We start from the raw sequence: 57671 nt of genomic DNA on the forward strand, positions 1-57671 counted from the left end.
CTCCTCTGTTTTATACGAGTATCTCACATTTTTTACGTTTTGTAAAGTATTGCGTAGACACGCTCTAGGAGATCTGTTGACCTATGTCGTAACTTCGGCACAACTGGCCATCGGTCACCCGGATCCCGTCGCAGGGTTTATGGGCTCTTTTGTAAAATTCCTGACAGTCTTTGCAGTCACCCAGATCCCTTTGGCGATCTCGGAGGGGCTGCTGACCTTGGTGATCTACAATGTTATTTCCGATTATCAGAAAGAAGGGGGTTATAAACTTGAAGAAATCAAATAATTTAATTTTGATCGGCCTAGTCATCGTATTGGCGGTAGTTCCCCTTATTACGATGAAAGGAGCGGAATTCGGCGGTGCCGACGGACAGGCGGAAGGTGTGATCGAAGAGATCAATCCCGACTACGAACCTTGGTTTGAACCCTTTATGGAACCTGCCAGCGGAGAGATAGAAAGTTTGCTGTTTGCCCTCCAAGCTGCGATAGGAGCGGGAATTATAGGATATGGGATCGGTACCCTTAAGGGAAAGAGAGATGCGCAAAAGGGCAATAAAAAGTAGAGACCTTCCAAGCTGAATTTGTCGAACCGGTATTTGGAAACTTAAAGAGTTGAAGGAAAGAGCAGAACATAGTTTTTCAAGAGAAAAAATAAAGAGGACATATGAAAGAAAACTCTCACGGCAGCACTTCGGAACCGTCTTGCCGTGAGGAGTTTTTTTAAAAGAAGAAATGGATACCCTTGTCCGATCGAAGTGCGGACATATCCTGTTCGCTCATCACAAAAATCACTTCACCTCTTGTGAAGTGCAGATCCTTGATGCGAACGGATAACGGTATAAGTGGAAGGAAGCAGGTCCTGTTACCTGCCGCTATATGATGAAAAGGAGATGAGAAAATTGAAGAAGGCAATTATTGTGGCAAGTTTCGGTTGTTCCATTGAGGAAGTAAGGGATAAGAATATCAAGCCGATCGAAGATGCAGTGAAGAAAGAGTATAGGGAAGCGGATGTGTTCCGTGTTTTTACTTCCAATATGATCCGAAAAAAGCTCGACAACGAGTATTCCCTGCATATCATGGATATGAAGGAGTGCTTGGAGAAACTCGAACAGGAAGGTTATAGGGAAGTGTTCGTCTTGCCGACTCACATCATCCCCGGAGTAGAGTATGAAAAGATCACAAGGGCAGTCTCCAAGTATGAAGACAGGTTTGAGAGTATAAAGGTCGCAAGACCGTTTTTGGATGACAGGACGGGAGAAGAAGAGGTCGAAGTGATGCTATCCTTCCTGTCCGACAGAAGAAAAGAAGAGGGGACCGCCGTCGTTTTGATGGGACACGGCTCGAATCACAAGGCTCACGCTTACTATGCGCAGTTTGAGAAACTCCTGAAAGAAAAAGGAGAAGACCACTACCTCATCAATGTCGAGTGGGCGGACTTTGTGGAAGACATCTATGAGGTCTTGAAACAGAAGGCCTACAGCCATATCGATCTCTATCCTCTTATGATCGTGGCAGGAGATCACGCCATCAACGATATGGCCTCGGACGAAGAAGATTCGATCAAGACGAAATTGAAGAGTCAGGGTTTCCGAGTGGACGCCCACTTAAAAGGTTTGGGTGGAGAAGAACAGTATCACAAACTGTGCTTGAACCGTTTGGCGGAAATTATGAACTAAAGGGATGATGAGATGCTTATTATAGACAAGTATGCATACAGCAATCGTTTGGCGAAGGCGGACCCTGTAAAGAAAATCTTATTTTCCTTTGCGATGCTGATTTTGTCGATCGCGGTCAAAAATATCTTCATCCATGCAGCCGTCATCCTCTTTATGGGAGGACTGACCGTTATAAAGGCGGAGATCCCCTTCAAAAACTATGTCAAGATCATGCTGTGGCCGCTGTCCTTTCTGGTCGTGAGCATGGTCGGGATATGTTTGTCGCTTGCATCCTACGGTGCGGAGACGGAGCGGATATTTCTGTCCTATTTAAGGTGGAACGACTTTGTGATAGGTATTACAAGACAAGGCACGATGCAGGCTCTGCTCCTGTTTATGCGAAGTAATGCGGCGGTCTCCTGTATGTTTTTTATGTCTCTGACGACATCTGTGGATCAGCAGGCAAGGGCGTTTTATCGCCTTCGTTTCAATAAGGTTTTTATTGAACTGTATGTGCTTGTCTACCGTTTCATCTCCATTTTTTTGGAAGAATCGGGCGAGCTCTACCGAGCACAAAAGATGAGGTTCGGATATCGCAATCTCAGGATCTCCTTCTCTTCCTTTGCGATCTTGGTCAAGCAGCTCTTTGTCAGGGTGATGACCCGTTATGAGGATATGCAGGCATCGCTTGCGATGAAGCTGTTCAACGGAACATTTTATTATGATTCTAAGAGCTAGGGGGAGAGTTTATGTTGGAAATGAGGGATGTCACCTATTGCTATGAGGACGGCACGGTTGCACTTAAAAATATTACAATGGATCTGTCGAAGTATTCCCGTATCGGGATCGTCGGCTCCAACGGTGCGGGCAAATCCACTCTCTTCCTCAATTTCTTAGGTTTCTACAGACCGACGAAGGGGAAGGTGCTCTTGAAGGGGAAGGAACTGGAATACTCCAAGAAGGGTCTGATCGAGCTTCGTAAGAATGTAGGGATCGTATTTCAGGATCCGGAAAAACAGATTTTTTTCTCCAATGTCTATGACGATATTGCCTTTGCACTTCGAAACCTCGGCTATCCCGAGGAGGAAGTTCGCTCCAAGGTAGAAAAGGCAATGGATCAGACGGGAACGAGGGACTATTCACACAAACCCGTTCATTTTTTGAGCTTCGGCCAAAAGAAGAGCGTTGCCATCGCAGGAGCGATCGCCATGGATTCCGGACAGGTCTTCTTCGACGAACCCACGGCCGGCCTCGACTTTGAGTCTCGCAAACACGTCGAACACATCATAGACGATATGGTCGATCGGCAGGGCAGGAGCGTAGTCCTGTGCAGTCATGATATGGATTTTATCTACAGAATGTGTGAGTATATCTATGTGATCCGCAAGGGAGAGATTCTGGCACAGGGAGAAACAGGCGAAATCTTCAAGCAGGGAGATCTTCTTCAAAAGGCGGGACTGGAAGAGCCTACTCTGGTCAAGGCTTGGAGATATCTAGGTTTTCCCTTGGAAAGAGATGAGACTTCCTTTCTGAGGAAGTATGCAAACAGTTATAACAAGATGAGGGAGCGATAGAGTTTTATGCACAGGTCGGCAAAGAGAATTATGTTTCAGGGAACTTCATCGGGCGCAGGCAAGAGCCGGTTGGCGACGGCGTTCTGTCGAATCCTCCGCCAAGACGGACACAGGGTCGCCCCCTTCAAGGCGCAGAATATGGCACTTAACTCGTATATTACGGCGGACGGAAAGGAGGTAGGTCGTGCTCAAGCCGTTCAGGCGGAAGCGGCAGGGGTGGAGCTCGATGTGAGGATGAACCCCGTCCTCCTAAAACCGAGCGGGAACAGGATGACCCAAGTCATCGTAATGGGAAGAGTCTATCGAAATATAGAGGCCCACACCTACTACAAGATGAAAAAAGAAGTCCGACCCTTTGCAGAACAGGCCTTTGACGAGATGGCAGGAGAATATGACTGTCTGGTGATGGAGGGAGCGGGAAGTCCGGCTGAGATCAACCTGATGGAGGACGATTTTTCCAATATGGGGATAGCGATGTATGCAAAAGCCCCCGTCATCCTCGTTGCAGATATCGACAGGGGAGGAGTCTTCGCATCGATTTATGGAACGGTCATGCTTCTTCCCGAAGAAGAGAGAAGGCTTTTTAAGGGGATCATCATCAATAAGTTCAGGGGAAGGGCCGATACCTTGCTTTCGGGGATCGAGAAGATAGAGAAGTTGACCGGGATACCGGTCCTGGGCATCCTGCCTTATCGGGAGGATATCCGGATAGAAGAAGAGGACTCCCTGGCGGAGAGTTTGAAGAGGGCTGCAACCTCTGCGGACATCCGCGTCTGTGTTCCTTGGACGCCCCATATGTCCAACTTTACCGACTTCGATGTCTTACGAAACTACGAGGATGTCTCCCTGACCTATGCTAAAACTCCGGAAGAGCTTCAGGGCAGCGATCTGATCATCCTTCCCGGTTCCAAAAATACGATCGAAGATATGAAATACCTTGAGGAGAAGGGGTTTAAAGATGAGATCCTAAGATTGCACGGGGAGGGAATCGCCCTCTGCGGCATCTGCGGAGGATATCAGATGCTTGGAGCTAAGATCATGGATCCCTTGTGTCTGGAAGGAGCTGAGACCGAGATCGAAGGTTTTGGAATTCTGAGGGCTGTGACCCTTATGGAGGAAGAAAAGATCACCTCCCGAGTACGGGCGAAGGTCCTGCCGGGCAAGGAAGAGGATTCCGTCTTCCATATCCCGCAGGAGATTGAGGTCGAAGGCTACGAGATCCACTGCGGAAGAACCGAGGTTGAAGAAGAGCATTTCTCAAACATCGTGGAGAAGTCGGGAGAGGGAGTTTCTCTCTCGGACGGGGCGATAAACAGCCGGGCAAATGTCTTCGGCACCTACCTTCACGGCATCTTCGACAATGCGAACTTTACACAGACGATCCTGAACAATCTTCGCAGAAGGAAGGGCTTGGCACAGAAGCGGGAAGAAGACGATTACCGAAGTTATAAAGAGATGCAGTATGACATGCTGGCCGATGAGGTCAGGAAGTATATCGATGTCTCTAAGATCTATCGTATTATGGACGAAGGGATCGATTAAGGATTGAAATTCGCCGCAGCGATACGTTTTCGCTCGGCGTTTTTGATATGGAAAAAGGGATGGATACGCGAAGAAATGAACGGGGTGTAATCCTAATAGGAGGATCATCTGCTCTATTTGTTTTGAGAGGGCATCGACCTTAAAGGATCCACTACATCTTTGTCGAAAATTTGTGGAAATATTTAGAGTTATATATTGAGTGAAGAAGAAAATTATGGTATATTTAGTATAGATTAAAGAAAATTCAAAAAATACAGGTTGAAAATCTGTTTTACATAGGATTTATTTTTAATATGGAGACTATTCCCGAGATCGAATAAGAATACGTCGAAGGACTAAAGAGGTTAAACTTTCGATCACGAGCATTTTATTTATAGATCTAAGGGGTTTAGAACTCGATTTTTTGCAGGTTTTCCCAATTTTTTTTGAGAAGGGCCTTATCTTCGATAAGGCGATGTTGATATTATTGTCTCCCGAGATCCCCGTAAGGCGAACTGCGCAAGGTTTGAGGCGGTTCGGATGAGCACGGGTTTGGACTGTATCACAGTCCTTGCAGGGGGATGATAGTATAAGGATTTTTTGTGATCTCAATAAGGAGGGTGTTTATTATGAAGAAACTTTGCAGCTTTGTTCTCGCCGCTTGCTTGATCATAGGTACGACTACGACTTCGTTGGCTATCAAAAATCTCGATCAAAACGGAGAGCCTTATCCAATTGATCCTAAAGAAGTGGAAGAGGTGTATATCGATTCGTTTCCGTCTGAATTTTCACGAGTGATTGAGAATGGAAAAAAAGAGTGGTACAACAACGGTTTTATTCATGGAAATATTGGAGGAACAAAGGTGACCATGGATATGAAGCCGGATAATGTCAAAACGGAGAAGAGGGTACCGCTCTCCTATCCGGCAAATTTGAGTTTTCGCGTTCCCAAAAATGCAAAGGTAAGTGCGGGCTATACCGGAATGGAGTCCCCTATATACAGGGTAAGGGTCGATGAGAAACAGTATGTTCTCGATATGACGTATATTCCGAGAGAGAGTCTCGTGATCACAAATGAAAGCGGCTTTATCAATATGGATATCATCTCGGGAATCTATGATTCGATTAAGCAAGGTTTGGAATCGGAAGTTGACTTCGGAGGAAAGGAAGCGATCCTTGGAACCATCCTCTATGAGAGGGCGACTTCTTCAGATAAGGATTGTCTGATAGGCACCACATCGAACGGAGGGTTGATCGCAATCGAGATCACTCCAAAGACAAAACGGAAACTAAAAAAAGATTGGATGAACCGATTTATTACGGGACTGGAGATCTTCGATGTAAAACAGCCCATAAACTTCTACCAGAGTAAGAAATCCAATTATACCAACCCTATGAAGTTAAAAATGCACGAAGAATATAAGGAACAGGAAAAGAGGTATCTCAAGGATAACTATGACAATTTTGGAAGAACGTCCGGATGGTATGACGGTGTAGGTTAGAAGGGTACAGGATAGAGGAAGGATCTTTCGGCAGGGTTTCAAATTGAATTTGTGAGCGGATCGAAAACAGAGCCGAAGGCGTAGCACTGCTTATATCGTTGTTTTTGTTTTCATAAAAACCTCTTGAAAAGGGCGGCGGATATTTCCGCCGTCTTTTTCGCTCCCGAAAAATGAAAGATTTTTGAAGCAAACTTTGTTTTTCTTGTAATATAATCTTTTCTCGGGGGTATAAACAATAAGTAGCGGAGTATTGATGGAGGGGTCTTGTTTTTGTTGTTTTATACAGTGTAGAGATTTTGTGAAATCGACAATTCCAAGAAGTTTACTTTTTGTGTGAAAGAGGCTTCGTTCTGTTCTCTATAATTGTACAGTATCTCCCCGGAATACGATGAAACGGGGATATATAAATCTCCACAAACACAAAAAGTATTTGGACATATGTTAAGGTGTGAGAAGGCGGTATGGAGTCGGGGAACTCTTTATATAAAGACACTTGTTTTATCAAGGAAGGTTGATATAAATAATAAGGTGAGGAGCGACTTCGGAAGTTTGCGACGGGATATCTTTTTTCTCGGATTTGGAAATAAAGAGAAAGTCTGCTATACTTAGTAGCGGGAATAAAAATTTGTTAGAAAAACGGAGTTGAAGAACAATGAGAGAAGTGGGACGAGTGATAGAGATCAAAGAAGATTACGCACTTGTAAACGTCAAGCGTAAAAGTGCCTGTGGAAGCTGTTGTGCCTGCGAACTCGGCTCAAGCAAGAAGCCGGAAGTCGATGTAAAGGCGCGCAGGATGATCGAGTGTGAGGTAGGCGATTATGTTTACATTGAAATGACTGCTCCCGATATGCTTCGGGCATCGGCGATCGCATATGGGATCCCGTTGCTTGCCCTGATGTTTGGAATAGTAGTATCCTACTTGGTCTTGGGAGATAAGACCGGAGCGTCGGAAGGTCTGTCCTTTTTTACGGGATTGGTGTTCATGGGGATATCCTTTGCCGTGATTCACAGATACGACAATAAACTCAAGGAATCGAGAAAGTACGAGCCCGCCCTTGTCGAGCTGGCACCGAGATCTGAATTTGAGCCCTTGCTCGCGGTGCAGAAGTAAGATTTGATATAGGTGCAGAAAAGATCCGAGATAATGCCGCATCGTTTGAAAAATCAGCATAGAATCAATGCTGCACAGAGGATGAGAGGATATAATCATATTTTATAAACTCAGAGGAGAAAAAGGATTTTATCCTTGTACAGTGTTTCCTCAATACCTGAAATAGGATGGAGGATCGACATGGGTGATATCGAAGAGCGTTTGAGTTCTTCGGCATCGGTATGCTCTATTGGCAGTGTTTTTCGTTTGAAATGTCAGGTGTGCGGAAGGTGTCATTATCCGAAGATAGCTTGGAATATCATAGTTCAAAGCACTCAACCTGTCAATTTGAACAGAAGACAACATGAAAGGACAAAACTCCTTGGCAAGAGAAGGGGTTTTGTGTTCGATTAGTTTTGATCTGCTTTGACAGAGAAGAGATCCTGCGAAAGTAAGTCTGTAGTTGTATAAAGGGAGAAAATAAAAATTCCTGTTGACAAAGAAGTATAGGAACACTATAATAAAAAAGAACATACGTTCTAAAAATTATTTGGGATGTTTGCAAAATTAAGTAGGATATACAGGGGAGGTTGCTATGAATAAGAAAGATGTCAAGAAAAACACCGATGCTCCAAGTCTTGAGGAGAGGAAGAAGGCGCTTGATGCCACGATGGCAAAGATAGAAAAGGACTTCGGTAAGGGTTCTATCATGATGCTCGGCGATAACGTCAAGATGAATATCGAAACGATATCGACAGGTTCTTTGGGATTGGATCTCGCTCTTGGAGTGGGTGGTTTGCCCAGAGGAAGAATCGTTGAGATCTACGGGCCTGAATCTTCCGGAAAGACGACCGTTGCTCTTCATGCCGTTGCAGAGGCACAGAAGGCAGGGGGTTTGGCTGCGTTCATCGATGCGGAGCACGCTTTGGATCCTGTTTATGCAAAGGCTCTGGGGGTCGATATTGACAATCTTATTATTTCACAGCCGGACAATGGAGAGCAGGCATTGGAGATTGCGGAATCCCTTGTGAAGAGCGGTATCATAGATATCCTGGTCATCGACTCCGTTGCAGCCCTTGTACCTCGGTCCGAGATCGAAGGAGAGATGGGAGATTCGCATGTAGGACTTCAGGCGCGTTTGATGTCTCAAGCTCTTCGAAAACTTGCGGGAACGATCAATCGTTTTAAGACTGTGACCATCTTTATCAACCAGCTTAGAGAGAAGATAGGAGTGATGTTCGGCAGCCCCGAAACAACTACGGGAGGTAGGGCTTTGAAATTCTATTCAACTCTAAGACTGGATATTCGCCGTTCGGATGCCATCAAAAAAGGAGACGAAGTCATCGGAAACAGGACCAAGGTCAAGGTCGTCAAAAACAAGGTCGCTCCGCCGTTTAGACAGGCCGAGTTCGATATTATGTACGGAGAAGGAATATCTAAGGTGGGAGAGATCGTAGATCTCGGTGCAAAGTTCGATGTTATCGAAAAGGCGGGAGCCTGGTATTCCTATAACGATACGAAGTTGGGGCAGGGACGTGAGAATGTAAAGACGTTTTTGCTTGAAAATGCGGAATTGAGAGATGAGATAGAGATGAAAATAAGAACTCATATTTTGTCGAATGGAGAGGATATGGAACAGGAGATCGATGAAGAGATGCCGGAGACAGATCAAACAGTTTCGGAAGAAGGCCCTGTAGAACAGGATTAGGCCGTTTCTATCCATTGGAACTATCGATTCAATATCCTTTGTATTGTAGGAGCTGAAACGGATTTTTGTGTTTGTAGATGTGGCTATGACTACACTTCTATTGGAGAATAGTATTACTCATCCAAAGGATGGACGGAGAAGGAGCAGGGGATCTTCCCCTGCTTTTCTACATAAAAAAACTCTTGCCGTGACGGATCATCCTGCAAGAGTTTTTGAAAGATTTGAACGGTTTTTTTGAATGGAATCCTTAAAGTCCCAAAAGAGAATTAATCTTTGCCTTGTCAAATCCCATAATAAGTTCATCGTCAATATAGATTGCCGGGACACCCATAATACGATTGCTCATCAAGAATTTTCTTGCTTCGGGATCCTTGCTGATGTCTTTTTCGGAATACTCGATGTTGTTCTCCTTGAAGTAATCCATTGCTTCGTGGCAAAAATGACAAGTCGGACTTGTATAAATAACTACCTTTTTCATAAAAATCTCTCCTTTGCTATAACTGTATTATTTTATACTGCAGGATACTGCGAATTGCCGTCGAATGACGGCCGTTGTTTCTCATAAGTTACTTATACCATTATATCTTCCTTTTAATCACAATAGTTGAAAATTTATCTCATCACAAAACGATATGGACCTGGAGAAGTCGGTGAGATTGATATCAATCATTTACATACCGATATAAAACGGTGTGGAAAGAGGGTAATATTTTGTGCAATATTTCCAAAAGAATACAAAACAAATAAATTGTTAGGACGGAGAAAGTGTGAGATAATAGAAACGGAAAAATCTAAAGCGATACTGCATCATTCAAAACATCAGCATAAAATCAATTTTGTACGAAGGGTGAAATTCTTGGAACTGTCGATATAACAAACCTTTGTGTTTTATAAAATCGGAAATTCGACTTTGTGCGGTGTTTTCCTAAGAAGGGGAGGGAAGGGATTTGGAATGGAAGAAGGACATATCTGTCAGGAGAATGGTCAAGGATCTCGGCGTAGAGATCATGGCGGAGCCCAAGGACAGAGATTATTTTGTTGACAACTCCGATATCAACAGACCGGGGATCCAGCTGGCAGGCTTTTACGAGCACTTCCCCAGAGAAAGGATCCAGGTTATGGGAAAGGTCGAGTTCGCCTACCTGATGTCCTTGTCCGAGAGGACCCAAAGAGAAGTGTTGGACAAGTTTTTTTCCTACGAGATCCCCGCTCTTTTTGTAACGAGAGGGATGAGGCCTACTTCGCTGTTTGTAGAGTCGGCAAAGACGAACAACCGTTATCTTTTGTGCAGTGAACTTCCGACCACGATGTTTATCAACAAATTGGTCACCTATATGAATCAGATCATTGCGCCCAAGGAAGTGATGCATGCGGTCTTGGTCGATGTGGACGGGATCGGTATCCTGATCAAAGGGGCCAGCGGAGTCGGAAAGAGCGAGACCGCCTTGGAACTGATTCGAAGAGGCCATAGACTGATCGCGGACGATGTGGTAGAGATCAAGAAGCTGGAGGACGGAGTCCTGGTGGGTCAAGCACCTAAACTGACCAAAAATTTGATGGAAATTAGGGGGATCGGCCTGCTCGATATCCAGAAACTCTTTGGAATGGGAGCGGTGAAGTCTTCCAAGGTGATAGATATGGTCGTCTACCTCGAAAACTGGCAGGAGGGAAAGTATTATGACAGGCTGGGCATCGACACCGAGTATGAGAAGATCTTCGATGTGCCTCTCGAAAAGAACGTCGTTCCGGTCAGACCGGGGAGAAACCTGGCGATCATTATAGAAATAGCGGCACGTAACTTCAGGCAGAAGATGCTCGGTTACAACGTTGCGCAGGAGTTTAACGACAAACTGTTCAAAAAAACAAGTAAGGAAGAGGGAATGTAGTGTATTATATAGGAATAGATATCGGGGGAACCAATATAAAAGCGGCTATGGTAGCAAGGGATGGCACCATCTTGGAAAAATATACGATCAAAACCCCGAAGAACCTGATCGCGTTTTATGAGGGGCTTCAGCACTGTATCTATCGTGTAACTCAGAAGTCGGGAACGACGACGGGAAAGATCGTCGGGATCGGAGTAGGGATACCGGGCAACGTCGACAAGGACGGGATGGTCTATAACTTTGTCAACTTGGGAATAGAGCGGGAGGCCTTGGGAGAAAAACTCTCGAAGCTATATACGGGGGCGAAGGTAAGAATTGCTAACGATGCCTATGTTGCAGGACTGGCGGAGCACGAATTCGGAGCCTTGAAAGACTGTAGAAACGCGATCCTGCTCACCTTGGGAACGGGAATAGGAAGTTCCCTGGTGTTGAACGGTTCTCTCTATACCTCTACCCAAGGATTTACTCCTGAGTGTGGACATATGAGTATCCGAAAAAACGACTTTGACTGCAACTGCGGGAACAACGGCTGTTTTGAGACCTTTTGTTCGGCGACCGGATTTACGAAGCAGGCGATCTTGTTCCTCGAGAAAAACACTCTCAACACTTCTTTGAGACCCTCGGGGTTGAGCCCGATACAGATCTTGGAGGCCTATGCGCAAGGGGATGCGGCGGCGGTTCGGATCACGGATCGTTTTGTCGAAGATCTCTCGATCGGGATCGGGAACCTTATCAATATGTTTTTGCCGGATAAGGTTGCAATTGGAGGAGGGTTTTCAAAGGGGCTGTCTCCTCTGCTGGAGAAGATAGAGGAGAAAAGTAACGCGAAGGCTCTCAACAAATTCAAACAAAAGACTTCGGTCGTGCGTGCCGAACTGTTGAACGATGCTGGAGTAGTCGGTGCGGCTATGCTCAATCTCTAAATACTGACGTTGAGCTGTGAGAAACTTTGTAAGGAGAAGGAAGATGCAAATTCAGTTACAGGAAGATGTCTTGTTTATTTTGGAAGAATTGGAAAAAAACGGCCACAGTGCCTATCTGGTAGGAGGAAGTATCCGCGATGCCATCATCGGACGCGAGCACCTGGATTATGATATTTCGACTTCGGCGAGCGTGGAAGAGATGGAGGAGATCTTTTCGAAGTTTAAGAGGATCGACGTCGGGAGGAAGTACGGCAATCTTAAGATCGGCATCGATGGAAAAAACTACGTCGAAGTGACGACCTTTCGAAAGGACGGTACCTACTTTGATCATCGCCACCCCTCCGAGGTGGAATTTGTGGGAGATATCGAGCAGGATGTATCTCGAAGGGATTTTACGATCAACGCCTTTGCCTACTCGAAGGATGGAAGGCTGATCGACTTGTTTGACGGTCAGGGAGACATCGACAGAAGGCTGATCCGAACCATCGGAGAGCCTCTGGATCGGTTTGTTGAAGATCCCTTGAGGATGATGAGGGCGGTCCGCTTCTGTGCACAGTTGGACTTCCTCATAGAAGAGAGGACCTTCGATACGATCAAGACCTGTGCATCGATGATAAGGAAGGTATCCAAGGAGAGGGTGAGGGAGGAGTTGAGCAAAATCATTTTGGCGGACTTCTCATCCAAGGGAATGAGATTGCTCAGCATAACGGGGCTTTTGCAATACATCATCCCCGACTTGGACAAGAGTTTCTACCTCAACGACGCAAAGACGAAGAAGGAGGGCTTTGCCTTGGAACATATGCTCTGCGTGCTCTCGTCGGTAGAGCCTGTCTTGGAGCTTCGTTTGGCAGCGCTGCTCCACGGGATCACCAAGCCCTTTGTTACCGAAAAATCCATCTATCAAAATCATGTGCACCTTCGCTCGAATATGGTACTTATGATCCTGAAGGACTTGAGATATCCAAAAAACCTTATTGAGCAGGTGGTCAATATCGTCAAGTTTTACGACATGAATCAGTGGAACCTTTCGGAGAAGGACCTCAAAAAGATGATCGCCATGATGGGAGAAGACGGGATCAACAATGTCGTCAAGCTCAGAGAGGCCAACCGAAGCTGTGAGTTGAGGGAAGATTATTTTGAGTCGAGGGTAAAAAACATCCTGCACAACAAGGAACCGGTGTCCAAGAAGGATATGAAGATCAACGGCTATGACCTGATTAAGATAGGTTTTGAGGGGATTGACATCGGAGAGACCTTGGAGCTCCTCTATGAAGAAATTTTGGAGGACAGCAGCTTAAACCGAAAAGATCTTCTGTACCAAAGAGCAATCGAGATTTGTAAAACAAAAAGGTAGTGTTCCCCTATGGGAATAGGGTATAATGGTAGGTAGGAACATAATTTTACAAAATTTATCTATGGGGTGATTGTATGAACTATGAAAAAATAATCAGAGGTCTTAAGACGGTAAGAGATTTCAAGGACAAATCGGTGGGAGAAGAAGTCCTCAAAGCAATGGTGGACTATGCCTCCTCCTTGACTTTGCCGACGGCATCCAAGGTAAATGTGAAGACGGTCTATCGCGGAACGGATGTGGAAGAAAGCCTTAAGGGGAAGGTCGGTTATTTCGGTAATCTGATTGCGGCTCCTCACTACATCCTTGCTTACGGAGAAGACAGCTCCGACTTCAGAGTTAATGCCGGCTACTTTATGGAAGCGCTGCGTTTTAAGGCGGAAGAAGCGGAACTTGGGACCTGCTGGCTTGAGGCCAATAACGATAAAGCGTTGAAGATCGCCTTAGGTGTAGAGGAAGATGAGTTTATCGCCGGTATCTTGGCGGTCGGGATCCCCTACGAAGGCTATTTCAGACAGGATATCGAGAAAAAGAGCGACAGAAACTCCGCCTCCGAGATCGTATATTCTTCCTCCTGGGGAAATGAAGTGATGTGGGATGATCTCTATCAGCTGGGAGTGGGAGAGGCTTTTTCACTTGTTCGACTTGCTCCTTCGGCAGGCAATCAACAGCCGTGGAAATTTGTCATGGAGGGAAGTGAGATCTATCTGTTTATGCTCAACAGGGGCAAGGAGCTGACGGATCTCGAAACGGGGATTATCCTCCTCTATTTGGAAAAAGCCTTTATGAACCTGCATATTCGAAGACTTGAGAAGTCGCAGGAGGAGCTCGAGAAGGCGATCTCGACCATGAAGATCCCGGCAGACTACGCTTGCAGAGCGGTCTACACCTTATAGAACCGAGTTCTCGTATATCGAAATACGAGAGAATAAAAGAATTGAACCGGGAAACAAAGAAAGAACACGGAACTTATGTATACCGAAAAACAAACCTTAGACGGATCTGTGCTTAAGATGGTGGGTCTGTTTAAGGTTTTATTTGGAAGTTCACAAAGCAAGTATGAGGAAATTTTTAGGATCGGGAGATGGAAGATGAATTTGGAGCAATTGAACGAACCTCAAAGGGATGCGGTATGTACACCGGATGGAAACTTGCTGATCCTTGCGGGAGCGGGATCGGGAAAAACGAAGGTGATTACACACAGGATCGCCTACCTGATAGAAGAAGGGATATCGCCGTCTGCAATCCTGGCCCTCACCTTTACCAATAAGGCGGCGAGGGAGATGAAGGAGAGGATGGAGGTTCTCTTGGGCGTATCGGTGACCGGAATGTGGATAGGAACCTTCCACTCTATGTTTTTGAGGATATTGAGAGCCCATATCGACAAACTCGGCTATGACAGAAACTTTGTGGTCTACGACACCTACGACCAAACTTCTCTTATCAAGGAGTGTATGAAGGTCAAGAAGGTCAGTGATAAGGTAAAACCTTCTTTTTTTCTCTCCCATATTTCGGATTGGAAGAACGAGCTCAAGTTTGTCGAGGGCTTTCCCAAGGAAGAACTTTTGACTACTGAGTTGAGACAGGCCTATGATGTCTATGAGATGTATCAGAAGAGGTTGGCGGCAAACAACGCTCTGGACTTCGATGACATCCTTCTTCTCGCCTTCAAACTGCTGAAGGAGTTTGAGGAGGTCAGAGAGAAGTATCAGACGAAGTTCAGGCATGTTCTGGTCGATGAGTATCAGGATACAAACTACCTTCAATATCAATTGATTAACCTTATCGCGGGAAAACATCGCAATCTCTGCGTCGTAGGCGATGACGATCAGTCCATCTATGCCTGGAGGGGAGCGGATATTCGTAACATCCTTGAGTTCGAAAAGGACCATAAGGACGCCAAGGTCATCCGCTTGGAGCAAAACTATCGGTCTACGCAGACCATCCTCAATGCAGCCCACGATGTGATCTCAAAAAACACGGGAAGGATGCGAAAAAAACTCTGGACAAGCAACGGAGACGGAGAGCCGATCACCTTGAAGAAGGTCTATTCGGAACAGGATGAAGGCGTGTGGATCAGTAACGAAATTCATTCGTTGCATCGTAAAGGTGTTGATTTCAGTGAAATTGCCATCCTCTACCGCACCAATGCCCAGTCCAGGGCAATCGAGGATGCACTGGTGCTTAACGACCTTCCTTATCAGGTCTACGGAGGAATGAAGTTCTACGATCGCAAGGAGATCAAGGACATTCTGGCCTATCTGAGACTGGTATCTAATACGGGAGATGACGTATCCCTGAAGAGGATCGTCAACGTGCCCAGACGGGGAATCGGATTGAAGACGATCGAAAAGCTCGAAGTCTTATCGGAACAGGCGGGCTTGAGCATCTATCAATATATTCTAAACGACGCTATGTATGATTTTTCGCCCAAGCAGAGAACAGCTCTCAAAGACTTTATCAAGATGATGGAAACCTTTCGGGTTATGGCTCAGGTCCTTTCCTTCGATGAGCTTATCGAAAAAATCTTGTCCAACAGCGGTTACTATACGGAGTTGCAGTCGGACAAGAGCGATGAGAGCAGAAGTCGGTTGGAAAACCTTGGCGAGTTTATGTCGGTGGCAAAGGATTATGAGAAAAATAAAGAAGAGGAGGAAGGCATTGCCGACTTCTTAAATTCCCTGTCGCTGGCGACGGATCAGGATGATAGTGACACAGGAGGCAGGATCTCCCTTATGACCCTTCACAGTGCCAAGGGCTTGGAGTTTGAAGCGGTCTTCATCGCAGGCATGGAGGACGGCTTGTTTCCAAGTGCACGTTCGGTCTACGATGAGCTGAAACTCGAGGAGGAGAGAAGACTCTGCTATGTGGGTGTGACGAGGGCGAAGAAAAAACTCTACCTGAGTTATGCAACGAAGAGAACCTTGTACGGAAAGACCGAAATGGCAATCCCTTCAAGGTTTTTGAAGGATATCTCTCCCGAGTATCTAAAGGGAGATGCCGGAACTTCGCTGAAAGGACAGACCGCCTCCATCTACGAGAAGTACCGTAAAAAGTACAAGGCTCATATCGAGAGAGCTGTCAAGGAAGAGAAGAAGGACGGTCAGGACTTTGCTCCGGGCAGCAAGGTAAAACACAAGGTATTCGGAACGGGGACCGTCGTTGCCGGAGAAAAAGGGGTCTATACCATCGTCTTCGAATCCAAGGGAATCAAGAAGATCGACACCTCGCTTGTAGAATTGCATCTGCTGAAATAGGCAGGTCTTGATCGGCTTGAAATCTCATATTTTTGGAAACGATATGAACAGGAAACAAGGCGATCGTAGAATATAGTCCGCTACAGGAGAGTTTTAAGAGGGAACGATCAAGACGGAGAACATCGATAGGATAATGCTGAATAAATTTGAAGTCTTGATTTTCCTACGTATTTGTCAAAAATGAAATTTTGGAAAATCATCAAGAAATTCATCGTTTATATAAAAGTGATTTTACATCGATGTTTTGAATTACGCATTGGCGGACAAAGGAGGTGAAGGTATGAAAAAGGTATTGTTCGAGAAAATTCATCCGGATGCGGTCATCCCCTTCTATGCACACGAGGGAGATGCAGGGATGGATTTGTTTTCGATTGAGGAACTCGTGATAAAAAGTTCAGAGAGTGCTTTGGTCCACACGGGCTTGAAGATGAGACTTCCCAAACATACGGAAGCTCAAGTAAGGCCGAGGAGCGGTTTGGCTCTCAAACATCAGATCACGGTTTTGAATAGTCCGGGAACCGTCGATGAAGGATATCGGGGCGAACTCTGCATCATCCTGATCAACCACGGGAAAGAGCCCTTCAAGGTCGAAAAGGGGATGAAGATTGCCCAAATGATCATTGCTCCCGTTATGCAAGTCAAGGTGGAAGAAACCTCCGATGTCGGTACGGACACCTCCAGGGGAGAGAAGGGGTTCGGCTCTTCGGGAGTATAGACGTTACAGTTTGCTGCATGAAGCACATAGCTTATTGTTCAAGCAAGCGGACGCAGATCAGGTTTCGCTCAGAGAGATAAACCGATAACACGATTACGCCCGCAAAAACTGTAGAAAACACCGCATAATTCCAAAAAGTAGCGAAAAATCGGTTTTTCTTGAACAAAACCATTCGTCGAAAGTTTGTATTTGGAAAGGGTTTCTACACTTCGTAAAAAACAAAGGAGAAATCATTTTGCGTCTTTGAGCGGTACTTCCTGTATTTTTGTGGGGGTATCAGGAGAGTTATACTCAATCGAAGATTCTGTTGCTTGCGGATATGGATACAGAAAACATCTTTGTGCAATGTTTGCTCAGGGGTTTTGAAAAAACGGAAGGGATGTGAGTTATGAAAGATAGGGTAAAGCAACTTTTGGATGAGAGCGTATCGGTAAAAAGTTTTACAAATACGGAAATGGAAAGGGATATAGAAACCTTTCTGATAGAAAAAATCGGAGAGATCTCTTATTTTAAGACCCGACCCGAGTATTTCGGCTCTTACGGCATAGAGGGAGACTACCACGGGAGAAGTGTGGTTTGGGCCTTGGTGGATCACGGATTTAAGGATACCGTAGTCTTTTTTCATCATCACGATACCGTCGATGTGGAAGATTATGGAAGGTTTTCCGAGATTGCCTTCGACAATGAAAAATTGAAGGAGGCATACAGGCATCTTCCCTTTTCGGAAAACGTCAAAAAAGACATAGATTCTCCGCATTGGCATTTCGGTAGAGGAACTGCGGATATGAAGGCGGCTCTTGCCCTTCAGCTGACGGTCATCGAAGAGTACAGCAGGTCGAAGAGCCCCAAGGTCAATGTGCTCTATCTATCCGTATGCGATGAAGAATCCTATTCGAAGGGGATGAGGGCGGCGATCGGTCTCTTGGATGAGTTGAAGAAGACCTATGATCTCAACTATATTTTGGCAATCGACAGTGAACCCTTCGAAAGTGAGAGAGAAGATGAAAAGGTGCTTCACGTCGGCTCCGTCGGCAAGTTGATGCCCGTCATCGTGACCCAAGGCATCCTCTCGCATATCAAAGAACCTCTCCATGGAATGAATGCGATCTCGTTGCTTGTAAAGGTTGCGGACAAGATCGATCTCCATCCCGAACTGGCGGAAGAAGCGGGAGATCAGAAGTCTCCTCTGCCTTCGTGGAGTTATCTGAGGGATATGAAGGAGCAGTATGATGTGTCGACTGCCCTTAGAGCATCGGGGTATTTCAGTATTCTCTACCTCCAAAGAAGCCCCAAGGACTTGTTGGAGATAGTCAAAAACCTCTGTGAAGAGGCTATGGAGGAATATTACGACAACTACTCCAAACTGCAAAAACAGTATGCCGTAACCAAGGTCAACCCTAAGCCGAAGGTGATGTTTTTTGAGGAGCTTCTCGAACTCTGCAAAATGAAGGAAGGATTCGGGCCCTATTATGAGACCCTGTGCCTCAAGGCGAAGGAAGCTTCGGTAGAGGGAGAGGGGTACCAGGACATTACCATCTCTCTTATTTGTGATCTGCTCGACTTTTACGATACCAAGGATCCTCTTGTCCTTATCGCCATCGCCCCTCCTTATTATCCGGCGCTCAGAAGCAGGGATATTGAAGGTAAAGGAGTTATTATCCAAAAAATCGAGCGACATTATCGGGATTATCTTTCTCGAGTACACGGAGCGAATCTGAAGGCGGAAGAATATTTTATGGGAATCTGCGATATCAGTTACTGCGGGCTGGACAAACCTGCGGAAGAATATAAGGCGGTCCTCGAATCGATGGCAATCGACAAAGAACTCTATAACATCGACTTCGATACACTGGGTCAGTTGAATATTCCCGGGATTAACCTCGGACCTTGGGGCAAAGACCTCCACAAGCTGACCGAGAGGGTCTATGAAAAAGACGCCTTTGAGCTTGTGCCCGAGTATCTCCTCTACCTGCTTGAGCATATGAATGAACTGAAATAGAACAAGATTGTCCGCCACATCAGGATTACACTCGGAGATAGAGTACAAAGCCTGAATCGTCGGATCAAAATACCGAAGATAGAAAGGATATAGGTATCCAAACCCTTCGGTTACAGAATAAGGATTGTATATTATACGAAAGAAAATGTTGTTAAGGCAAAAATAAATTAGACCCAAAGGCACTAAAACCGCATTTGAAGAAACAATAAATAGAAAGGAACAGATACAATGGAACAAAAAAACGGATGGAAGAGTATGAGTGAAAATCAACTTATCGAGATAGAACACTATTCCAAGGAGTATATGGACTTTTTGGATGCATCCAAGACGGAGAGGACCTGTGCCAAGGAAATCGTGCGTTTGGCTATGGAACAAGGGTATAAAGACCTTTCCCATTATCAGAAGGCAGGAAGCTTGAAGGCCGGAGACAAGGTTGTTGTCGACCATAAGGGAAAGGCGGTACTTCTCTTTGTTATCGGAGAAGAGGAACTGCAAAAGGGAATTTATGTTGTCGGTTCACATATCGACTCTCCGCGCCTGGATCTCAAGCCTAATCCCTTGTATGAAGAGGGAAATATGGCGTTTCTGAAAACTCATTATTACGGAGGAATCAAGAAGTATCAATGGGGCTGTGTGCCTTTGGCGATGTACGGAGTCATCTATACGAAGGACGGGCAGAAGATCGAGATCTGTATCGGAGATAAAGAGGAAGATCCCGTCTTCTGTGTCAATGATCTTCTAATCCACCTCTCTGCAAAACAAATGGAAAAGAAGGCCTCCGAAGTGATTGAAGGAGAGCAACTCAATGTGGTATTCGGACACATTCCCCTCAAAGAGGAGGAAAAAGACGCGGTCAAGCAAAACATCTTAAACCTGTTGTTGAAGCAGTACAATATTGAAGAAAAGAGTTTTCTGTCAGCGGAAATCGAGCTTGTACCGGCAGGAAAAAGCCGTTATGTCGGCTTGGACAGAGGTTTGGTCGGAGGATACGGACAGGATGACAGAGTATGCACTTTTGCAGCCATGAAGGCAATTTTTGGGATCAAGACTCCTAAACGGACTGCCTGCACCCTGTTTGCGGATAAAGAAGAGATCGGCTCGACGGGGAATACGGGGATGGATTCTCTCCTGTTGGAAAACGTCGTGTCCGAACTTGTCGAGCTTCAAAACGAATATTGCTGTTTGAAGGTGAGAAGATGCCTGGGCAGTGCAAAGGTTCTGTCAGCGGATGTCAATGTCGCCTATGATCCGAACTTTCCGGAGGTTACGGATAAGATGAACGTGGCCTATATGGGAGAGGGAGTCTGTGTAACCAAGTATACGGGAGCCGGAGGCAAGGGAGGAAGCAGCGATGCCAACGCGGAATTCCTCCATGAAGTAATCTCCAAATTTGATGAAAAAGGGATCGTGTGGCAGACCGGAGAACTCGGCAAGGTCGATGCGGGTGGCGGTGGAACCATCGCTTGTTACCTCGCGCGCTACGGAGCGGAAGTTCTCGATTGCGGGACTGCCGTCCTCAATATGCACTCACCGTTTGAACTTTCAAGCAAACTCGACATCTATATGACATCGGAAGCTTATAGAGTATTTTTGGAGAACTAAAGCGGAAAAAGCTATTTGATCTTAAGATCAAATAGCTTTTTCCTATGAATTAGAGATGGAAACTAAAAGATCGATAAATTCCGAAAATTTCTCCACGAACTCTAAGTCGGGTCTTATTCCTGTTAAAAATATCCGTCCAGATTTTTTGTTGTTGAAATCTATAAGTCGCATTACTCTTGCTAATACAGCTTTTTCAACAACTACATCAAATATTTCCCAAATATCTTTTTTTTCAACTTTTTCTCCATACTTCCATACAATTTTTTGGTTCGTTATTACAAATCCTTGTCTAAGATGATCAGAGTAGTCAAATATCAGTAGAGGTACTTCATCACGGTAATCGAGATAAAATCTGTCAAGATTCGTTTCAATTTTTTTACTTATTCTGTCTTTGCGAGGTATATAAACCTTATCTCCGAATGATTGCGAATTAAGGAAAACCTCATTGAATGCAAAAGTAACGAGATCATCTTCATTTCGTATTTGTGTAGAGTTGTTGTTCATATTAAAACCGCAATTAGAACAAAAATTCATATTTCCTGTGATTTCCGAGCCACAGTTAGAACAAAACATCTTTTAATTCTCCTTTCTTCTTACTTAATAATCATTGAATACCTTTTAGTAAAAAATATATTTTTTGAGTAATACTTTTATCTTCTCAGAAATAAACAAATACTGTTTCTTAAGAGATAGATAAACGAAAATTATTCACGAAATAGTTTTTGAAACAAACCCTTGTCACATACATCTTAAAAAACTGGTTTAGACATACTCTTTCATTATACATCTGGACAAATACAATAAATAAAGATATGAAAGATTTTTTGATTGAAAAAAATTTCGGATACTTCTCGTAAGTTTCGTAAATAATCTGGGATAAAAAAGTTTTAAAGGAGACCTAACAGTTCCATTGCCATAAGTGTTAGACCCCCACTGATTATAAGCTGAGTTGATATTTTAAAGGGCATTACAGTTGCACCTATTATTTTCATAAACAACCCTCTTATTGAAGATACAATAACATTGCTGATAATAAATATAACAACCATTAAAACTCCAACCATTATAAACTCCCCTCCTTTCCATATGTACAGTTTATAAGATAATTAAAGAATACATCATATAAGTATATATGTCAATATAAATAGATAATTATATTATCTATTTATGAAATTTATTGGAGTAAAATTATACTCGGAGGGGGAGTATAATGTGGGCTGAGTGTTTTGGAAAAAGATTAAATCAGTTGAGGGCTATAAAGGGAGTTTCGGCACGTGATATGAGCCTTTCTTTGGGACAGAGTGAGAGTTATATAAACAAAATCGAAAATGCAAAGTCATTTCCTTCTATGGAGATGTTTTTTCACATATGTGAGTATCTGCAGGTTTCCCCGAAGGATTTTTTTGACTTTGAGAAGAATGATCCCAAATTGCTCAATGAAATGATGATAGCGCTTTATAAGCTTGGTGAAAAGAATGTTTTGCTTATCTATGAGTTGATTAAGGCGATGTCTAAAGAGTGAGGAACTGACATTTGATTTCAAACAAAATATCTTGTAAAGAATAGAATTTTGCATTATAATAAGGAGGACCTTTAAATTGATGTACGAGATACACAAAAGGGCTGAGGGAACGACGACGGCTTTCCGCATTCTTTTTGTGCGGAAAGTTTTTTTGTATCGAGGATGCTGTGTCGTTGTTGTACATAAACATCGGCCTTTCAAGGTTATAAAGCAGAGGAAGGAGAAGAGGATGAAGGAGAAAGCTCAGATCATGGACAAGGCAGCCATGGAAAGAGGAATCACCAGGATCAGCCACGAGATTTTGGAACGCAACAAGGGTACGGATGATCTGATCATCGTAGGAATCTATCGAAGGGGTATTCCGTTGGCTGAAAAGATCGCAAAAAAGATCATGGAAATCGAACACGAAGAAGTCCCTGTAGGGGAGATTGATGTCAGCAGTTACAGGGATGATATTGAGGATAGGGAGACGGCCAGGGAAAATATGACCAAGCCCGACATCGATATTACAGGGAAAAAGGTCGTATTGGTCGATGATGTGCTTTATACGGGGCGGACGATAAGGGCCGCTATGGATGCTTTGATTGATATCGGAAGACCGAAACTCATTCAGCTTGCAGTGCTGATTGATCGAGGACACAGGGAACTTCCCATCCGTGCGGACTACGTAGGTAAGAATGTGCCGACTTCACACAGTGAGATTGTAAATGTCAACTTGGATGAGGTGGACGGAAAAACCGGAGTATATATATTGGAAGACTAGTTGGAGGAGAGAACGAAATGGCGGAAAACAAAGCAATAGTGGAACAGAGTTTTCATATAGAAGGTATTAAAGTGGGCACGATCCAAAAGCTTATCCTGGCATTGCAACATCTGGTTGCGATGTTTGGAGCGACGGTTTTGGTTCCGATTCTGACAGGGCTTGATATCTCGGTAGGCTTGGTTTGTGCAGGGATAGGAACATTGATCTTTCACCTTTGCACTAAGAGGAAGGTGCCTGTATTTCTCGGATCTTCCTTTGCATTCATCCCTGTGATTATAGCGGTGGGAGAGCAGTACGGAGATCTTCGTTTCGCACAGGGAGGGATCGTTGTTGCGGGCTTTGTCTATGTGCTTATTTCCCTGCTTGTAAAAGCGGTGGGAGTTGAGAAGATAACCAAGTACTTCCCTTCTCAGGTGATAGGGCCCATGATTATGGTCATCGGATTTAACCTTATTCCCACAGCTTGGTCTATGGCATCGAACAACTTTGCAGTTGCCTTTATCACCTTGGGTATAGCGGTTGCAATCTCGCAGTTGGGCAAGGGATTTTTCAAACAGTTGGCAATCATGATCGCCGTGATTATAGGCTACAGTATTTCTCTTTACTTTAATATAGTGGATACGACACTGATCACGGAGGCGGCATGGATACAAGTGCCAAGTTTTACCCTTCCCAAGTTTGATATCGGTGCGGTGCTGATGATCGTTCCTGTCGTGCTTGCTGTATTTATGGAGCATGTCGGCGATGTGACGACCAACGGAACCGTAGTAGGCAAAAACTTTATCGAAGATCCCGGGTTGAATAGGACTTTGCTTGGAGACGGACTTGCGACCATGGTGGCGGGTTTCTTGGGCGGACCTGCAAACACGACCTACGGAGAAAACACCGGAGTCCTTGCAATCACAAAAAACTATAATCCGCAGATCCTAAGGATCGCTGCGGTCTTTGCGATATTTCTGGGAGTTATCGGGAAAATCGGTGGCGTGTTGAGAAGTATTCCCGTACCTGTTATGGGGGGGATTTCGCTGATGTTATTCACGATGATCGCCTATATCGGAATCAAGAACTTGAAGGATATGAAGGTCAAATACACACCGAAGAACCTTATCATCATAGCAAGTATCCTTATCTTAGGGTTGGGACACAATGTAGGCTTGAACATCGCTTTGCCGATTACCGATAAGGTCGCGCTTTCGGGCCTTAGCCTTGCAGCAATCATCGGAGTTTTGATAAACAGAGTATTATACCATGGCGAGTTTCAGAAAAAATAAATAGAGTTGTATATGAAAAATGCCTTGTGCTCGGGAAGATACCGGAACACAAGGCGTTTTCTATTCAAAAATTTATTGAAAATAAATTGAATCCATTCATAAAAAGTACAGAAAATTGATTGAGAGTGAGATGTTTATACTATTCTTCGTTTGAAATGTCGGATATGAAACATCTATTATTGCCAAAAAAACAATTTGAGGATGATATGATTCAAAGCATTTAACCTTTCAATTTTAATAGATAATAGTATTAAAACTATTTTACACATAGATCCGGTTCTTTTAAAAATCAAGGAGGAAAGGCTTTTTTTCAAGGGTGAATATATCTCTGAAAAATATTGGAAGAGGAAAGCTTGTATGACTTGAAACAAACCCGTATTCAGCTTACAAAAAGATTGAAAGTTTTTAAATTTTATGATAATATATTTAAAAAAATATACACAAATGAAAGTATGTTTTTTATCACAAGAGTATATCAGGAGGGAGAAATTAGCTATGAAACGATTTTTCAAAAAGGGATGGAGTTTTGCACTTGTGGCAATGTTGGCGCTTAGCCTGACCGCTTGCGGTGGAGGTGCGAAGCCTGAAGGAGATACGACTCAGGAACCTGCGACTGAGGGACAGACTGAGACGGCGGCAACTTTGACCAACGACGGAAACTATGTGTTTGCATCCGGAGGAACTTCAGGAACCTACTATCCGTTGGCGGGAGCGATCGCTACGTTGGTAAACGCACAGACGGGAGTTAATGCAACGGTTCAATCGACAGGAGCATCAAAAGAGAACGTAATGCTTATCTCTCAGGATGAGGCGGAGTTCGCCATCATTCAAAACGACGTTTTGGACTATGCTTACAACGGAACGGGTCTGTTTGAGACAAACGGAAAGATTGAGGGACTCGCAACGGTAGCTTCCATCTATCCTGAAATGGTGCAGGTGGTCGTTGCGGCGGACAGCGGAATCAATTCCATTTCGGACCTCAAAGGCAAAAAAGTCTCAATCGGAGATGCGGGTTCAGGAGTCGAGCAAAATGCGCTTCAAGTATTGGAAGCATACGGACTTACCGTAGATGATATTGCAGTGAACCGTCTTTCCTTTAAGGAGAGCGGAAGTGCGTTTAAAGACGGTCAAATCGATGCCTTCTTTGTTACCGCCGGAGTTCCCAACACCGCTATCACAGAGCTTGCGGTTACAAGACAGTTGAAACTTGTAGATATTGCAGGTGCGGAAGGCGACGCTTTGAAGGAAAAGTATCCGTTCTATACCTCCGTAGTGATTCCCAAGGATGTCTACAAGACGGAAAACGACATCAACACCCTTGCGGTAAGAGCTCTAATCGTATGTAGAGAAGATATGAACGAAGAAGAGGTCTACAACTTTACAAAGGCTATCTATGATAATCTTGAGCCTTTGGGAGAATCTTATGCGAAAGCCAAGGAGTTCAAGCTTGAAGAAGGAAATCTCGGAGTAACGGTTCCCATGCATGCGGGAGCTCAAAAATACTTCGATGAAAAAGGGGTTAAGTAAGGATGAGATCTTATTCAGCGAGGGGAAGGCTTTTCCTTCTCCTCCTGATGTTCTTTTTTTGTCTGTTTGCTTTTGTACCGTCTCGACTGGATCTGGTCATCAAAAACAGAAAGAATATGGTTTTGGAACGTATCCCCGTAAAAGGAGCCGAGTACTTTGATATTTCGTTTCGACATTCCGTCAATAAGGGGGAAATTATCGAACGCTATCGAATTGATAACAGGACAAGGACCTTTTATCTGGAAACAGGTTGGTTTGAGAGCTACGGTGCAGGGATGATGGATTCTCTCGCTGAGGGAGTGGAGATGTCGGAGGAAGGAAGGTATCTGAGACTCGATTTTCCGAGGAAGGATCTGCAAGAAGTATCCTATGCAGCTGCGGGAATCGCTGATCACCTGTTGGAGATAGGGGAGAATAAACTGTACTTGTTCGAAAAAAACCCTTATAAAACCGACATTATTTTTCTCGAGAAAAGCAGTTTGTTTGAGAGAGTATTTGAATAACTTAGAAATAATTCGTACAGGTCTTTGATATCCGTACATAGAAAAGGAAGTGAAGCTTGTGTTTAAAAAGAAGAAGGGCGAGGATCCCAAGGTAAAGGATGAGTCCGTAAAGAACCTCACGGAACAGGAGATCGATCAGGAGGAGCTGATCCGTATGCTCGACAAGGAGTCGGCATATCGTAAGTTGAGCGGTTTTTGGGACAAGTTTATCCTGGCGATCCTCGTTTGTTTTACGAGTTTTCAGATTTACACCGCAATTACCGGAACCTTTCCGGCTCAATTGCAGAGGATGATCCATCTGGGTTTTGTTATCTGTTTGGCTTATCTGCTCTACCCTGCGACGAAGAAGGGTAGAAGAGATAGGATCTTTCCTCTGGATTACTTGTTTGCGGCGGCGTTTTTCGGCATTGTAATGTACTATCTTGTCAACTATGAAGCGATCATCAATCGCTCCGGAGCCTATAATTCGACCGATGTTATCCTCGGTGCAATCGGTGTAATCCTGGTCATGGAAGCCTGCAGACGAGTGGTAGGTCTTCCCATTGTTGTCATTGCAACGATATTTTTGGTCTATGCCTACTTCGGCAAGTCGATGCCCGGGTTTCTTCATCACAGGGGCTATGCGTTTCCCCGAATAGCGACCCACATCTTCTACACAACCGAAGGGATCATAGGTCTTCCGCTTGGAACCTGTGCGACCTATATCTTCCTGTTTATTCTGTTTGGAGCTTTCCTTGAGAAAACAGGGATTGGAGCCTTCTTTATCGATTTGGCGAATGCGATCGCCGGTCATGCGGCGGGAGGACCGGCGAAGGTAGCCGTCCTGACTTCGGCATTGCAGGGAACGATATCGGGATCTTCCGTGTCGAACACGGTGTCGACGGGTTCGTTTACCATTCCTTTGATGAAGTCCCTCGGATACCGCCCCGAATTTGCAGCGGCGGTGGAAGCGGCGGCCTCCACAGGAGGACAGATCATGCCTCCGATCATGGGAGCGGCAGCCTTTTTGATCGCGGATGCGGTAGGAGAGCCGTATATCGTTATCGCGAAGGCGGCGATCATTCCGGCAATCCTTTACTTTACGGGAATTTGGATGATGATCGACTTTGAAGCCAAGAAGATAGGTTTGGTGGGAATACCGAAGGAAGACCTGCCCAAGGTAGGTCCTATTTTGAAGGAGAGAGGTCATTTGATCCTTCCTCTTATCGTCATCATCGTTCTTCTCGGTATGGACTATTCTCCCATCTACGCGGCGAGCAGGGGGATCATCGCTTGTATCATCGTGCCCTATTTACGCAAGAGTACCCATGTTCCCATCAAGGCTCTGGGAGAGGCCTTCGTAAACGGAGCTCGAAACATCATCGGAGTTGCCTGCGCCTGTGCGGTAGCGGGAATTATTGTAGGAATCGTAACTTTGACCGGTCTGGGACTTAAACTCGGAGGAGGGCTTTTGACAGCAGCGGGAGGAAATATGTATCTGACCCTGTTCTTCACAATGATTACTTCCCTGATTTTGGGTATGGGAGTTCCCACAACGGCAAACTATCTGATTACCTCGACGATTGCGGCACCTGTTGTCATGCAGCTTGGAGTACCCGCATTGTCGGCTCACCTGTTCGCCTTCTACTTCGGTATCCTCGCAGATATCACACCGCCGGTTGCTCTTGCAGCTTATGCAGGTTCGGCGATTGCAAAAGGAAATCCGTTCAATACGGGGGTTCAGGCTACCAAGCTTGCGATAGCCGCCTTCCTCATCCCCTACATCTTTGTTATGAACTCGGCCCTGATCCTGGTGGATACGACGGCTCTTGAAGTGGTGAGGATCATCATCACCTCGTTGGTGGGAATGTACGGAATTGCGGGAGGGGTATCCGGATGGGTACAGACAAAGGCAAATCCAATTATTCGTATCCTTTTGATCGCGGCGGGACTGATGTTGATCAATCCTTCTCTTATGACCGATATCATAGGAACAATCACAATTGCGGCAGTCATCCTCTTCCAGAAATCAAGAGCGAAGATGTCGGCAAAAGCAAGTTAATATTAATTATCCGATAGGAGTATGGATATATCTGTTTTACGATCGGGAAAATCCGTTTTACCTTCTATAAGAACATTTGAAGGTAAAATCGATGCGGATCATTGAGAAATCATATCCACTATCGAAATATCTTGGAGTTGAAAAAGAGGGTTCGAAGGAGCCCTCTTTTTTTAGTAACAAGTATGACAGGCAAAGCGTTATACTACTATCTGTTTGAACAGTTGATATCGACAGGTTTGATTTGTTAGTATTATTCTGCGTTTAAAATCTCAGGTAAACAGAATATATATTTGCCGGAAACGTTCTGGGTGATCGTAGAATTCAAACTTCAATACCGGACAGTTCTGATAGATACAGTATAATACTATTCTCCAATAGAAGCATGGATATATCCTTTTTTCAACTTACGAAAAATCGGTTTATCTTCTATGGTCACATATTATTTATATCCACAACTCAAAGGAAGAATAGTATAAGACCGGGCAATGCTCCGTTTTGAAAATCGAGGCGGATACGCTATTCTTCTATCGAAAAACAGAATTACACGGATGCTTGTTCAATGATTTGGCGGGGTGTCGATCCTACCCGTAAAACAAAGAAGATAAAATTATTGAGAATTTGTATCATATGTTACGGATTTTGGTAAAAAATTATGATATAGTGTAAATAACCTGATGGAAAGAGGTTTTTTGTAGGACAATGGATGACAGGGATAGATAGAGTATAGGAGATGAGAAGAACAATGGCTCGATATATCAATGTAAAAGACAAGGTGGGAGAAATATTGGAGAAGTATCCCGAGACTTTGGAGGTCTTCGTGGTAAACGGATTCGAACAGTTGAAGAATCCTACCCTTCGAAAGGCGATGGCAAACTCCGTAACCTTGGAGACCGCTCTGAAAATGAAGAAGGTCAATGCGGAGCTCTTCTGTGAAAAATTGGAGGATGCAATCAGACAGGAGAGGGAGGGAATCGATCAGACCTTGAGAGAAGAAGGAAGTTTTGCTCAGGGAGATGTTCGAATCGAAGGGGTTCTCCCCTGCCCGATCCGTATTCCGCTGTTGGAGAATTTTACCAAGGAATTGGAGAAGATACAGCCCACACTCGATAAAAAGATCGGTTATGATCTTCGTGCTGCAAGTATGGGGATGGACTGGATCAAGGAGCAGGTGGTTCAGGGCAAGGAAGAACTCCTTCCCGATATGATGCTCTCGGCGGGCTTTGATCTCTTCTTTGACAAAAAATACATGGGGCAGTTTAATGACAAGGGTATTTTTTGTGCTCCTGATGTGGAGTTCAATCGTGATTTTTGCAATGATAACATAGACCTTAGAGACCCCAAGAAAGAATATTCGATCATAGGGGTGGTGCCTGCAATCATCATGGTTAACGAGAGACTTCTCGGCGGAAGAAAGATGCCTCAAGGATGGGAAGACATCTTAAGCCCTGAGTTTGAGAACACTTTGGCTCTGCCGATGCATGATCTCGACCTCTTCAACGCCGTCATCATTCACATCTACAAGATGTACGCAGAAGAAGGGATCAATAACCTTGCCCGCTCCTTCCAAAAGAGTCTGCATCCCGCGCAGATGGTCAAATCAAAGGGGTTGCTTGCACAGAGTGCGGAACCGGTCATCAGTATCTCACCCTACTTTTTTACTCAGATATTGCCGGAGAATGGACCGATAAAGCCGGTTTGGCCCAAGGAGGGAGCGATTGTGAGCCCCATCTTCCTGATTGCCAAAAAGGAAAAAGAAGAGCTCAAACCCTTCTTGGATTACTTCTTGTCCAAGGAGGTCGGAGAGATCTTCTCCGCAAACGGAAAGTTCCCCTCCACCAATTGTCATGTGGACAACAAGCTGACAGGTGATCAGGGCTTCTGTTGGGTCGGATGGGATTACATTCACGACAACAATGTGGGAGAGATCTTGGAACGTTGCGAAGCTGTATTCAAGGAGCTTGTTCAGTAGGAGGAAGATATGAATTTTGTAGTAGTTTCCGGTCCTCCCTCTTCGGGGAAGACAAGTATGATATTAAAGACGGCGGAAGCCTTAAAACAGAGAAATATTTCGGTAGGGGTAGTCAAGTTTGACTGCCTCTATACCGATGATGATATCTTGTACGAAAAGGCGGGGATCATGGTTCAGAAAGGCTTGTCGGGAGCTCTTTGTCCCGACCACTTCTTCGCCTCCAACGTCGAAGAAGTCGTTCGTTGGGGAAACGAGAACAAACTTGACCTTCTGATCACCGAATCCGCAGGCCTCTGCAACCGCTGTTCCCCGTATCTCAAAGAGGTTAAGGGAATCTGTGTCATAGATAACCTCTCCGGGATCAATACCCCCAAGAAGATCGGTCCTATGTTGAGAGCGGCGGATATCGTAGTGATCACAAAGGGGGACATCGTTTCACAGGCGGAGAGGGAAGTTTTTGCGGCAAAGGTAAGCTCGGTCAACCCCCGGGCGATCACGATGCACGTCAACGGCTTAACGGGTCAGGGAGCCTATGAGCTCAGCACCCTTCTCTACGACGAAGAGGAGAAAATCGAGAGCGTTCAGGGAATGGAACTGAGATTTCCCATGCCTTCGGCCCTCTGTTCCTATTGTCTGGGAGAGAGGAGAATCGGGGAGAGTTACCAGATGGGTAATGTCAGAAAGATGAAATTAGGAGAACAGTATGAGGGATAAGAAGATAAGAGAGTTGTTGGAGCAATATCCGTATATCTCGACGTATTTTGAGGATAATCAGCTTCAGGTCAAAGGTTTTGAGGACAAGACCTATCGAGATTTTCTCGAGGGTTTTTCCGAGGAGGAATTGGAAGATCATGCTTTGGATATCAGGCAAATGGAGGAGGATTTCTTCGACTACATCATGCAGATGCAGGCGTTTTTGGGGCTTGAGGAAGATAGCGGAGTGCAAAGCCTGACCATTCTTCCCGGAAGAGACAAGTCCGGAAAGGAAGAGGGTTTTGAAGAACTTACCATTCAAAAGTCACAAATCGTATCCATCGTAGGACCTACGGGTTCGGGAAAATCGAGACTTCTCGCCGACATCGAGTGGACGGCACAGAGAGATACTCCGACGAACCGTGAAATTCGAATCAATGGAGAACTTCCCGATAAGAAGTGGAGGTTTTCTTCAAACAACAAGCTGGTCGCACAACTGTCACAGAATATGAACTTCGTTATGGACCTGTCTGTTAAAGAATTCTTGGAACTTCATGCGCAGAGCAGGATGGTGGATGATATTGAGGGAGTGGTCGGAAGGATCATAGAGGAGGCCAACCGGCTCGCCGGAGAAAAGTTTGCCGTCGATACACAGATCACGGCTTTGAGCGGAGGCCAGTCGAGGGCCCTGATGATTGCGGATACCGCTATCTTGAGCAAGTCGCCCATCGTATTGATCGACGAGATTGAAAATGCCGGTATCGACAGGAAGAAGGCTCTGGAGCTGCTTGTATCGGAAGACAAGATCGTATTGATGGCAACCCATGACCCCCTGCTTGCCCTGATGGCGGATAAGAGGATCGTAATCTCCAACGGCGGGATCAGCAAGGTGATGGAAACCACACAGGAGGAAAAACTCAAGCTCGTGGAATTGCAAAAGATGGATGATACCTTACAGGAGGTCAGACGCAAACTGCGGTACGGAGAAGAAGTGTTGTAGAAGTTGAATCGGCTCTGGTCATATCAAAATTCGTACCCCTTGCAAAGCCAAAGTGTTGTTTGTTATCTTTGCAAGGGGTTTTACAGTTCCGCTTTTTGATAGGGGTCTTGTTTCTGATTCCGAGGTTATCTGCTTCGCTTTACTTCGTCAGTTCTCTCAGGGCTTGTGTTACATAGTCGAGTTCCTCTTCGGTGGTAAAATGCGACAAACTTAGACGCACACTTCCCCGGGGGAAGCTTCCGTAGCTTTGATGTGCCCTGGGAGCGCAGTGCAGACCGCAACGGTTGTCGATCTGATAGCGTTGGGCGAGGAGGTAGGAGATATCCGCGTTGTCAAAGTTTTTGAAGTTTAGTGAGAACACGGGAGGTTTTGTGCAATAGTCTTGAGAGCCCAAGATATCGATGCCGTTCAAGGAGGAGAGTTGTTCAAAGAAGTTTTGACCCAAAGAAGTCTCTATCTCCCACCTCTTATCCAAGCCGAGGTCCAAAATCGATCGTACTCCCTCAAGGAGACCGATGAGCCCGACGATATTTGCGGTACCCGCCTCATACTTATCGGGCAGGAGGTCGGGGTGGACTTCCTCGTGAGAGAGACTTCCCGTTCCGCCTGTGATAAAGGAAGGCACTTTTTCGGCGAACTCGGGATCTATGATCATTCCTCCTGTTCCCGTAGGTCCCAGAAGGGCTTTGTGACCCGTGAAGCAAAGGCAGTCGATGGGAGTCCTTTTCATGTTGATGGGCAGGAGTCCCGCACTCTGTGCCGAATCGACGATAAAAGGAATATTGAACTCTCTGCAAAGTTCCGCCAGGACCTCAATGGGCATCACATCTCCGGACACGTTGCTAACGTGGGTACAGAAGAAGGCCTTGACAAAAGGCAGGTTCGTTTTTACAAAGGAGAGATCCATCACGCCCTCTCTGCTGACGGGAACGCTCAAGATGTTCACACCTTGTTGTACCAGAGGTCTTATAACGGCATTGTGTTCGATACTGCTCGTCATAACCGTATCTCCCGTGTGCAAAAAGCCCTTAATCACGATGTTCAAAGCCTCCGTGATATTCTTGGTAAACACCACGTTTCTGGAGTCGGAAACATGGAAGAATTCGGCGAGGGTCTCACGCAGGACAAAGAGCTTGTCCGCTGTGGCATCGGCCTGCGAGGAAGTGCTTCGGGAAACGTTTGTTCCTGAGTAAAGCATATATTCGACCATTGCATCGCTCACCTGTTTCGGTTTTGGAAATGAAGTTGCTGAGTTGTCCATATATACACGCATAGAAAATCCTCCTTTGTTATACTGAGAAATTATAGTCGGATAGGTTTCCTGCTATTCTCCAATACAAGTGTTGTGATATTTGCTGTACAATCACAAACCTTCGATATCTCTTCCTCGGAGTACAAATCGTCCATATCCATATCTCAAAGAGATTACATCATGAAAACCGGCTGTCAATCGTTGGAACGGATCGTTTATGCAGTCGCTCGTTGTTCTTATTTTACCCTATTATAACCATTCTTGTGAAGAAAAATAAAAATATATATTAAAAAATTTTAAGATATATAGATTTATTTAAGATAAAATAGTATAATAAATTCGCACCTAAAGTGTGCAAGTCTTTATATCATAAGTTAAGGAGGCATAAAGGATGAATGACAAAAGAAGGACCGTGGAACTTGTAGTGGTGGGAGGTCTGATAGGAGTATTGGCGGTACTGTCCGTAATGAAGGGAAATCCCGGCAATATGGGTATTTGTATCGCCTGTTTCATCAGGGATATCGTAGGAGGCTTGGGACTTCACAGGGCGGAGGTCGTACAGTACATAAGACCTGAGATCATCGGTATCGTCTTGGGAGCGATGGCGATTTCGGTAGTACAAAAAGAGTTTAAGCCGAGAGCGGGCTCCGCTCCCTTGCTTCGATTTGTAATCGGGTTCTTTGTAATGGTAGGAGCATTGGTATTTTTGGGTTGCCCGACCAGAATGTTGCTCAGATTGGCAGGAGGAGACTTAAATGCGATCTTCGGTTTGGCCGGTTTTGTTGCGGGAGTAGGAGTTGGGATCTTCTTCCTTCAAAAAGGTTACAGCTTAAAGAGATCTTATAAGTCTTCCGCAATTGAAGGTTCGGTCATCTCGATCATGCAGGTGGTACTTTTGGTACTGCTTATGAGCGGAGCGGGCTTTATTCTGTTCAGTCAGGAAGGACCGGGCTCCAAACACGCACCGATTCTTTGGTCTCTTATCGTAGGGCTTGTTGTAGGTGTGGGAGCACAGAAAACAAGAATGTGTACGGCGGGAAGTTTTAGAGACATCATTATGTTCAAAGACTTTACTCTGTTCTGGGGGATCTTCTCCACCTTTGTCTTTGCACTCATTATGAACATCGTAATGAAGAAATTCAACTTGAGCTTTGCAGAGCAACCGGTCGCTCATATGGACGGCTTGTGGAACTTCCTCGGTATGGTGGTTGTCGGCTTCGGAGCCATCCTTCTGGGAGGCTGCCCCCTGAGACAACTCGTTTTGGCGGGAGAAGGAAACGTGGATTCCGCAATTACGGTCATCGGTTTGGCAGTCGGTGCAGCCTTTGCACATAACTTCGGCCTGGCATCTTCCCCGAAGGGACCGACACCTGCGGGACAGATGGCGGTTGTTATCGCGTTGATTGTATTTGTAGTGATCGGATTTATGAATATCCGAAAAGACAACGGTTTTATCACAAAATAAGGAGGAAATGACATGGTAGAAGTAGATGCAAGAGGGCTTTCCTGCCCGGAACCCGTTATTCAAACAAAGAGAGCCTTAATGTCAAGTCCGAAGGAGGTCACGGTTAAGGTCGACAACAACGTTGCGAAAGAGAATGTGAAGAAAACTCTGGAAAGCAGCGGATACAAGGTATCAATCAAGGAAGAAACGGAGGATATTCTGCTTCATGGAACAAAGTAAGTACCTCGTCCTGTTCTTTACCCAATACGGAGCGATCAACTACTCCAAACTTTTGAAAAAAACGGGGATAGAAAACTTCACGCGACCCGTTCCCAGGAGTTTGAGTTCGAGTTGCGGGATCTGTATCGAGACTCAGACCGATCGGGATTTGATGAACTTCCTGACCGAAGATGTCGAAGGAATCTATAAGGTAAAGGGTGAGGACTACGAACTGATATACCGAAGTGAAGAATAACACAAAAAACACTATGGCTCGAAAAAGGGCCATAGTGTTTTTAGGTTGTGAACGATGAAATATCGGTTTGTATACTGTTCTTCGCAATGATACATTTTGGTTTATCGGAGCTTTTGATCGGATGATCTCCTTGCTATAACTCAAGAAACAACACACAAATACGAAAAATGTGCTTTTTATCGTTTGGTAATACTATTCTCCGTTTTAAAATCTCAGGTAAACAGACTATATGTCTGTCGGAAACGTTCTGAGTAATCGTAGAATCCAAACTTCACGACCGGACAATAGATAATAGTATAAAGACCGGTTCAAGCTTGTTTTGTGAATTGCAAGGCATCTTCCTCGGTTTGAAATGCCGGATATACGGAATATATCATCTATGAAAAACAATTTGGAGAGGATATGCTCCAAAGCACTCAACCTGCCAATTTTAACAGATAATAGTATCATACAACTATTACAGAAACGTTTCATCTTCAAAAAAATCTTGACCTTATATTCTACAAGATGTAAAATATAATTACTACAAGGTGTAGAATAAAAGGAGGGATGAAGATGGGAACCATAAGAATGTCGGATGCCGAGCGTGAAGTCATGGAGATTGTTTGGAAATCCGGAGGAGAAGTGAGTACCGCGGAGATCATAGAACAGCTCAAGGAGAAAAACTCGTGGAAACATACGACCATCCTCACCTTGGCGAAGAGGTTGGCGGACAAGAAGATCTTGGAGGTCAGGAAAGAAAAGCGGATGAACTATTACAGGCCTCTTGTAAGCAAGCAGGAGTACAAGTCTCATCAGGCGGATGATTTTGTGAATACGATGTATAGCGGCAACATCAAGTCTTTGGTCGCATCTCTGTACGACAACGGAAAGATCGACGAGGAGGATCTGAAGGAGCTGAACGAATGGATAGGAGGGCTGTAAAATGAGTCTTCTCGAACTGATATTAAGAATGTCTTTAAGCGGAAGTCTGGTGTTTTTGTTCTTTATGTTGATACGCCCTTTGACGAAGAGGCACTTTTCTTCCTCCTGGCACTATACGGTCCTGGTCCTCTGTATGGTGGCCTTTGTGATTCCCGCAAGGGAAGTATCCCCTATGCCGACGGGGAGGACGGAAGCAGCGAAACAGGGGGACTTCTACGTCCGAGAGGTCTTGGAGAAACAAGAGCACGCTCCGACCGAGGTCAAGCGAACCGAGATACGTCCGGAGGTCGTTCGCCAAAGCCTTGCACAAAAGGAGATTATAGAAGAAAAACATGGAGATGAGGGCATATCCGCAGCTCTTCCTGTGCGAGAAAGGGCGGAGATGGATCTCAAGACCTTGATAAACCTTGTTTATCTTTCGGGCGGATCCTTCTTCTTCCTCTTTCATCTGATCTCCTATCTGAGGTTCAGAAAAAAGTTGGAGGAGAACTCCGAAGATATCAGCGATGACAAGTATAAGCGGGAGTTTGACCTGTGCAGACGGGCCCTCGGTATTCGAGGAAAGATAGGGCTGAAACTCTGTGAAGACCTCTCTTCTCCGATGCTGGTCGGTGTTCTGCGACCCGAAGTCGTCCTCTCGCATAAGGAGGAGGACATGAAGAAGCTGAGGATGATTTTTCTGCATGAACTGAGCCACCTCAAGAGGAGAGACATCGCCCTTCAATATGTGTTTCTTCTCATCCGTTCGATCCACTGGTTCAATCCTCTGATGTTTCTTCTGTGCTCACAGATCGAAAAATACAGGGAGTACGCAACGGATGAACTTGTCGTTGAAGGGATGGACAGACAGGAGAGAAAGGACTACGCGAAGACGATCTTGAGCGTGATCGCCCTCACTCAAGGAAGAAAACAGGTTTTTACAACATCGATGGGAGGAAGCGGACTGGAATTAAAGCGAAGATTGGAGACGATGATGGATTCACTGAAAGAACGTGGCGGAAAGAGGGCTCTGTCCTTCGTGCTTGCGATGGCGGTCTTGGCATCGGGTCTTATGACGGCTTGTTCGGTACTGCCGGACTCGGATGAGGGAAGGAACAACTCCTTCGTCGTATATGCCAAGGAGGACGGGCTCTACTACTCCTATCTCAACAAATACCTCAATGCGGGTCGTGAAGTGAAGATACAGGACGGAGAAGACTTTTTTGCCCCTGCGGTATCGGAGAGCGGAAGATACATCGCTTACAGGAAGGACAAGGCCTTGTTCCTCTACGACATCGACAAGGCTCGTTACGAAGAACTGGGAGGAAAGGAATATGTGTTCGACAACTTTTATGCTTGGTGGGGAGATAAGCTCATCTATGCGGATGACGAGCCGGGCATCTATATCTACGATCCCCAAAGTGAGGAGATTGTCAACTACTTGGATCGGGAGGTAGGCGAAAAAGACGGATCGAAGGTCGAAATACAAAAGCGGGAACTTGATGCGAACTCCTCCGGAGAAGAGAAGACCGAGGAGGCACAGGTCGAAGTACAACAGGCGGAGATCTCCGACTATGTCTACGAGTACGACAACTTTAAGGTGTCCGATGATACACTCTATGCGAGATGCTATAAGAGTTGGCAGACTTCGGAGGGAAGGTTCGGCAGAAATGAGGGCATTGTGGAGATCGATCTGAAGAGTTTGGAACGCGGAAGGTTTGAAATCAGGACCGTAGTGGAAGGAAGGGAGACGGGCGAGGATGAACTCGGCTACAACCCCACCCTGTCCAAGATCAGCGAGGACGGAAGATATGTGTTTGTCAAGGAGAAATTCGCCTCAGGCTCCACAAGTGCGGATTTTGCAGGCCTTGGAGTCTACGATACGAAAAAGAAAAAACATACGGATTTTACAGGGCTTTTCGAAGAAAAAGAACAGGATCTGAGCGGAGATCTGACAGTGCTTCCCTACGACGACAACCTTGTGCTTCATCCTGACGACAGCAGCATTGTAGGGCTGATTCGAGGAGGATATCGAGATCTCTTCATCGAGAAGGAAGCCATACTGATGAAGATGGAAGAAGACGGATCCTATGACCTGATTCGTTTTATGGACGAAGGTCAGGTGGCGATGACGCCTTCGTTTACACGGGACGGAGAAAAACTCCTCTACAGTGCGACGACAGAAGGAGCGACGGGAACTGTCGAAGAGTATCAGGATGCCTATGACAACTGGGACAAACAACCTCATCACATCTATGAGTATGAGCTCAAGACCGGAAACCTTCGCCAAGTCACACAAGGAAAGGAGTTCAACTACATGCCCGTAAGCCTGTCGAAGGACGAGATCATGGTCCTTAGGGTCAGGGACAGCAAGGGGATGGAGAACAAGGCCGATCTTATCAGGATACGAAACGGAGAGGAAACGGTCTTTGCCACGGATGTGATCGCGGACTACTATCCCTCCGACAGGATCCGTGTCTTTTTCGGAAGGGATGAAGATGAGCTCTATCGACTTCGCGGAACAAAGCTCGGCGACAATTCCAAGGTCGGAGCCATCCTGTACCATGTCGACTTCCCTCAAGACCTGAACTATGCGGGGATGAAACTCCACACGGACAAAAGACCCTACGGCTTGGAGGTCCGGTTTAAGGCGGAGCAGGAGGCAATCGCCAAGTACGACTCGAAGAGCCACGACTATCTGTGGAGAACCGGCTCCACCCTTCTGTTTTCGCTGATCGAAAACCTCGACTATATCAAATACTCCGTAGAAGGCTATGACTATGATATACCGCTTTCCTATATCGACAGGAGGTCCGCCGATGCCCTTCTCAAGGCGGAAAAGGGCTATACGACCGCCGAGGCGGCAAAGAACGAAAAAAACTTCGATGCCTTCTACCGCACCTATCTTATGAAGAAGAGGGAGAGGGAAGGAGAGACACAGGCCATGGTGGGCTATCTGAGGTTTGAGGATGACAAGCTCCTCTTTAACGAGTTGGAGATTGTTGAACTCGACGACAGAAAGAGGATCGAAGAGCTTGCTTTGAAAGAAGAAGACCTGATCGGAGGCTATGCTATCGTCGATGAGGACAAGGAAGAGAAGGTCCTCGAATTTGCAGATACGGTGTTCTGCACCTTTACGGACTCCGATATGAGGTTTGTAAAGGAGGAGATGGGAGACAGGCTGTATTCCACCACCGACAAGGAAGAGATCAAGGAGATCTTTGAGTACCTGAACACGATCCCTCCCGGAGGGCACGGTGCTCCCGTCTTTATCGAGATCAGGGACGGAAAGGTCATCACCATTATCGAAAAGATGAAGTATACGATATAGAAGGATCTTTTCTCGGATGAGCAGCAACGGAGCGGTAGGACCGAAGGAGACTTTGCGGGAGAGTACCGCTCACATTGCACAGGTTGTCGATATAATACTGTTTTTCAATAGAAATACGGATATATCTATTTTTCGATGACGAAAAACTATGTTGTCTTCTATGGGTCACAGATTGTTTATATCCACTATTTAAAAGAATAGTAGTATAAGTATTTGTTTGAAACGGGCTCAAGGCAGTACCGCATCATTTGGAAAAACGAAACCGATCTTGTACAGACACAGAATATGGTAGTATTGTTATCCGTTTGATACTATTCATCATTTGAATAGTGGATAACGCGGATTTGTACTCTGTGCAAGAGGAAGCAAATGTTGGTGATTCCAAAACGGATATTAGGGAAACACCGCATAAAGGCAAACTTCCGGTTTCTCTTCAATTTTATAAAAAACAAAGGTCTGTCATATCAATGCTTTTAAGAATTTCATCCTTCTTACAAAATTGTTTTTATGCCGATTTTTCGAATTATACGGTATCTCCTTAGCACAGGTCTGTCGGATAATGGTATGAACCGTTGATATTTATGAGTTTGACTTTTTCAGACCTGAAATACTCTACTTTGATGTTCGAGACGGATAGGATCGTACTTCTATCGAAGAAGAGAAGGAGTACTCCTTTCGGAAGGTTTTTCCGTAAAATGACGGAAAAAGCACGATATGCCCTTGTGTGCTACACCGTTCATCTTCCTTTTGAAGAGGAGATAAAGGGCAAATCTTGACGAAGGGCTCAAATTGTGTTACATTTATAGACAATTCTACGATAATTACAATTTGAGAAAGAGGTACAAAATGAACAAAAAAAGATTTTTGGCAACGGCTCTTACGCTTGTATTACTTGTAGTTGCGGGATGTTCAAGCAAGTCCGCAACGGCGGATGAGGTGCTTGAAAAGGCGAAGGGAGCGGCAAATAAGGTAGAGACGGTCAGGTTGAAAAATGAGATCACACAGGTGGATACGCAGGGAGGCACGACAAACCAGCTTATGGAAGCGGACCTTATGTACGATCTCGGCACCAAGGAGATCAAGAAGGGAAAAGGAAGCATAAGCTATAAGACTGAAAACAGCGAGGAAGATGCACAGATCAAGTTTACCTTCGTGGGAGATCCCGATCACACCTTTATTCAGGAGATCAGTCAGAATGGAGAAGTCAAACGGGAGGAAGCGACCGGACCGAGTTACGAGATCGCACCCGAGTATTTTACACTCTTGGATATTCTTTATTCCATCAAAGGAGATCTCGAAGTTACCGAAGAGTCCGACGGCTATCACCTCAAATTGAGCAACAAGGATATGGAGCTGATTCCTCTATTTGCACAAAGCTATAACCTAAGGCTTAGCGGTGTCGAGGAAAGCGAAGTGGAAAAAGAGTTCGAAGCGGTGTTTGAAAAGGATACCTTCTTTTTCAAAGAGTTGAAGTTTTTGATCAAGTATGACGGAGATAAAGGCAAGTTCGAACTGGGCAACCATACGATGTTTTCCGAGTGGAACAGCCTTGATATCGATGTAGAAAACAAATAAGGCAACTGCCGGAAGAAAGGATATCGTAGAAGGTCAAGCAGGGCGGATCATCCTCGGGGACTACCCGATACGGGAGATCTCGCAGTTTTGGAAAAGCAATGCTATTTTTTGTTTAAACTGTCAGGCAGAGGGGATATATCCTTATCGAAAAACAACGCGGGTCAGGATGTACTTCCAAGTACAAGTATCCTACCTGTCAGTTTAAATAGACGATAGTATAAAACGGACCGGGTCTTGGATAAGGCCCGGTTTTTGTATGGTTTCGGATTGCTTCTCCGAGCACAATACTACTATTTCTTTCAATTATGGATATACATAATCTGTGACCCATAGAAGATAAAACAATTTTTCGTGGTTTAAAAAATAGATATATCCATACTTCTATTGAAAAATAGTATAATATATGCCTTTGCAACCGAGGGAAACAAAAATATCAACGGTTTCAAAAAACTTGAAGTTCGGGTCGCATTATGATATAATCTATATATTAGGGATTAACGGAATATCGATAAAAAACCTCCTTGAAAACCTAGTTTAGGGTCAAAAAAGGGGGTAGGTTTTCAAAAAAATGATGAAGTCCGCAAAACCTCTATTTGCAATCGATAGAGGGCAAAAAATCCTTGTTTTTTTTGGAGGCTTAGGTTTCGCCTCATCCAAAAAATCGCTTTTTTGGGGGAGGTTTACAAAAACGGCCTCTACATGCAAGTAATTGCAACAGGTTCAAAACGCAAGGGTTATATAACCTGTTAAGCCCGAAAGGGCACGAAAACTAATTTTTTCTTATTTTTTTAATTTCCATTATTTTGTTATATAACCTGTTAAGCCCGAAAGGGCACGAAAACGTGAGATTGATTATGTTCGTCATAGCGAACTCCTTTGTTATATAACCTGTTAAGCCCGAAAGGGCACGAAAACGTGAGATTGATTATGTTCGTCATAGCGAACTCCTTTGTTATATAACCTGTTAAGCCCGAAAGGGCACGAAAACTTACTCCAAAAACAAACGAACCTTTTAATGTTTTTTTGTTATATAACCTGTTAAGCCCGAAAGGGCACGAAAACTTACTCCAAAAACAAACGAACCTTTTAATGTTTTTTTGTTATATAACCTGTTAAGCCCGAAAGGGCACGAAAACTTTTCTTTTTCGAATGCATTTTTTAGAAGTACTCTGGTTATATAACCTGTTAAGCCCGAAAGGGTACGGAAACTGTTTCATATCCTCTTTCTTCAGCAAGCAAACCATAACGTTATATAACCTGTTAAGCCCGAAAGGGCACAATCCCATATACTCCGAAGGAGAACGTACAACACCCGCCATCCAATGCAAGTCATTGGATATCGGGTGTTTTTTTGTCTGTAACACTGTTTTTTGACAGGGGTGCGGTTCTGCTGATATCTATGGAAATGGACAGCAAGTTGGTTGTGTTGTTCATCATAGTAGTGCGGTTCTACCGTTATCTATTGAATATACTGCGATTCGTTTGAAGTGTTGATATCAGCGATTTGCACTACACAGGAGATAAAATGAGTTTTTGTAGTCGCAGAATAGATAGAACCATACTTTGATCGAAGAATGGTATTACATCCGCCTTCCGCCGATATTCTGTCCGTCTTTTAGCGATTTGAAAATGGAAATCCGGGGCTTAACGTAGTATAATAAGAGATATGTCAGAAACACGAAGGGAGAGGATAAGGATGAAGCGTTACATATTGGCTTTGGATCAGGGAACAACGAGTTCCAGAGCGATCTTATTCGATAGGGAGGCGAGGATCGTCGGCACGGCGCAGAAGGAGTTTACGCAGATATTTCCCAAGGCGGGATGGGTAGAGCAGAACCCCATGGAGATCTGGGGTTCGCAGAGCGGAGTCGCCCGCGAGGTGCTCGATGTTTCCTCCGTGACCGCCGATGAGATCGCAGCCATCGGGATCACCAATCAGAGGGAGACGACCGTCCTCTGGGACAAGCAGACCGGAAAACCGCTCTACAATGCGATTGTATGGCAGTGCAGACGAACGGCAAAATACTGTGATGAACTCAAGGACAGGGGACTTGAAGAAGTCGTCAAGGCAAAGACGGGGCTGGTGATCGATGCGTATTTTTCCGCCTCCAAGATCAGGTGGATCCTGGACCATGTCGAGGGTGCCCGCGAAAAGGCCGAACGAGGAGAGGTCCTCTTCGGAACGGTGGATACCTGGCTGATATGGAACCTTACGGGCGGCAAGTCCCATGTGACCGATATGAGCAATGCGTCGAGAACCATGCTCTTCAATATCGCGACCAAACAATGGGATGAGGAACTGCTCAAAGAGTTCGACATCCCCCTCAGCATCCTTCCGGAGGTCAGAGAGTCGAAGTCCGTCTTCGGATCTACCTCCGCTCCCCTCTTCGGAGGTCATGAGATCCCAATCGCGGGAGTGCTGGGAGATCAGCAGGCCGCCCTCTTCGGTCAATGCTGTTTTGAAGAAGGGATGGCGAAGAACACCTACGGTACGGGCTGTTTTATGCTGATGAACACGGGAGAACATCGGATCGAGTCGAACTACGGTCTTTTGACTACGATCGCATGGTCGATGGACAACAAGGTCCGCTATGCTTTGGAAGGCAGTATCTTTATTGCGGGAGCGGCGGTCCAGTGGCTCAGGGACGAGCTTCGCCTCGTCTATGACGCTCCGCAGTCGGAGTACTATGCAAACTTGGTGGAGGACACCGACGGAGTTTATGTCGTTCCTTCATTTACGGGCCTCGGTGCGCCCTACTGGGATATGTATGCCCGCGGTGCCATCTTCGGTCTGACGAGGGGAACCAAGAGGGAACACCTCGTAAGAGCGACCTTGGAGGCTCTGGCCTACCAATCGCGGGATGTTTTGGAGGCTATGGTGCTCGACTCGAAGATTCCTCTCAAGGAGTTGAGGGTGGACGGGGGAGCGTCGACCAACAACTTTTTGATGCAGTTTCAATCCGATATCTTAGATGTCAAGGTAAAGAGGGCGCAGGTATCGGAGACGACGGCCTTGGGAGCCGCCTATATGGCGGGGCTCTGTGTCGGCTTTTGGAAAGATGAGGGGGAATTGGCGGACAAGCAGTCGTCCTCACAGTGTTTTTTTCCGAAGATGGAAGAAGAACTGAGGGAGAAGAAGTACCGACTTTGGAAGAAGGCGGTCCAACGTTCGATGAAGTGGGAAGATGAAGAATAGACCCTTCACCGAAACTGCCTTCGTTTGATACTATTCTCCAATAAAAGTATGGATATATCTGTTTTTCAACCCACGAAACATCGGTTTATCTTCTATGGGTCACAGATTGCTGATATCCATAACTCAAAAGAAGAATAGTATGAACAGTCGATAGAGATAATCTTGACTTTTTCGGATCAGATACTATTCTGCGTTTAACAGGTTATGTAAACAGAATATATATTTACCGGATAAATAAGACGGAAGGAGAAGACTTATGCGGACAAAGAAGATATCGGAGTATGAAACGATCGATTTTTCAAGAGAGGACAAGGCGCTTTTGATCCTCGACCAGACCCTGCTTCCAAACGAAAAGAAGATCCTTCGTTTGGTAAGGGTGTGCGAGGTATGGGAGGCGATCAAAAAACTGAGGGTCAGGGGAGCGCCCGCCATCGGGATCGCGGCTGCCTTCGGTCTTTATCTGGGAGCGGAAGGGATTGATACCGAGGACAAGGAGGTCTTTTACCGTGAACTCGAAGGAGTGAAAGGCTACCTCGCCTCGAGCAGACCGACTGCGGTCAACCTGTTTTGGGCTCTTAAGAGAATGTGGGAGAGGGCACTCGAACTCAAGGGCGAAGAGCTCGAGCAAATAAGGAAGGAGCTTTTGGAAGAGGCGTTTCGGATCAGGCTTGAAGATATCGAAATGTGCAGAAAAATAGGAGAGCATGCCCTCACCCTGGTCAAAAAAGGCGACGGTCTTTTGACCCACTGCAATGCGGGTCAGCTTGCAACGGCAAAGTACGGGACGGCGACTTCGGTGATGTACCTCGGACACGAGAAAGGCTACGATTTCAAGATCTATTCGGATGAGACCCGTCCCCTGCTCCAGGGAGCAAGACTTACTTCGTTTGAACTTCATGAGGCGGGGATGGACGTGACCTTGATCTGCGACAATATGGCGGCGACGGTCATGAGCCGGGGCAAGGTGCAGGCGGTCTTTGTCGGGGCGGACCGGATTGCGGCGAACGGGGATTCCGCCAACAAGATCGGCACCTACGGGCTTGCAATCATGGCAAGACATTTCGGCATCCCCTTCTACATCTGTGCGCCGAGCTCAACGGTCGACCTGAATACCGAGTCCGGAGAGGCCATCCCCATCGAGGAACGTCCGGACGAGGAAGTGACGTCGATGTGGTATGAGAGACCGATGGTCGCGGAGGGAGTTCAGGTCTATAACCCTGCCTTTGACGTAACGCCCCATGAGCTGATCACGGCGATCATAACGGAAGAAGGGGTGCTCTATCCTCCTTACTCGCGGAGTTTAAGAGGATAAGTGTTATTGACAAACGGTCTGTGTTTGGGATATGGGGAGATATCGGAACGTTTGCACTTTACACCCTGTTTATAACTTTAATGTTGATTAAAAACACAAATTAAGTTATAATTCAATTTAAAGTCAATAAGGAAGGTGGAGTAGATGGAATATCTGAATCGTGTGCTTGGGATCCGAACTGTATATCAAAACAATGAGATGATCTCCTTGCCTAATTATATCCATGCCCGATATCGGGTACAAGAGATCACGATTGACGGGAAAAAGGCTGTTTTTGTTTATCCGAAAACGGAGCTGGATCCTGTAAATTCCGTAAAAAAACATCTTGAAAGGATAAAACGGGCAGTGAGTGTGCCTGTGATCCTTGTGCCGGAACATCTGACCTACCGGCAGAAAGATTATCTGTTGCGGGACCGCATACCGTTTATTGTGGAAGGCAGGCAGATCTATCTTCCTTTTATGGCTCTTTATCTGCAGGAGAGATGTGATGGAGGAAAACCGGCAACTGCAAAGATGCTTCCTTCAGCACAGATACTTCTTCTCCATTACATCTATCAAGGTTGCAGAAAACTGACGACCGCAAATGTATCTCAGGTGCTTTCGTTTACACCCACATCGATCTCCAGAGCTTCAAGACAGCTTGAAGAGATGGGATTGCTACAAACGGAAAAACGAGGAGTACAAAAAGTTATTTTTTCAGATAAAACGCCGAAGGAACTTTTTTTTGCGGCGCAGAATTACTTGCTAAATCCTGTAAAACGAACGGTCTATGTATCCAAGGCGGAAATCAAAGAGGACCTGCTTATAAGCGGATATTCCGCTTTATCCGAATATTCCATGCTTAATCATCCTGTAGTGGCTTGTCGTGCTACGGCAAGTATCTCTTTGTGGGATAAAACCTCGTCGGGCAGATTGCAACATTCCGATGATCAGTGTGCGGTAGAGCTTTGGAGTTATGACCCCAAGAAGCTGTCCTGCGGAGAATGTGTAGACAGACTTTCCCTTGCTCTCGCTCTTCGTGAAGACAGAGATGAAAGGGTGGAAGAAGCTGTAGAAGAAATGCTTAAACAGGTATGGAGTGATATCGATGGTAAGGGGAATTGAAAGTTTCAGAGAGTGGTTTCGCGGATATGAGGAGCAGTACGTGATCATCGGCGGTACAGCTTGTGATCTGTTGATGACGGATGAAGGGCTGGATTTTCGAGCTACAAAGGATATTGATCTTGTACTGATCATAGAGGCTGTAGATGTTGCTTTTGGAAGAAGGTTTTGGGAGTATGTGACTTTTGCCGGATATGAACATAGAAACAAAAGCACAGGAGGATTGCAGTTCTATCGTTTTACAAATCCCCGATCACGGGAATATCCAACTATGATAGAATTGTTTGCGAGAAAACCGGATAGGATAGTTTTGTCGGAAGACGCTGTACTTTGCCCTCTTCCGATAGATGAAGATGTGTCCGGCTTGTCAGCCATTTTACTTGATGATGATTACTATTCCTTCTTAAGGCAAGGAAGGATACGAGTGGCAGGAATTACAGTTCTGGATGCTCCATATTTGATCCCTTTTAAGGCAAAGGCGTGGCTTGATCTTTCGGATAGAAAGGCCGATGGAGCTCATGTGGACAGTAAGAGCATACGCAAACATAAAAATGATGTTTTTCGCTTAACAGAACTACTGGATCGAAATCAAGAGCCGCTTTCTCATTTGCCGAATAGTATAAAAGGCGATATGAGAGAATTTGCAGAGCGGATGGCAAAGGAGAATGTGGATTTAAAGCAGATCGGGGTTGAAGGTAAGAGTGTAGAAACCATCCTTGATCAATTGAAGTTTATATATGGATAAGATTGCAAGGTCAGCCTGTGTTTGTAATAGTTATACATACATAGGATATCCCTTCTCCGAATATAAAGTCGTGTTTGTTTTATGATGAAATAAAAGGAGTATGCACCGAGTTTTATGCGGGGATTTGTTTTTTCACTCATTGGAGAAATTAAAATAAGGAATCCCTTGTATTCTTGTAGACGAGATTTCAATTTTGGTATCCGGGCTTAGGAAAAACAAACTTTGTGTAAGCTTAAAACAGCTGCATATTCCGAGATTTAGAAAGTGTTAACCATATCGTAATATATCGGTAGAGGGAAGCTGAGTAGGGACTGAACTTGTTTTAGGACTTGTGATCCAAGAGGGAGAAGAGGAGGAGAAAACGTTGGAAAATCATGTGTTGTTTGAAAAGAAAGGCTCTGTCGCCCTTATCACCTTAAATAGGCCGAAAAAACTCAATGCCCTGAATCGTGAGATGATCGATGAGATCCTCTCCCTGTTGAGAAGGTGCGAAGAGGACAGGCAAGTCAAGCTGATCTTCTTGGAAGGAAGCGGAGATCGCGCCTTCTCGGCGGGAGGAGATGTGATGGCGGTCTACGATATGTGCCTGAACGGGAAGGTCGAGGAGGCGGTAGACGCCTTTCGTGCGGAGTACGAGATGGACTATTATCTCTCGGACTACTCCAAGCCCGTCATCAGTTATATGGACGGGATCACGATGGGAGGAGGAGTCGGCATCTCGATCGGAACGGACTTTCGTATCGTCACCGAGAATACCCGTTGGGCGATGCCCGAGATGAAGATCGGTTTGTTTCCCGATGTGGGGGTCAGTTACTACACCTCCAAGATGGAGGACGGGTTCGGGATGTATCTTTCCCTGACTTCCAAGACGGTCGGTGCCGATGACTGTGTCTTTTTGGGAGTTGCCGACTACAAGGTGGATTCGTCGGATTATCCGGCGCTTAAAGAAGAGATCTTGGACTTTTCATGGGAGAAACTCAACAGAAATGAAGTTACGGCGACGGTTGATGACATCATCAGAGACTACAGCCGGGAGGCGGAGAAGGGGTATCTCGAAGAAAACAGGGACGACATCAGGACCTACTTCGATAAGGAGGATCTGAACGAGATCATCGCCTCCCTTCAGGCGGATACGGATAAGCCCTTTGCCCAAAAGGCCTTGGAGTCGATCGGGAAAAATTCGCCCACTTCGATGGCGGTCACTCTGGAACAGTTGAACCGGGCGAAGCATATGTATTTGAAGGAATGTTTTGAACAGGATCTTGTGATGGTCAAGAGCTTTTTAAGGAATAAGGACTTTTTTGAGGGCGTAAAAAACAAGTTGATCGACAAGACCGATCGGGTCGAATGGACGCCGAAGGATCTGTCTTTGCTAAAAAAATCCGTGGTAGAGAGTTATTTTGAAGAGTAGACGAACAGGTCCGTCTTCCGATCGACAGGAGGGGCGGATTAAAAACCGAGAGCACGCTGATTCAAGCGTGCTCTTGCTATGGGTAAAAAGTTTGAAAGTCATATACTTATCCGTTTCCCTATATATTTTGCCCTTAACGCGGGAATGTTAAAGCTGTTTGAAGGTCATATATTTACCCGCTTATACTGCGGTCTTTTTATACTGTTATCCGCTGAAATTGACAGGTTGAAAATTTGGAGGGCCTCATCCTCCAAGCTGTTTTTCGGTAATGATATGTTCTGTATACCCGGCATTACATATAATATTCGCTGCTCCTGTTACAGACACAAGGTTTCGATAGGGTTGCAGTGTTACAATATCATCCTTCTATTGACCATACTTCTTCTTAGCAGCCTAAGTCCTGTTTGATCTGTTCAAGGATGCCTTCCTCGTCAAGGTCAAGCTGCTCTTTCAAAATATCGACACTTCCCTGGGTAACAAATTCGTCGGGGATCCCGATGCATCGGACTTTTTTGTCAAACAGAGCGTTCTCCGTCATCATCTCGAGGACGGCACTTCCGAAACCGCCTGCGAGCACGTTTTCTTCAAGGGTAACGATATATTTGCAGTCGCGTATTTTTTCGAGAAGGAGGTCTTTGTCCAAGGGCTTTACAAACCTCGCATTGATTACGCAGACGGACCGGCCTTCCTCTTCCAGCTTCTTTGCGATGTTCACAGCGGGATAGACCATCGAACCCACGGCAATCAGAAGGATATCCTCTCCGTAACTGAGGACTTCGGCCTTTCCGCGTTCGAGTTTTTGGAAGGTCGATTCCATAAAGGCTCCCTTGCCCGCTCCTCTCGGATATCTCACTGCGACTGGACAGCCGTAGGTCGTTGCGGAATAGAGCATATGTTGGAGTTCGTTCTCATCCTTCGGTGCCATGACTGTCATATTCGGTATCATTCGAAGGTAGGAGTAGTCAAAGACACCGTGGTGGGTCGGACCGTCTTCTCCTACTAAACCTCCTCTGTCCAAGGCGAAGACAACGGGCGAGGACTGGAGGGCGACGTCGTGGATCAACTGGTCGAAACTTCTCTGAAGGAAGGTGGAATAGATGGCTACAAAGGGCTTCATCCCTTCCAGTGCAAGAGAAGATGCCATGGTGACGGCGTGTTCCTCAGCGATACCCACATCGAAGGCACGGTCCGGAAAGACGGAGGCAAACTTGTCGATCCCCGTTCCGGAGCCCATAGCCGCCGTGATGCCGACAACGGTTCTATCTTTTTCGCCCAGTGCGATCAGAGTCTTTGCAAAAACATCCGTGTACGACACGGCCTTTTTCTTCGCAAGCTGTTCTCCCGTCTTGATGTCGAAGGCTCCCGTACCGTGAAATTTGTCGGGACGGTTTTCGGCGGGCAGATACCCCTTGCCCTTTGTCGTGATCACATGGATCAGAACGGGACGGTCGAAGGTCTTGCTGTTTTCCAGTACGGAGATCAGCTCGGGCAGTTTGTGACCGTTGATGGGTCCGAAGTATTTAAAACCGAGTTCTTCAAAGAAGGCTCCCGGAACAAGAGCGTTTCGGAAACTGTCCTTGAAACGCTCGGCGACATCGAAGACCTTGTTTCCGACGGAAGGAATCTTCTTGAGCAGACCTTCCAGCTCCTGCTTTGCCTTGGTATAACCGGGCTCCGTGCGGACCTTCGTCAAGTACTTCGACATACTGCCTACGCTGTTGTCTATACTCATGTCGTTGTCGTTCAGGATGACGGTCATATTCAAACCGAGGTGTCCCGCGTGATTTAACGCTTCGTAGACCATACCTCCGGTCAATGCACCGTCCCCGATTACCGCTACGACCTCGCCTTCCTCCTTTTTGAGATCCCTTGCGATCGCAAAGCCGGTAGCCGATGAGATCGAGGTACTTGCGTGTCCGACGCCGAAGAGGTCATGTGCACTTTCCTTTCTCTTGGGAAACCCGGAGATGCCCCCGAACTGCCTGAGACTGTCAAAGCGATCGTTTCTTCCGGTCAGGAGTTTGTGAACATAGGCCTGGTGTCCGACGTCCCAGATGAACTTGTCCTTGGGGGAGTCGAATACATAGTGCATTGCAAGCGTGAGCTCGACTACTCCCAAGTTGGGGGCAAGGTGCCCTCCGGTCGCCGCCGTGACTTTGATCAGTCGTTCTCTGATCTCATAGGCAAGCTCCTTCAACTCTTGGGTGGAAAGCTGCTTGATATCCGAAGGCGATTGTATTTTTTCTAAAAACATAGTAGACTCCTTTAAATTTAAGATGGTTTGTCAATGCGTCATATCTTATCGACTTAGCTTGTATATACCTTATTTCGGTAGGGCTGAAACAGTCGGACGATATCCGAACTAAGGAGAGTTCTCACATAATCCGCAGAGAAGGGGCGAGATCGGTTTCATACAAAAGACGGGATCTTTAGAACAAATGTAATTCAAAGCCTTCTGCATTTGTCGAAACTTGTCAAAAAGACGAGGGTTCTTCTTTGTACGGTATTTGTGTAATTTATTAAATGGAGGAGGGTTCCACCCTTTAGCGGTCCAACTCCAAAGAAGGAGAGATGTAAAAAACATAGCCCTTCTCCTTGCAGAACTCTCCTATCTTCCGCGTTGTTTTGGAATCGGCTCCGTACTCCAGTAAGTATACGTCCAGACCCTTCGACTTGCAAAGGGCAAGGTAGTCCGTAAGGTAGAGGGTCTGTTCTTCATCCTGCGGGTGGAAGCTTCGGTCATCGAAGTCGATCGAAGTAAAGACGGTCTCCTGGTTGACGGCATCGATCAGACCCTTGTAGTCACCGCCTTCCAAGGCACGTCTGACAAAGTTGTCGCCTCCGTTGATAACGATGGGGAGGCGGTACTTCTCCTTCAGTCCTGAGAGAATATCCTTGAGAGCCTCATAGACCTCATCCTTGGGATATTGATACCAAACATCGGTATTGTCGATAAAGAAACCGTCGACTCCCTTTTCGCTGATCTGTTTTGCCAAATCATCGACGATGAAAGTCCTCCACTCTTTATCCGAAACATCGATCCATCTTTCTTCAGGCCAGTCTTCGTAATCTGAAAGCGTAAGATGTTCAAACTGCGGATAATAAGGTCTGAAATCTTCGATTGAGCCGATGTTGAGATAGGAATATACCTTCTGTTTTTTCTCGTGAAGAGCCTCGATATCCTCCGTCGAAAAATGTAAGGCATCGATAACGACGAGGTCGTATCCCTTGAGTTTTGAGATTTCTTGAGAGTCAATCCCCAAAAATACCCCATACTGACCTTGGTTCTCTGCCGAACAGGAACATAGACAGAGAAGGCTGCATAAAAGACAGAGCAAAGCTTGTTTTGTTCGGATTTTCATACCGATACTCCTCCTTTCCGCCGGCGTTGAGACTGTCTTTTGTCACACTTGTTGAAAAACCGCTAATACCGGTATTTGATAGAACTCTTGTTATATCTATTGCGACTATGAAGATTCGTTTTATCTCCTGTGGAGTAGATCGCTGATATTGCCAATTTGAGTGAATAAATTAAGAGGGATTCCAATTCGTATGAAAAAACCCCACAAAGTCAAACACTCGGTTTTATAAAATATAGAAGCTTGTCATATCAAAATGTTCAAGATTTTCATCAGTCCCATAACGTTGATTTTATACGTATGTTTTGAATTATACGGTATTGCCGTATATTTGTTTGAAACAGTCGATATCCTGTACTTTGGAGGTTTTGAACTACATTCTGTAATAAATGGAGCGGACGGTTCGTCTCTTCTGATTGGAGAAGGGTATGAAAGGTCTCTCTGTCTTTAGAATACCTCCTACGAGATAGAGATCCACAAGAATCCGCACAGTCCGTCTCCATATTTCTGTATGCAGTTTTTTTACGCAATGTCGGAATAACGTACCTTGGCTATCGGCAATGAGTACGGATGTATGCGGAGGCAAACGCCCTCACTTCTTCATCGAGAGCGATCAGCTGATCCAAGGATGTGATCCGTGTCGGTACAAATTGTCCGGTCACTTCCTCGACGATCTCGACAATTTGGAGGAAGGAGATCTCTTCTTTCAGGAAGGAGTGAACGGCGACCTCGTTGGCGGCATTCATAACGCAGGGGACGGACCTTCCCTTTCTTCCGACGTCGTAAGCGAGGGAGAGGGCGGGAAAGAGTTCGATGTCGGGTTTCTTGAAATTCATCTCTATCCCCTTCGACCAGTCAAAACGTTCGAAGAAGTTGGGTTGACGATCGGGATAGAAGATGGAGTACTGGATCGGCAACCTCATATCCGCGCGCCCGAGTTGTGCGAGGATACTTCCGTCCTTGTACTGTACCATCGAATGGACGATGCTCTGAGGATGGATGACCACCTCGATATCGTCGTAGTCGACCCCGAAGAGTCGCTGTGCCTCGATCACTTCCAAGCCTTTGTTCATCAAGGTTGCGGAATCGATCGTTATCTTTTGCCCCATCGACCAGTTGGGGTGTTTCAACGCATCTTTTAAACCGACCTTTTTCAGTTGTTCTCTTGTGAACGAGTGAAAGGGACCGCCTGAGGCCGTCAGGATGATCTTATCGACTTCCTGTCCTTCTTCCAGACACTGAAAAATCGCAGAATGTTCGCTGTCCACCGGAATGATTTTGGCCTCGGGATGTCTTCTTAGGGCTTCGGCAACGAGATCGCCGCCGGCGACGAGGGTCTCCTTGTTTGCAAGGCCGATCCTCAATCCGTGCTCAATACAGATCAGAGTGGGCAAGATGCCTGCAAACCCGCTGATGGCACCGATGGCAACATCGATATCCGCCTCCTTCAGAACATCGGAAAGAGCATTCCAACCGAAAAAGAAGCGGATAGGATGTTCAAACTCTTCCTTCGAGAGAAGAGAGAAACTCTTTTTGTCCGTGATAAAGACATAGGACGGACGGTAACGGCGTATTTGCTCAAGCAACAAGTCTGTATTGGAGTGAGCCGAAAGGATACGGATATCCAAACAGTTGGAAAAGGAATCAACGACTTGCGTTGTCTGTGTACCTATGGAACCCGTGCTTCCGAAAATAGCAATTTTTTTCAAACTGGACCTCCTACATATCACTAAGGGGATATCGCAAAAAAAAAACAAACTTCCTTGACTTATAAAATGCTCTTTTCATCCTCTCACAAAAGACATAAGGCATCCGGAGACAAGGTTTAAAAATGTTTCGACTTGTGCGGTATCCGTATTATTGTATTCGTTCTGTCACGATTCGAACCGTTCATATTCGAAAATGTCGGCGACAAGATTTGCCCCTTGCCGTCTCTGTGAGAAAATTTCGCTACTGCTATTTTATCAAATAAGAAAATTTTTTCAACCGATTTACACAAACCGGAGTGTGAAGTCTGTAAGAAATTTGTAGTTGTCGTTCGGTATAGGGAGAAGGTGGAGGAAGGCTTTGTAAAAAGAAGATGACAAAACAAGGGTACGATGCTTTAAACCTAGAAAAATACAAGTTTTGAGCTTGTGTATAAGATTGACAAGGGAGACAAATTATGGTATTGTGTGTACATAAACTGAATACAAAAAACATAAAATTGGTTGGTAGACAGAAATGTCTTTAATAGAGAAGTCGGGTGCAAATCCCGCGCAGTTACCTCTGCCGTAATGAGAACGAAGAACAGGAAACCACTGCCTCGGGGCGGGAAGGTGTTCGGAGGATGAATCTTAGCCGGAAGAACTGCCGATCAAGTTGATCTATTCTTGGGATAAGGGGATATATCAATGGTTTGAGAGAGTATCTACATAACGGGAGTGCCCGAAGACCTTTGCGGTCCTATGCGGGTCGAAGTTGCAAAAGTGAGTAATTCTCAATTTCATAACATATTGATGGACAAACTGCCCCCTTGAACAGGTCGCAGTATTTTTTTGTGTTTGTTTTTGACAGGGTATTCCTTGTCCGGAATGGAATTTCGAGCGGAATGAAGGAGGGTATGTATTTTGAAAAACGAAGAGAGAAGAGAATACGGGCAACCTTTGTCAAAACCGGTTTATAAAATCAACGGAAAGGGGATGTAGAAATGAAACAACAGAGAAAACTTTGGGCAAAACTGCTTGCACTCTATCTTTCACTTATGGTAGTTGTGAGCACGATGCCTCTGACGATCTTTGCCGAAGCAGCTGCTGTTGAACCGATAAGTGTACTTTTGACGATTGACGGTCATACGCATCGTGGAGAGCTGGTGGGGCAGAACTTTGTCAATGAGAAAGCGATTACAGTGGAAAAAGGCCAGACGGTCTCCGACCTGATAAGGAAATACCTTGACGAAAACAACGTGGCTTACGATATGCAGGGAGACAGTTACCTCGCGGCCATGCACGATTTGAGAGAAAAAGAATATGGGGACGGCAGCGGATGGATCTATTATGCCTGGGAAAACGGAAAATATGTATTTCCTGAAAGTACACCTATAAATCAGTATGTTCTCGATAAGCCGACGAAGATCAAGTTCGTCTATACGATAGAAAACTACTTCACAGGCTATGAAAGTGAGCGTAAGAAGGCGAAGGAGATCGCCGAGGAGATGCGTAAGAACATCGACAGGGAACATATGTCGGGCAGGATTGCCGCAATGCTCTTCAATACGGGACAGGATATTCCCCGAGAGTTTGTGCGAACGGTTCGAGGACGGGTACAAAGCCTCGGCAGTTCCTCCTCCGTTGAGGAATACTGGGACACCATACTTGCGGTGCTTGCAACAGGGAACGATCCTTACAACGCATGGGGACGAAATTTGATTGAAGAGATCGGCTCCAGAGATATCTTGGCAAGCGGAAGTATCGAAGATATGACCTATGGGATCGCAATTGAAAACGCGGCGAAATTCGATATGAGGGATTCGAAGTGGACGGCAAAGAAACTACAGGACAAACTGCGTACACTTCAAAATTCCGACGGAAGTTTCGGAGACGGAACCGATACCGAAAAAGTCATCCGAAGCGCTCTGGTTCTTTCTTTGGGAGAACTCGATGAGGGACTGGTCGATGCCAACGGGAAAAAGGTGGAAGACTATCTCGCTCTTAAGATGCATAGGGCGGGAGGACTTCCCGAAAGCAAGGAAGACGGTCTGGCAACGGCTACGGTACTGCTGGCAAGGGCGGACGATTCCAAGGATCCTATAGGAAAACTGTCTGTCCGTGTAAACGGGAACTGGACTGCAGGGAAGAGACCGTCTCCCTTCAAGTCGCTTGCGGACTTCTATATCGGAAGCAAAAAAGGGTTTAAGCGGGATCTGTTCTCGAAGGAGATCGATCCCGAGACAACGGAAGTGGCTACTTTGGCGATGGAGAGAAGTCATCAGTATTTCAGTAATCCAAGTTTTGCAGGTCGGAGCCTCTTTAAGTTTTCGGAGATCTCCAAGCCCGGCGAAACGGAAAATCTCAAGCGTGAGATGGATGCTCTCTATGAGGAAGTTCTAACCGAGGCGAAGAAGAATACTTCCCTCTCTGAAGAAACCGCCTATATCCTGAAGAGGATGGGAGAGGAACTGACGTTTGAGCAGATAGCAGGTCTGGAGTCAAAGGTACAGCTTGCTCCGAAGAATCCGAATGCGGCATACAAATCCGTAATGGCGACGGTTGCTTCCGGCAAGGACAAGGCCTTTGCGGACACGATCACTTCCGGTCTTGAACAATGGGCGGAATCGATATTCAACAGTGCGTTCAACGGAACTTTGGGCCTCTTGGCCATGAGTTGCGGAGGAACTTCCTTTAGCACGGGAAAACAGGATTATATTACAACTAAACTCAAAATAAACATAAATTATAAGAGCAAGTCGGAAAACGGAAAGCTCCTTTTGAATGACAAGCCGCATATCTACGGTGGAGCAGCCTCCGTCATCGACGATCCTCAAATAAAAGAAAACTATATCGCGAATGTGGAAAGTCTTTTGAAGACGAGCACCGCGCAAGAATTGAAGAGCAAACCGGATGTCGTTGCGGGGCTTGTAACGGCTCTTAACGTTTTGGGAGAAGATATCTTTGCTGCGAAGTACAAGACGAAAGACGGCAAGTCTTTGGTGGAATTGTTGAAAGAAAGCGACAAGACCTCCTCCGTCACCTTCTTTGCTGTTGCAAGTTACAAACTCAAGAACACGGACGGAAGCAACATCTTCCGATACAGCTTTGAGCCGAGCATCGATGAGAAGGTAAGTGAAGTTATAGGACGTTATATCAGTGACGTAGAGCTTCCGAGTCATATCATGAAAAAGTATGACGACAGAGATGTATCGGAACAGGCTACAAAATCGCTGGAAAAAATAAAGAAAAATCAGTATAAGCTCAATCCTACAAAGCATAAGAACGATGTATTCAACCTGTTGGCAAACGGGCAGGACATTCAGAGTGTCGACGGACATAATTTGATAGACTCGATTACGGAAAAACCTCAAACCAACAGAAAGAATATGAATATTGACTCGCTTACCATCTTAAATGCAAGAGACTATATCACGAATCCTTCTCACCCCGAAAATAGAGAAACTCTAAGACAAAAGGTTCTTGCCATCAAGGAGTTTACGGATGCGGGTATGGGAAAATATCGAATCAGTGATGCAGGGAACGCTATGATCGCTCTTGCTCCCTACTACAAAAAGGGAGATATCGAGGTCAAAACAGCGATAGACGGCTTTCTCTCCAAGGCAAGTGCAGCGATGGACAAGGACGGAACGATCAAGGAGTTCGGGAACAACCTCCCTCTGGAACTTCCCTATCATTCCAACGACTTGGCTCTCTTTGTCCAAGGTCTGATCCATCTGGGAATAGACCCTCACACCGATGAGAGATTTATTAAAAACGGCAAATCCGTTTTGGACGGGCTTCTCAGCT

General features: G+C 45.6%; 45 protein-coding genes and 1 riboswitch (1 of these 46 running past the window's edge). Of the genes, 38 read left to right on the forward strand and 7 right to left on the reverse strand.

Annotated elements, in window-relative coordinates:
* The 9 genes from ACFO4R_RS06060 to recA form a co-directional block, all read left to right on the forward strand.
* The coding region (locus ACFO4R_RS06060; RefSeq protein ID WP_379788158.1) for an energy-coupling factor ABC transporter permease at nucleotides 1–286 on the forward strand (286 nt) is incomplete at its 5' end.
* The gene (locus ACFO4R_RS06065) at nucleotides 270–563 is read left to right on the forward strand and encodes an energy-coupling factor ABC transporter substrate-binding protein (protein ID WP_465254258.1); all 294 of its coding nucleotides are present in this window, start codon (nucleotides 270–272) and stop codon (nucleotides 561–563) included. The genes ACFO4R_RS06060 and ACFO4R_RS06065, both read left to right, overlap by 17 nt.
* 336 nt (nucleotides 564–899) lie before the next feature.
* Nucleotides 900–1676: a sirohydrochlorin cobaltochelatase gene (locus ACFO4R_RS06070; protein ID WP_379788160.1), complete on the forward strand. Its 777-nt coding sequence runs from the start codon at nucleotides 900–902 to the stop codon at nucleotides 1674–1676.
* Between the two features lie 12 nt (nucleotides 1677–1688).
* Nucleotides 1689–2393: a cobalt ECF transporter T component CbiQ gene (gene cbiQ, locus ACFO4R_RS06075; protein ID WP_379788161.1), complete on the forward strand. Its 705-nt coding sequence runs from the start codon at nucleotides 1689–1691 to the stop codon at nucleotides 2391–2393.
* Nucleotides 2394–2404: 11 nt separating this feature from the next.
* The gene (locus ACFO4R_RS06080; protein ID WP_379788162.1) at nucleotides 2405–3229 is read left to right on the forward strand and encodes an energy-coupling factor ABC transporter ATP-binding protein; all 825 of its coding nucleotides are present in this window, start codon (nucleotides 2405–2407) and stop codon (nucleotides 3227–3229) included.
* Between the two features lie 6 nt (nucleotides 3230–3235).
* Nucleotides 3236–4771, forward strand: coding sequence for a cobyric acid synthase (locus ACFO4R_RS06085; RefSeq protein WP_379788163.1), 1536 nt, complete (start codon nucleotides 3236–3238; stop codon nucleotides 4769–4771).
* Nucleotides 4772–5379: 608 nt separating this feature from the next.
* Complete coding sequence (locus ACFO4R_RS06090; RefSeq protein ID WP_379788164.1) at nucleotides 5380–6252, forward strand: hypothetical protein; 873 nt, start codon at nucleotides 5380–5382, stop codon at nucleotides 6250–6252.
* Nucleotides 6253–6904: 652 nt separating this feature from the next.
* Entirely contained in the window at nucleotides 6905–7363 is a 459-nt protein-coding gene (locus ACFO4R_RS06095; protein WP_379788165.1) for a SoxR reducing system RseC family protein, read from the forward strand.
* A gap of 574 nt (nucleotides 7364–7937) precedes the next feature.
* The gene (gene recA, locus ACFO4R_RS06100) at nucleotides 7938–9050 is read left to right on the forward strand and encodes a recombinase RecA (protein WP_379788166.1); all 1113 of its coding nucleotides are present in this window, start codon (nucleotides 7938–7940) and stop codon (nucleotides 9048–9050) included.
* A 247-nt stretch (nucleotides 9051–9297) separates the two neighbouring features.
* Here recA and ACFO4R_RS06105 read toward each other — a convergent pair whose 3' ends face one another.
* Nucleotides 9298–9528 carry a glutaredoxin family protein gene (locus ACFO4R_RS06105; protein WP_379788167.1) on the reverse strand — a complete coding sequence of 77 codons (231 nt, stop codon included), beginning with the start codon at nucleotides 9526–9528 and terminating at the stop codon, nucleotides 9298–9300.
* A 469-nt stretch (nucleotides 9529–9997) separates the two neighbouring features.
* Here ACFO4R_RS06105 and hprK point away from each other — a divergent pair, with 469 nt between their 5' ends.
* The 8 genes from hprK to ACFO4R_RS06145 all read left to right on the forward strand — a co-directional run bounded on the left by hprK (nucleotide 9998) and on the right by ACFO4R_RS06145 (nucleotide 20783).
* Nucleotides 9998–10936 carry an HPr(Ser) kinase/phosphatase gene (gene hprK, locus ACFO4R_RS06110; RefSeq protein WP_379788168.1) on the forward strand — a complete coding sequence of 313 codons (939 nt, stop codon included), beginning with the start codon at nucleotides 9998–10000 and terminating at the stop codon, nucleotides 10934–10936.
* On the forward strand, nucleotides 10936–11859 hold the full coding sequence (locus ACFO4R_RS06115; RefSeq protein WP_379788169.1) for an ROK family protein: 924 nt from the start codon (nucleotides 10936–10938) through the stop codon (nucleotides 11857–11859). Before hprK ends, ACFO4R_RS06115 begins: the two co-directional genes overlap by 1 nt.
* Nucleotides 11860–11902: 43 nt before the next feature.
* Entirely contained in the window at nucleotides 11903–13213 is a 1311-nt protein-coding gene (locus tag ACFO4R_RS06120; RefSeq protein WP_379788170.1) for a CCA tRNA nucleotidyltransferase, read from the forward strand.
* Between the two features lie 74 nt (nucleotides 13214–13287).
* On the forward strand, nucleotides 13288–14106 hold the full coding sequence (locus ACFO4R_RS06125; protein ID WP_379788171.1) for a nitroreductase family protein: 819 nt from the start codon (nucleotides 13288–13290) through the stop codon (nucleotides 14104–14106).
* 195 nt (nucleotides 14107–14301) lie between these two features.
* Nucleotides 14302–16467 carry an ATP-dependent helicase gene (locus ACFO4R_RS06130; RefSeq protein ID WP_379788172.1) on the forward strand — a complete coding sequence of 722 codons (2166 nt, stop codon included), beginning with the start codon at nucleotides 14302–14304 and terminating at the stop codon, nucleotides 16465–16467.
* A gap of 280 nt (nucleotides 16468–16747) precedes the next feature.
* The gene (dut, locus tag ACFO4R_RS06135) at nucleotides 16748–17182 is read left to right on the forward strand and encodes a dUTP diphosphatase (protein ID WP_379788173.1); all 435 of its coding nucleotides are present in this window, start codon (nucleotides 16748–16750) and stop codon (nucleotides 17180–17182) included.
* A 388-nt stretch (nucleotides 17183–17570) separates the two neighbouring features.
* On the forward strand, nucleotides 17571–19181 hold the full coding sequence (locus tag ACFO4R_RS06140; protein WP_379788174.1) for a M20/M25/M40 family metallo-hydrolase: 1611 nt from the start codon (nucleotides 17571–17573) through the stop codon (nucleotides 19179–19181).
* Nucleotides 19182–19409: 228 nt separating this feature from the next.
* Nucleotides 19410–20783 carry an aminopeptidase gene (locus tag ACFO4R_RS06145; RefSeq protein WP_379788175.1) on the forward strand — a complete coding sequence of 458 codons (1374 nt, stop codon included), beginning with the start codon at nucleotides 19410–19412 and terminating at the stop codon, nucleotides 20781–20783.
* Between the two features lie 42 nt (nucleotides 20784–20825).
* Here ACFO4R_RS06145 and ACFO4R_RS06150 read toward each other — a convergent pair whose 3' ends face one another.
* Entirely contained in the window at nucleotides 20826–21356 is a 531-nt protein-coding gene (locus tag ACFO4R_RS06150; RefSeq protein WP_379788176.1) for a zinc ribbon domain-containing protein, read from the reverse strand.
* Nucleotides 21357–21670: 314 nt separating this feature from the next.
* Nucleotides 21671–21847, reverse strand: coding sequence for a hypothetical protein (locus ACFO4R_RS06155; RefSeq protein WP_379788177.1), 177 nt, complete (start codon nucleotides 21845–21847; stop codon nucleotides 21671–21673).
* Nucleotides 21848–21993: 146 nt separating this feature from the next.
* Between ACFO4R_RS06155 and ACFO4R_RS06160 the strand changes: the two genes are divergently transcribed.
* The 9 genes from ACFO4R_RS06160 (at nucleotide 21994) to ACFO4R_RS06200 (ending at nucleotide 32072) form a co-directional block, all read left to right on the forward strand.
* The gene (locus ACFO4R_RS06160) at nucleotides 21994–22305 is read left to right on the forward strand and encodes a helix-turn-helix domain-containing protein (RefSeq protein WP_379788178.1); all 312 of its coding nucleotides are present in this window, start codon (nucleotides 21994–21996) and stop codon (nucleotides 22303–22305) included.
* Between the two features lie 229 nt (nucleotides 22306–22534).
* Nucleotides 22535–23068 carry a bifunctional pyr operon transcriptional regulator/uracil phosphoribosyltransferase PyrR gene (pyrR, locus tag ACFO4R_RS06165; RefSeq protein WP_379788179.1) on the forward strand — a complete coding sequence of 178 codons (534 nt, stop codon included), beginning with the start codon at nucleotides 22535–22537 and terminating at the stop codon, nucleotides 23066–23068.
* A gap of 17 nt (nucleotides 23069–23085) precedes the next feature.
* Nucleotides 23086–24339 carry a uracil-xanthine permease family protein gene (locus ACFO4R_RS06170; protein WP_379788180.1) on the forward strand — a complete coding sequence of 418 codons (1254 nt, stop codon included), beginning with the start codon at nucleotides 23086–23088 and terminating at the stop codon, nucleotides 24337–24339.
* 495 nt (nucleotides 24340–24834) lie between these two features.
* A complete protein-coding gene (locus ACFO4R_RS06175; RefSeq protein WP_379788181.1) occupies nucleotides 24835–25866 on the forward strand; it encodes a TAXI family TRAP transporter solute-binding subunit in 1032 nt (343 codons plus the stop codon).
* Between the two features lie 2 nt (nucleotides 25867–25868).
* A complete protein-coding gene (locus tag ACFO4R_RS06180; protein ID WP_379788182.1) occupies nucleotides 25869–26369 on the forward strand; it encodes a DUF1850 domain-containing protein in 501 nt (166 codons plus the stop codon).
* A gap of 58 nt (nucleotides 26370–26427) precedes the next feature.
* Nucleotides 26428–28410, forward strand: a complete 1983-nt coding sequence (locus tag ACFO4R_RS06185; RefSeq protein WP_379788183.1) for a TRAP transporter permease — start codon at nucleotides 26428–26430, stop codon at nucleotides 28408–28410.
* A gap of 742 nt (nucleotides 28411–29152) precedes the next feature.
* On the forward strand, nucleotides 29153–30379 hold the full coding sequence (locus ACFO4R_RS06190; protein WP_379788184.1) for an ABC transporter substrate-binding protein: 1227 nt from the start codon (nucleotides 29153–29155) through the stop codon (nucleotides 30377–30379).
* A gap of 9 nt (nucleotides 30380–30388) precedes the next feature.
* A complete protein-coding gene (locus tag ACFO4R_RS06195) occupies nucleotides 30389–31093 on the forward strand; it encodes a GTP-binding protein (RefSeq protein WP_379788185.1) in 705 nt (234 codons plus the stop codon).
* Nucleotides 31083–32072: an ATP-binding cassette domain-containing protein gene (locus ACFO4R_RS06200; protein WP_379788186.1), complete on the forward strand. Its 990-nt coding sequence runs from the start codon at nucleotides 31083–31085 to the stop codon at nucleotides 32070–32072. Before ACFO4R_RS06195 ends, ACFO4R_RS06200 begins: the two co-directional genes overlap by 11 nt.
* 139 nt (nucleotides 32073–32211) lie before the next feature.
* Here ACFO4R_RS06200 and ACFO4R_RS06205 read toward each other — a convergent pair whose 3' ends face one another.
* Entirely contained in the window at nucleotides 32212–33345 is a 1134-nt protein-coding gene (locus tag ACFO4R_RS06205) for an aminotransferase class V-fold PLP-dependent enzyme (protein WP_379788187.1), read from the reverse strand.
* 370 nt (nucleotides 33346–33715) lie between these two features.
* Between ACFO4R_RS06205 and yedE the strand changes: the two genes are divergently transcribed.
* The 11 genes from yedE to ACFO4R_RS06260 all read left to right on the forward strand — a co-directional run bounded on the left by yedE (nucleotide 33716) and on the right by ACFO4R_RS06260 (nucleotide 48817).
* On the forward strand, nucleotides 33716–34789 hold the full coding sequence (yedE, locus tag ACFO4R_RS06210; RefSeq protein WP_379788188.1) for a YedE family putative selenium transporter: 1074 nt from the start codon (nucleotides 33716–33718) through the stop codon (nucleotides 34787–34789).
* A gap of 12 nt (nucleotides 34790–34801) precedes the next feature.
* Nucleotides 34802–35008 (forward strand): sulfurtransferase TusA family protein, encoded by a 207-nt coding sequence (locus tag ACFO4R_RS06215; protein WP_379788189.1) that lies wholly within the window; start codon nucleotides 34802–34804, stop codon nucleotides 35006–35008.
* On the forward strand, nucleotides 34995–35243 hold the full coding sequence (locus ACFO4R_RS06220) for a putative Se/S carrier protein (RefSeq protein WP_379788190.1): 249 nt from the start codon (nucleotides 34995–34997) through the stop codon (nucleotides 35241–35243). Before ACFO4R_RS06215 ends, ACFO4R_RS06220 begins: the two co-directional genes overlap by 14 nt.
* A 555-nt stretch (nucleotides 35244–35798) precedes the next feature.
* Complete coding sequence (locus ACFO4R_RS06225) at nucleotides 35799–36167, forward strand: BlaI/MecI/CopY family transcriptional regulator (RefSeq protein WP_379788191.1); 369 nt, start codon at nucleotides 35799–35801, stop codon at nucleotides 36165–36167.
* Nucleotide 36168: 1 nt separating this feature from the next.
* The gene (locus ACFO4R_RS06230) at nucleotides 36169–39477 is read left to right on the forward strand and encodes a M56 family metallopeptidase (RefSeq protein WP_379788192.1); all 3309 of its coding nucleotides are present in this window, start codon (nucleotides 36169–36171) and stop codon (nucleotides 39475–39477) included.
* Nucleotides 39478–40323: 846 nt separating this feature from the next.
* Entirely contained in the window at nucleotides 40324–41052 is a 729-nt protein-coding gene (locus ACFO4R_RS06235) for a hypothetical protein (protein WP_379788193.1), read from the forward strand.
* A 1696-nt stretch (nucleotides 41053–42748) separates the two neighbouring features.
* Nucleotides 42749–44248, forward strand: a complete 1500-nt coding sequence (gene glpK / locus ACFO4R_RS06240; RefSeq protein ID WP_379788194.1) for a glycerol kinase GlpK — start codon at nucleotides 42749–42751, stop codon at nucleotides 44246–44248.
* A gap of 256 nt (nucleotides 44249–44504) precedes the next feature.
* Nucleotides 44505–45560 carry an S-methyl-5-thioribose-1-phosphate isomerase gene (gene mtnA / locus ACFO4R_RS06245; protein WP_379788195.1) on the forward strand — a complete coding sequence of 352 codons (1056 nt, stop codon included), beginning with the start codon at nucleotides 44505–44507 and terminating at the stop codon, nucleotides 45558–45560.
* 144 nt (nucleotides 45561–45704) lie between these two features.
* Complete coding sequence (locus ACFO4R_RS06250) at nucleotides 45705–46664, forward strand: winged helix DNA-binding protein (protein WP_379788196.1); 960 nt, start codon at nucleotides 45705–45707, stop codon at nucleotides 46662–46664.
* Entirely contained in the window at nucleotides 46648–47406 is a 759-nt protein-coding gene (locus tag ACFO4R_RS06255) for a hypothetical protein (RefSeq protein WP_379788197.1), read from the forward strand. Before ACFO4R_RS06250 ends, ACFO4R_RS06255 begins: the two co-directional genes overlap by 17 nt.
* Before the next feature lie 364 nt (nucleotides 47407–47770).
* The gene (locus ACFO4R_RS06260) at nucleotides 47771–48817 is read left to right on the forward strand and encodes an enoyl-CoA hydratase/isomerase family protein (RefSeq protein WP_379788198.1); all 1047 of its coding nucleotides are present in this window, start codon (nucleotides 47771–47773) and stop codon (nucleotides 48815–48817) included.
* Nucleotides 48818–49202: 385 nt separating this feature from the next.
* On the opposite strand, the gene dxs is transcribed toward ACFO4R_RS06260, so the two are convergent.
* The 3 genes from dxs to dxr form a co-directional block, all read right to left on the reverse strand.
* Nucleotides 49203–51071 carry a 1-deoxy-D-xylulose-5-phosphate synthase gene (gene dxs / locus ACFO4R_RS06265; RefSeq protein WP_379788199.1) on the reverse strand — a complete coding sequence of 623 codons (1869 nt, stop codon included), beginning with the start codon at nucleotides 51069–51071 and terminating at the stop codon, nucleotides 49203–49205.
* Nucleotides 51072–51360: 289 nt separating this feature from the next.
* On the reverse strand, nucleotides 51361–52179 hold the full coding sequence (locus ACFO4R_RS06270) for an endo alpha-1,4 polygalactosaminidase (protein ID WP_379788200.1): 819 nt from the start codon (nucleotides 52177–52179) through the stop codon (nucleotides 51361–51363).
* A 548-nt stretch (nucleotides 52180–52727) separates the two neighbouring features.
* Entirely contained in the window at nucleotides 52728–53885 is a 1158-nt protein-coding gene (dxr, locus tag ACFO4R_RS06275) for a 1-deoxy-D-xylulose-5-phosphate reductoisomerase (RefSeq protein ID WP_379788201.1), read from the reverse strand.
* Between the two features lie 485 nt (nucleotides 53886–54370).
* Nucleotides 54371–54547, forward strand: a riboswitch (cobalamin riboswitch).
* Between the two features lie 318 nt (nucleotides 54548–54865).
* On the opposite strand from dxr, the gene ACFO4R_RS06280 reads away from it, so the two are divergent.
* Nucleotides 54866–57671, forward strand: the start of a protein-coding gene (locus tag ACFO4R_RS06280; protein ID WP_379788202.1) for an S-layer homology domain-containing protein. It continues 6455 nt past the right edge of the window; 2806 of the gene's 9261 nt are visible here — the first part of the coding sequence; the start codon lies at nucleotides 54866–54868; its stop codon lies off the right edge, out of view.

Origin of the sequence: Filifactor villosus, assembly GCF_042652965.1 — a bacterium.
Classification (GTDB): domain Bacteria; phylum Bacillota; class Clostridia; order Peptostreptococcales; family Filifactoraceae; genus Filifactor; species Filifactor villosus.

What these genes read in the sequence shown, in the direction of transcription:
- cbiQ (WP_379788161.1), top strand. Translation starts at nt 1,689, where the DNA reads ATGCTTATTATAGACAAGTATGCATACAGCAATCGTTTGGCGAAGGCG.
- ACFO4R_RS06080 (WP_379788162.1), top strand. Translation starts at nt 2,405, where the DNA reads ATGTTGGAAATGAGGGATGTCACCTATTGCTATGAGGACGGCACGGTT.
- ACFO4R_RS06085 (WP_379788163.1), top strand. Translation starts at nt 3,236, where the DNA reads ATGCACAGGTCGGCAAAGAGAATTATGTTTCAGGGAACTTCATCGGGC.
- ACFO4R_RS06090 (WP_379788164.1), top strand. Translation starts at nt 5,380, where the DNA reads ATGAAGAAACTTTGCAGCTTTGTTCTCGCCGCTTGCTTGATCATAGGT.
- ACFO4R_RS06095 (WP_379788165.1), top strand. Translation starts at nt 6,905, where the DNA reads ATGAGAGAAGTGGGACGAGTGATAGAGATCAAAGAAGATTACGCACTT.
- recA (WP_379788166.1), top strand. Translation starts at nt 7,938, where the DNA reads ATGAATAAGAAAGATGTCAAGAAAAACACCGATGCTCCAAGTCTTGAG.
- ACFO4R_RS06105 (WP_379788167.1), bottom strand. Translation starts at nt 9,528, where the DNA reads ATGAAAAAGGTAGTTATTTATACAAGTCCGACTTGTCATTTTTGCCAC.
- ACFO4R_RS06120 (WP_379788170.1), top strand. Translation starts at nt 11,903, where the DNA reads ATGCAAATTCAGTTACAGGAAGATGTCTTGTTTATTTTGGAAGAATTG.
- ACFO4R_RS06125 (WP_379788171.1), top strand. Translation starts at nt 13,288, where the DNA reads ATGAACTATGAAAAAATAATCAGAGGTCTTAAGACGGTAAGAGATTTC.
- ACFO4R_RS06130 (WP_379788172.1), top strand. Translation starts at nt 14,302, where the DNA reads ATGAATTTGGAGCAATTGAACGAACCTCAAAGGGATGCGGTATGTACA.
- dut (WP_379788173.1), top strand. Translation starts at nt 16,748, where the DNA reads ATGAAAAAGGTATTGTTCGAGAAAATTCATCCGGATGCGGTCATCCCC.
- ACFO4R_RS06140 (WP_379788174.1), top strand. Translation starts at nt 17,571, where the DNA reads ATGAAAGATAGGGTAAAGCAACTTTTGGATGAGAGCGTATCGGTAAAA.
- ACFO4R_RS06145 (WP_379788175.1), top strand. Translation starts at nt 19,410, where the DNA reads ATGGAACAAAAAAACGGATGGAAGAGTATGAGTGAAAATCAACTTATC.
- ACFO4R_RS06150 (WP_379788176.1), bottom strand. Translation starts at nt 21,356, where the DNA reads ATGTTTTGTTCTAACTGTGGCTCGGAAATCACAGGAAATATGAATTTT.
- ACFO4R_RS06155 (WP_379788177.1), bottom strand. Translation starts at nt 21,847, where the DNA reads ATGGTTGGAGTTTTAATGGTTGTTATATTTATTATCAGCAATGTTATT.
- ACFO4R_RS06160 (WP_379788178.1), top strand. Translation starts at nt 21,994, where the DNA reads ATGTGGGCTGAGTGTTTTGGAAAAAGATTAAATCAGTTGAGGGCTATA.
- pyrR (WP_379788179.1), top strand. Translation starts at nt 22,535, where the DNA reads ATGAAGGAGAAAGCTCAGATCATGGACAAGGCAGCCATGGAAAGAGGA.
- ACFO4R_RS06170 (WP_379788180.1), top strand. Translation starts at nt 23,086, where the DNA reads ATGGCGGAAAACAAAGCAATAGTGGAACAGAGTTTTCATATAGAAGGT.
- ACFO4R_RS06175 (WP_379788181.1), top strand. Translation starts at nt 24,835, where the DNA reads ATGAAACGATTTTTCAAAAAGGGATGGAGTTTTGCACTTGTGGCAATG.
- ACFO4R_RS06180 (WP_379788182.1), top strand. Translation starts at nt 25,869, where the DNA reads ATGAGATCTTATTCAGCGAGGGGAAGGCTTTTCCTTCTCCTCCTGATG.
- ACFO4R_RS06190 (WP_379788184.1), top strand. Translation starts at nt 29,153, where the DNA reads ATGGCTCGATATATCAATGTAAAAGACAAGGTGGGAGAAATATTGGAG.
- ACFO4R_RS06195 (WP_379788185.1), top strand. Translation starts at nt 30,389, where the DNA reads ATGAATTTTGTAGTAGTTTCCGGTCCTCCCTCTTCGGGGAAGACAAGT.
- ACFO4R_RS06200 (WP_379788186.1), top strand. Translation starts at nt 31,083, where the DNA reads ATGAGGGATAAGAAGATAAGAGAGTTGTTGGAGCAATATCCGTATATC.
- ACFO4R_RS06205 (WP_379788187.1), bottom strand. Translation starts at nt 33,345, where the DNA reads ATGCGTGTATATATGGACAACTCAGCAACTTCATTTCCAAAACCGAAA.
- yedE (WP_379788188.1), top strand. Translation starts at nt 33,716, where the DNA reads ATGAATGACAAAAGAAGGACCGTGGAACTTGTAGTGGTGGGAGGTCTG.
- ACFO4R_RS06215 (WP_379788189.1), top strand. Translation starts at nt 34,802, where the DNA reads ATGGTAGAAGTAGATGCAAGAGGGCTTTCCTGCCCGGAACCCGTTATT.
- ACFO4R_RS06220 (WP_379788190.1), top strand. Translation starts at nt 34,995, where the DNA reads ATGGAACAAAGTAAGTACCTCGTCCTGTTCTTTACCCAATACGGAGCG.
- ACFO4R_RS06225 (WP_379788191.1), top strand. Translation starts at nt 35,799, where the DNA reads ATGGGAACCATAAGAATGTCGGATGCCGAGCGTGAAGTCATGGAGATT.
- ACFO4R_RS06230 (WP_379788192.1), top strand. Translation starts at nt 36,169, where the DNA reads ATGAGTCTTCTCGAACTGATATTAAGAATGTCTTTAAGCGGAAGTCTG.
- ACFO4R_RS06235 (WP_379788193.1), top strand. Translation starts at nt 40,324, where the DNA reads ATGAACAAAAAAAGATTTTTGGCAACGGCTCTTACGCTTGTATTACTT.
- glpK (WP_379788194.1), top strand. Translation starts at nt 42,749, where the DNA reads ATGAAGCGTTACATATTGGCTTTGGATCAGGGAACAACGAGTTCCAGA.
- mtnA (WP_379788195.1), top strand. Translation starts at nt 44,505, where the DNA reads ATGCGGACAAAGAAGATATCGGAGTATGAAACGATCGATTTTTCAAGA.
- ACFO4R_RS06250 (WP_379788196.1), top strand. Translation starts at nt 45,705, where the DNA reads ATGGAATATCTGAATCGTGTGCTTGGGATCCGAACTGTATATCAAAAC.
- ACFO4R_RS06255 (WP_379788197.1), top strand. Translation starts at nt 46,648, where the DNA reads ATGGTAAGGGGAATTGAAAGTTTCAGAGAGTGGTTTCGCGGATATGAG.
- dxs (WP_379788199.1), bottom strand. Translation starts at nt 51,071, where the DNA reads ATGTTTTTAGAAAAAATACAATCGCCTTCGGATATCAAGCAGCTTTCC.
- ACFO4R_RS06270 (WP_379788200.1), bottom strand. Translation starts at nt 52,179, where the DNA reads ATGAAAATCCGAACAAAACAAGCTTTGCTCTGTCTTTTATGCAGCCTT.